We start from the raw sequence: 57,546 nt of genomic DNA on the forward strand, positions 1-57,546 counted from the left end.
TGGCTTGGTGACCAAGCTCAACCAAGACCGCCAAGGAACCAAACACAGTCTGCTCAAGGTTAAAGTTTGGAATGATGGGCATATCACCTATAGTGGAAGTATTGATGCCAAGGACAATGAACCAGTAATTGTGGTTGGTTTTGAAAACAACAAAGATGGCTATAGTAACATTAAAAAGCAAGCCAAACTATTTAATCAAGCCTTCGAAGCCCTTCAAGAAAAATATAATTTTAATAATTTTAAGGGCTTGGGTCATTCCAACGGTGGCTTGATTTATACAGCCTTTATTGAAAATTATCTAGGGGATTATGATGTGGATCTCAAGACCCTTATGACCATCGGAACTCCCTACAATTTCACGGAGACCAATATCAAAAATAAATCTGAGATGTTGGCCGATTTTATCAAGGCCAGAAAAGCTATCCCCACAACCCTTCATATGTATTCAGTAGCAGGGACTATTACCTATGATTCAGATGAGTTGGTTCCGGACGCCAGTGTTTCCGCTGGGAAATATATCTACCAAAACCAGGCAGCTAGCTATACGGAGATTACGGTGACGGGGGAAGATGCCCAGCACTCGGACCTTCCAACCAATGATGAGGTGGTTGCCTTGGTGAAAGAGCATATTGAAAGTAAAACGGATCGTCGAACCAAACCGAATAAAGTAAACTAAGTGTGAAGAAGGGATTCCTTCCTCACCTTTATTTTAGTATAATAAAGATCAGTATGAAAACACGGGAGACTAAAGGAGATCAGATGAAAAGAAAACAATGGATGCAATTGGGCTTAGTGGCTTCGAGTATGGTCCTGTTAACAGGATGTTACCAGAGATACCAGCGCCAGTCCAGTCCTAAAAAAGAGGCTACAACGAGCCAGACTTCAGCAAAAAAACAAGCGAAAAAAGCAGATAACAAACAATTATACCAGTCTGTTTTTTCAGACTATCAAAAGATTTTTGCCACTTCAAAAGATTTAGATGCCATTTCCAAATTGAATAATGCATTAGCCAAGGAAGATCGGATGATCAATAGCTGGGTGATCGAGACCGTGATCAATCAGCCAGATGCCGTTCGCTATGCCTTTAAGGACTTAAATAACGATGGGGTAGATGAGATGATCATCGCCAATCAGCAGACCGATGGAAGCTACTTTGTGACAGGAGTTTATTACCTCAAGGACCAAAAACCGACTCTACTAGCTGAAGGTTTCGTCGCTGGACACGGTGGAGCGCGCAATGCGACGACCCTCTATCAGGGAGGAGAAGTCTTAGAAGTCAGCTGGATGTCTGGAACTGGCCATGGGGTAGCCGTGCTCTCACGGATAGAAAAGACGCCTCATGCTACGATCAAAGTCCAGGAAGAAGAAGTCCAAGTACCGGGGTCAGATCTGACTGCCCTCTTTGGAAAATCGGATGAGGAAAAATGGGATCTCAAGAGGTTTGACTGGCAAACTTTTGACAGCACACCATCAGCGGGAAATAGCCAAAGCCAGGAAAAAACGCCTTGGAATGCAGAAAAATCAGCAAAATTAGCAGAATTTATGAAGACCTGGGGAGAAAAGATGGGACAACCCAACTACCAAAAAGGCATTGCTGGCGGTGATGTAGGACCAGACAACCTCTATACTCTAGGGGAAAATAGCAAGATGGATGCCATTTATACAGAAACTGGTCAGGGAAATGCAAAATACAGAATCGTGGAACGCTATAGCAATTGGGACAAGTATCCAGATGTGCATAGTTATTTCTTTGCCATTACAGATACAGGAGAAGCCATTGTCTTTCATTCTCCCACGACCAATGGTGGAAAGATGTATCTAAAACCAACGGACAACAAGGAACTTCAACAAGAGTTCAATCAATTACTTCATCAATGAAAAAAAGAAATACGGGCTTATTCAGTTCTTTCAATCATTCATCAAAGATTGGACGTTTTGTCTAATCTTTTATTTTATATGCGGAATGAATAAAAATTTATTTTCTGGTTTTTGTGAATAGGACGGAAAAATATGTTAAGAGTTAGTGATAAAAGTCGGTATAAAAAGGATTGAGTACATAAAATATTTGACAATAAAAAGATTTCATTTTAAAATATAATTAATCAATATCTATAGGAGAAAAAATTATGAAAAAACTTCTTACAGCGGGCGTGGCCCTCTTATCAGTTGCAACGTTAGCAGCATGTTCTGGTAAAACTGCTTCGGAATCATCTAGCAAAGATGCAAAGGCTTCTTCTAGTAAGGTAGAAAAATCATCTACTTCAGAAAGCAAATCAAGCAGTTCATCAAAATCATCTAAATCAGCAACTTCTTCAACAAATATCCCTGAAATTGTATTGTTGACAGATGAAGAAATCGACAGTGCAAAAACAATCGGAGATATGAAGAATCTTTATAGCAAATTAGTTGAAAACTATAAGAAATATGCACAAGATATTGGCCAACAAATTCCAGAGGCTCAGAGAGATGTGTATACTCAACAAGTGGATCCGGCTATTAAGGTCTTGGATGACTCAAAAACTCAATTTGATAAGATGCTTTCAAGCGTAGGTCCTGATAGTACGACTGTTCCTGAACAAGGACGTACGACTTTCTTACAACAAGTGAAAACATCTCGTGATACAATGAAACAAGCTCTTGAAAGTGCATATAAAATGGTTGCACCTTATACATCGGCTCAGTAATGAACGAATAAAAATAGGTTAGGACCTCAAGTCCTAGCCTATTTTTGCTTTCTTACAAAAATGTAAGAAATAAAGGGTAAAATGTAAGGTTATGTTATGGTGAAAGCGTTTCAGTTTTAGTACAATAGATTTGTAAAAAACGATTGAAGCTTTTTTCGAGCTAGAAAGGAACAGACCATGACCCTACTAGATGTTCAACATATCAAAAAGATCTATAAAACCCGCTTTCAAGGAACGCAGGTTGAAGCCTTAAAGGATATCCACTTCACAGTTGAAAAAGGCGAATACGTCGCCATCATGGGGGAATCAGGATCTGGGAAATCGACCCTCCTCAATATCCTAGCCATGCTGGATCAGCCGACGGAAGGACGAGTCTACCTCAATGGCACCGATACTTCAACCATCAAGAACAAAGACGCATCCAGCTTCCGTCGGGAAAAACTAGGCTTTGTCTTTCAAGACTTCAACCTGCTGGATACCTTGTCCGTCAAGGACAATATCCTCTTACCTTTGGTCCTTTCTCGCAGACCGGTCAAGGAAATGATGAGCAAGGTGGATAGCGTCAGTCGGGAGTTGGACATTCACCAACTGCTTGAAAAATATCCCTACGAAATCTCTGGTGGGCAAAAACAAAGGGTAGCCGTAGCACGGGCCATTATTACCTCACCAGAAATTCTCCTTGCGGATGAGCCAACAGGGGCGCTGGATTCCAAGTCTTCAGCTGCTTTGCTAGATGTCTTTGAAGATATCAATAGCATGGGGCAAACCATTCTCATGGTGACCCACTCAACCGCAGCAGCAGCGCGTGCCAAGCGCGTGCTCTTTATCAAGGATGGGATCCTTTACAACCAGATTTTCCGCGGGGAAAAGACAGAGCGTCAGATGTTCCAAGAAATCTCAGATACCCTGACGGTCATGGCGGGAAAGGAGGATCATGATGTTTAAATTAACAAGTAAATTAGCACTTTCCAACCTCAAACAAAATCGCAAGTTGTATTATCCTTTCGCTATAGCTGTCATTTTAACGACCATGATCCTCTATAGCTTTATCGCGCTGGCAACGACTCCTCATTTAGAGGATTCTTACGGAGGGGGATCGGCAAGAACTGTTCTTGGTTTTGGTAGTTTCGTCGTCCAGCTGGTCGTCATCATTTTGGTGGCTTATGCCAATGGCTATGTCATGAAAAATCGTTCCAAAGAACTGGGACTGTACAGTGTTTTGGGGATGGAGAAGAAGCACCTTCTCGTCATGACCTTATGGGAATTGCTCTTCTTCTATATCCTCACAGTTGGCGCGGGACTGGGTTTGGGACTCTTGTTTGATCGCTTGATTTTCGCCTTGCTTCTAAAATGTATGGGTCTACCAGTCGTCATTCAATCAACCTTCCAGATAGGGGCTGTTCTTAACACTTTACTTGGGTTAGCCTTAGCTTTTGGCCTCATTCTCTTGTTGAATTCTTTCCGCCTCTTGCGCTACAGTTCTCTCCACCTCATGCAACAGAAAAAGGCAGGAGAGAAGAAAGGACGCTTCTTGCTGGTCCAAACTCTTTTAGGACTTGGGCTCTTAGGAATTGCTTTTTATATAGCGCTAACAGCAGAGCGTCCAGTTGCAGCGGTTCAAGGATTCTTTATTGCCGTCATCTTGGTCATTCTAGCGACCTATCTCTTATTCAACGCAGGCTCCATTACCTTCTTAAAATTTCTCAAAGGTCGGAAATCCTACTATTACAAGCCAGAGAATTTTATATCCGTCTCTAATTTAGTAGCTCGGATGCGAAAAAATGCAGCTGGCCTTGCGACCATTAGTATTCTCTCCACCATGGTCTTGGTCACCTTAACCGGATCGCTCAATATCTTTATTGGAGGGCAGAACTATCTAGATACTGTTTTCCCTTCGGACTACAATATTAGTGTGGGGCATATGACTTCAGAAGCTGAAACAGAACCGGTTATTGAGGATGTTCAAGCTATTATTCAGAAAACAGCCGATGCGACACATCTGTCAGATTACCAAGTGGCACAGACAACATACTGGTCGGCTGAAATTCGAAAGATTGATGGAAAGGTCTTAGAGGTGAATGACCAGTCCACTCCATCAACTGATCAGGAGTTGAAGACAGAAGGAGTAGTCAACTTTTTTGATCAGGCGACTTATGAGCAACTGACGGGTCAAAAAGTTGAGCTTGGGGAAAATGAAATCTTAGCCTATGGGTATCAGTATCCTGGAAGATTAGACGCGCAATTAGAAATCAATGGGAAGACCTTCACGATTAAAGAAAAACTAAACTCCAATTTTATCCAAGGAAAACTCCCCCAAGGTGCCCTGTTTCAACACCAAATGGGTTTGTACCTGGTCCTCCCTGACTTGAACCAACTGGGACTAAAAATGGATAAAAATTTGGAATTCTCTATTACTGCCAAAGATAAAGAAAATAATGCTTTCCTTGCTGGCGTGATCAAAGAGCTTCATTCGACAGACAAAATGAGTCAATATGGTGCGACTTACTTCAGTGGATTTGATCGATACAGTATAGAGAAAGATTGGCGTGAAACAGCAGGGACTCTTCTATTTATCGGGATTTTTCTATCGGTGATCTTTCTATTAGCCACAGTTCTCGTCATTTACTACAAGCAGATTTCAGAGGGCTATGAGGACCGGGAAAATTTTGTGATCTTGCAACAAGTAGGATTGGACCAAAAACAAACGACCACCACCATTCGCAAACAGATTCTCACCGTCTTTTTCCTTCCTCTATTCTTCTCCTTCCTGTACTTAGGAGTGGCCTACAAGATGATTGTAAAGATCGTTGCCCTCCTAGGAGCGACCAATGCGGGCTTGGTTCTTCAAACAACTCTTTCTATCTGCGCTGTCTTTTTCATCTCTTATGTTCTCGTCTTTCTTCTGACTTCTAGAAGTTATCGGAAGATTGTCGTGAGATAGCGTTCGAGTCTATAAAAGATTAGAAATAAGATGAAACATACAACATTTTGTTAGCACAAAAAACACCGAGGATTTTATCCCCGGTGTTTTCTATCGCGATTATTTCACGTGTTTTGCAAGTTCTTCTTGCGCTTTTTTGTTTGATTCTTCTTTTTCTTTCAACCAATTCTTATAAGCTTTTTCGTAGTCAGCAGTTGTGACTGTCTTATCTTGAAGTTTTTGGTATTTGAAGAAGCTTGTTTCACCTTTAATACCAATTGCAGAATTTGCTGCTGAGAATGGTGTTACCTTCGTGATAGATGGAACTCCACCCTTAGAGTAGATTGGAAGAACAATTGCGTTTTCTGTCAACCAAGCTTGGGCATCAGCATATTTTTCATAACGCGCATTGGTATCCAATTTTTCAGCATTGGCAGCATCCAACAATGCTTTGTACTCGTTCAAACCAATTTTTTCGATGAGCGCTTGGTCTTTCTTAGGATCAAGTCCCATACCAGTCAAGGTTGAACCATCTGTTGGGTTTAAGATATCCAAGTAAGTAGATGGGTCTTGGAAGTCAGGTCCCCAACCAGTGATATCCATATCAAAGTCTTTTTGATCTGGTGATTGGGCGAAGTAAGTAGCGTTGTCTGCATCGTCTGTAGACAATTTTTGTACATCGATCACGACATTATCTTTACCAAGGGCCGCTTCGATTGAGCTCTTCATAGAGTCTGCTTGTTGGACAAGAGCATTAGAAGATTGGTCTACAACATAGTCGATATGGATTGGGAATTGAACACCTTGTGATTGCAATTCAGCTTTCGCTTTTGCAAGTTCCGCTTTGGCTTTATCCGTATTATGCAAGCTATCTTGAGCATCAGCAAAGCTTACACCTTTCCACTCATCTCCTGTTGCGGCAAGTTTTTCTTCAACGAGCGTACCGAAGTCTTTTCCGTTGGCTTGCACAAATGTAGGTGGAACTAGTAGGGTACGAAGAGTTTTTGATGCTCCATCTTTCCCGTTAACTTGAGCGCTGTAGGAAGTTCTGTCTAAAGCAAAGTTCAAAGCTTGACGGAAGTTCTTGTTTTGAAGAGCTGTCTTAGTACTGTTCTTTTGCTCATCAGACGTCTTCTTAGTATGGCCGTAGTTTTGACGGTTAACGTTGAAGTAAGCGTAGTAAACAGTAGAATCTTGAGGTGTATAAACGATGTTATCCTTGAATTTCTTCTGAATTGTGCTGTAAGTTGAGCTTGTTGGGAAGAGACGAGCAGTAGATAGGTTCCCATCTGAGAAGTTACGAGCAAGATAGTCTTGGTCAGATCCATCGAAGTAAGTCAATTTAACCGTATCAATGTGAACATTTTTCTTGTCGTAGTAATCAGGGTTTTTATCCAATTCGATTTGTGATTTTGAAGTGAAGGATTTCAAAATGTATGGACCATTGTAGAGGATACCATTTGGTTTCACGCTACCAAAGTCTTTCCCAGCTGATTCCAAGAATTTTTCATTAACTGGCATCATGGTAGCAGTCGTCAATTTAGAATTCCAGAAAGATTCTGGTTGGTTCAAAGTGTATTGAAGAGTGTGATCATCAACAGCTTTTACCCCAACAGTTGAGAAGTCTTTGGTTTTCCCGTTTACATAGTCATCCAAGCCTTTGACTGAGTTTTGAACCAAGTAAAGAGCATCCGATTTTTTATCTGCTACGTATTTTAGAGATGTCACGAAATCTTTTGCAGTGACGTCAGCATATTCATTTCCTTCTGAATCATACCACTTCGCATCTTTTCGAAGCTTGTAAGTATAAGTCAGACCGTCTTTTGAAACGGACCAGTCTTCAGCAAGAGCAGGCACTAGGTTACCGTATTGGTCGTTTTCAAACAAACCATCGACCAAGTTGGTAGTAATGTCGCTTGTAGTTGAACGGTTTGAAGTCAAATAGTTCAAGGTATCAGGGTCTGTACCGTACACGTAGTTGTAGGTTGTCCCTTTTGACGCATTAGAAGATGAGCCACATGCAGCAAGGAAAAGCGTTGAAGCCGCGGCGACACCTGCTAAAAGAGCAAGCTTCGATTTTTTCATATTCGTGTCTCCTTTTGAATAATTTTAATTATTATACTCCAATCAATCTACAAAATAAAGTGTTTTTTGAACTTTTTTTGTATATTTACACACGAGTATACAGAGAAACCTTGATTTTAAGGGATTTTTAAGGAATAAAAATTTTTTTGAAAAAAGTTACTATTATGCTTTACATACTAGCCGAGAAAGAGTATACTGATAGTGAAAATACTAGTATGTAAAACAAACTAGTGAAAAATGTGAAGAAAGAGGTGAGAAGGATGAAAGAGTCCCAATTACTAAAGGGAGTCTTGGAGGGCTGTGTGCTTGAGATTATTTCAAAAAAGGCCATCTATGGCTATGAATTGATCCAAAGTCTCAAAGAGATGGGATTTGATAAGATTGTCGCTGGGACCATTTATCCCCTGCTTCAAAAATTAGAAAAACAAGGGGTTATTCATGGGGAAATGAGGCCGTCTCCAGATGGTCCTGATCGCAAGTATTTTTCACTCAGTGATGCTGGAAGAGAGCGCTTAGAGGAATTTTGGGACCAGTGGCAGGAGCTGGTCACAAAAGTAGAACGTATCAAGAAGGAGGGGGAAGAATGGTAGAAAGTTATACAGAAAAAATGTCCGATGAATTGATTCATTTAAACAAAGAGGATCAAACCTATATGAAAAAAATGGTGGCCTATATTGGGGCCAAGTCCTATTTTTATGATGATGAAGCGCTCGGTGAACAACTCTACAATATGGTTTGCGACCTAAAAGTTGCTGAAAAAGAAGGCATTCGGGCAGTGGATTATTTTGGAAAGGATCCACGGGCGATGGTGGATCAAGTTCTTTCAGACTTGCCAAAACGTTCTTTAGGATCTTATGTGGGACTCGTCTTCCTACTTGGAGGGATCTTAGTTGGCATGCGTTATTTAATGGATTTTACCTGGATGACACCACTGAAAATCGAACCTTTGACCTATGTTGTTATTCTACTCAATTTCTTGGTGTTCAGCCAGTTTATCACGTGGCTTTGGTCCAAACAGAGCTATGGAGAAATGAAGTGGTCTTGGGCTATTTTTATCAGTGGGATCAGCCTGATGGTATTTCTGAACATCGTACGACAATTTTCGATCTATTTTGGCCATATTGGGAGTCTCTTCTTATCAGATGGTTGGGGGATTGCTCTTGCTGTCTTAGTCTTACTTGGGTTTGCAGTTATGGCTTATAGAAACAGGGAGCGTTTGATGTCGAGTCTACTAGTCATGGGCCTGACTTTCCTAGTTACTGGATGCTGGATGCGTCTTGTGAATCAGGAAACTGCTCATTTAATAGGCTGGCTCCTTCCTCTCATGGGACTAGTCCTGACCCTTATTGTATTTTGTCTCCAAAGAAAGAAGGAAGAAGCATGAAATCAGCAATGTATTTTGAAGAAACGCAGGCCTTGATGCAAACCTTTAGCCAGGAGGATCAAGTTTATTTCCAAGATCTCTGGGATTATTTCAATCTTGCAGGTTTTTTATATGAGGAGAAGGCCTTAAGAGAGCAGGTCTATAATTTGGCGCTAGATTTTTCGCAAGCAAGCGGAGATGGCCTCACGGCAAAGGATTATTTTGGTCTAGATCCAAAGGAAATGGCAGACCAAATTATCGAAAATATGCCCAAAGAATCGACGCGGTCTGTTCTAAAATATGGGGCTATCTTTTCAGGTATTGTGATTTTTTATCGCCTCTTAAGTGATTTTGCTTCTCAAGCGGTCCTTGTGCTCAAGCCTCTAGTCTATTTAACCGATATCATTTTGGGACTCCTAGCTGTTGGGATCATCTTCTATCTCCTTCGTCGTCTCATTTTTGCGGAAGAAAAAGCGAAAAAAGCAATTTATGTAGCTTTTGTTCTGGTATTAGGGATCTATTTTTTCAGTGAAATTGTGGGAGTCCGTTTCTTGCCAGCTCTTGCTTTGTTTGTAGTCCCTAGTCCTTGGGATGCCCTTCTCATGACAGGGGCTAGCGGAGGTCTCATTCTTTGGCAATGGAAAGAAGAGTTTGGACGAGCTTTCATCTTTCCTATCGTCGCCTTTTTAGTGGTTGGATTCTTACATCGCTGGACCTTGGCACAAGGAGTTCAGAATCTTGGTATGACGGTTCTTCTGCCCACAGTGATCATCGTCTTTGGGCTGGTTATTTATTATTGGTTTACGATTCGTGCTTTGAAAAAGAATAGGACGGAAAGTGATAAATAGAAAGAAAAGGGGGGCTGGGACAAAAGTCCTAGCCTCTCAATTGTTTTTGGATTGTCGAGCAAGACGCAGTGGTTGATTGGTATCTTTGTTCGCTTTTTAAGCTCCAAAGATGACCTACTCAACTGTGAGGAGGTGGGACGACGAAATCGAATTCTGACGAATTACCGATTTCTGTCCCACTCTCTTTCTTGTTCAAGTATGATAGAATAAACTCATTAGATGGGAGAATATGCATGAATCTATTTCGAAAAAAGGGACTTGGGCAAGTACACCCGGGTCTAAATCGCCATTTACGTTTGTGGGATTTGATTATTTTAGGAATCGGTGCCATGGTGGGAACAGGAATCTTCACAATTACGGGTACTGCAGCAGCGAATTTAGCTGGTCCAGCCTTGATTATTTCGATTGTGATTGCGGCTTTTTGCGTCGGCTTATCTGCCCTCTTCTTTGCAGAATTTGCATCTCGTATCCCTTCAACTGGTGGGGCCTATAGTTACCTCTATGCCATCTTTGGAGAGTTTCCTGCCTGGATTGCCGGTTGGTTGACTGTGATGGAATTTATGACAGCTGTATCAGGGGTGGCTTCAGGTTGGGCTGCTTATTTCAAGGGCTTGTTGGCCAATCTTGGCTGGAGCCTGCCGACGGCTTTAAACGGGACTTTTGATCCAGCTAAGGGAACTTATGTGGATCTCTTGCCTATTTTGGTCATGGTCCTCGTCACTGCCTTAGTTCTTATGAATGCAAAAGCGGTCTTACGCTTTAATTCCTTGCTGGTCTTACTCAAGTTCTCCGCTCTTGCCTTGTTTATCCTTGTCGGGATTTTTCACCTAAACCCTAGCAACTGGGCCAACTTTGCTCCGTATGGATTTGGCGAAATCTATGGTGGTCAGACAGGGATTATGACTGGCGCTTCGCTCATGTTCTTTGCCTTTCTTGGTTTTGAGTCCATTTCAATGGCGGTCGACGAAATCAAGGAACCACAAAAGAACGTCCCTCGCGGCATTGTCCTTAGTCTTTTAATCACAACTGTTCTTTATATTTTGGTTACCTTAGTTTTGACCGGTATGGTTCCTTTTAAGAACTTAAATGTAGAAGACGCGGTTGCCTTTGCCCTTCGTCAGGTCGGAGCCGGCTGGGCTGGAAATTATGTATCACTGGTAGCGATTTTGACCCTGATTACCGTCTGCATTTCCATGACCTTTGCCCTTTCACGGATGATTTACAGTTTGGCGCGGGATGGGCTTTTGCCAAAAGCTATGAAACAGCTCGATCCAAAAACTAGAATTCCAAAAAATGCAACACTAGTAGCTGGCTCGATGGCTGCCATTGCTGGTGGAGTCTTCCCGCTAGCCAGTATCGCTTCCTTCTTAAATATTTGTACCTTGGCTTACCTAGTTATGTTGGCCTTTGCCCTCTTGAAATTGCGCAAGGAACACGGGGCTCCTGGACCTGGTGAATTTAAAACCCCCTTGGTTCCGGTCTTGCCAATCCTATCGATTGTGGTCTGTCTGTCCTTTATGACCCAGTATTCCCTATCGACCTGGCTGGCCTTCGGAGTTGCTCTCCTGATCGGGGTCGGAATTTATTTCGGTTATGGCTATCGTCACTCAGAAGAAAATCAATAAAAGATGAAAGCTAGAGTAGAAGAACTCTGGCTTTTTACATAGAGAAAGCTCTTTTTTTGATATAATAAAGGGAGAAAGTTAACTAGATAACAAAGGAGAAAAACATGACATTTGAAGAGATTTTACCAGGCTTAAAGGCTAAGAAAAAATATGTGCGAACCGGTTGGGGTGGAGCAGAAAACTACGTCCAACTCTTTGATACCATTGAGCAAAATGGGGTGGCTCTGGAAGTGACCCCTTATTTCCTCATCAACGTCTCTGGTGAGGGTGAAGGTTTTTCCATGTGGAGTCCAACACCTTGTGATGTTTTAGCGACAGATTGGGTGGAAGTCCATGACTAAAAGGGTCTTGATTACAGGTGTGAGTTCCGGGATTGGTTTGGCTCAAGCTCGACTCTTTCTAGAAAAGGGCTACCAGGTCTATGGGGTGGATCAGGGAGCGGATCCTCAGTTAGCAGGTGATTTTCACTTCTTACAGAGGGACTTAACTCTTGATTTGACGCCGATTTTTGACTGGTGTCCTGAGGTAGAGGTCTTGTGCAATACGGCTGGGGTCTTGGATGATTACAAACCGCTTCTGGAGCAAAGCGCTCAGGAAATTCAGGAGATCTTTGAGATCAACTATGTGACCCCGGTGGAGCTGACACGGCATTATCTGACTCAAATGTTGGAGAAGAAGCAAGGGACCGTCATCAACATGTGCTCCATTGCTTCTAGCCTGGCAGGAGGAGGCGGTCACGCCTATACCTCGTCCAAACATGCCTTAGCTGGATTTACCAAGCAGTTGGCCCTGGATTATGCAGAAGCTGGGATTCAGGTCTTTGGCATCGCACCAGGTGCAGTTAAGACGGGTATGACCGCCTCAGACTTTGAACCAGGAGGATTGGCGGACTGGGTGGCAAGTGAAACCCCCATCAAACGATGGATTGAGCCAAGTGAAGTTGCTGAAGTTAGCCTCTTCTTAGCAAGTGGAAAAGCGAGTGCCATGCAGGGACAAATCCTGACTATTGATGGTGGTTGGTCTTTGAAGTAATATAGTTGATACTCAGTGGATATGTGGAGGTAAGCTATGAAAAGAGATGAGTTTGGATTTGTATTGCCCAATCTCTACTATCAGTTTTTATCAGAGTGGGAAGAGATTGATCCCTATGAAATTGGAGATACAGGTATCTGTTTGTATGCTAAGGAGGATCTCCAGGAGCGTAATGAGACTTATCAGATTGAGGAAGTAGAGCCAGATTACTTTATGATTGGACAGGAAGGAGATTTGGCTTACTTTATCAAGAAAAATTCTGATGATTGCATTTATGAAAATGACCTGGGTGCTTTAGGCTCCTTAGAGATGAAAATAGTTGCTGCAAATGTTTATGACTTTATTGAAAAGGAACTAAAAGAAGAATTGTAGAAAATTGAAGGGAGTAATCATGTTTAGGATGCTTGATGAAGATTCACCGATTTCAAAAGAAGACCTTTTACAATTTGAGGAGATTCTTGGAAAGAAATTGCCAGAAGTCATGAAAAATTTTTATCTCAAGAACAACGGTGGTCAGCCCCAAGTAAGTGGTGTCCACGATGAACATCACCTCTTTCCTTTTAATTCCTTTAATTCACTTGAGGAAATGAGCAAGTCTCTTACATGGTATGACGATGAGGCTGTGCCTGCAGGATTTAGGGCTACAGACCTTCTCCATTTCGCCTATGATCCTGGTTCTGGCAATTACGCTCTTTCCCTAAGGGAAGAAGATTATGGTATGGTTTGCTTCTATGTTCTAGAAGAAACAGCTGAGATCTACGGTCAATGGGCTTCTTTTGAGGACTTTTTAAACTCTTTTGTTGAAGAGTGAGACGAAAAAGGAGAAGGGATGCGTAAACACCAAGAACTTTTACTAGAGCAGATAATTGAGCAGGTGCGCGTGGACAAGTTGGCATCAGATGATTAAAAACACTTTAAATTTTTTAAAAAAGAATAGAAAGGATTTCAGATGAAGCTACCTGAAGTAGTTGAACAACTGGAAAAACATCCAGACCTACATCTTTATTTAGATAAAGTATTAAAAAAGAATAAGAAAACCCAAGCTACCTATCTCGAATCGCTAAATCATCTGGCCTATTTACTTTATCTGGATGGTCAAGAGAAAATAGCTAAGGAATTATTAGATAGTATCATACAAGTTCCATTTGAAGGGAATTATAACACTTGGACTTTTGTTGATAACTCTCTGGTTTTATTGGCCTATCTAGAAAGAGAGGTAGAAAATCAGGTATTCGTCTATAAAAAACTCCTTTTATCTCCATTAGAACAGGGGGAAGAATCAACTAAAAAAATAAGAAGGAGAGTTCATCAGAGATTTTTGAATGGTGATAGCTTGGATCAAAAGTTTGCAAAAATCGAGCACTCTTCAAGTCTTGAATCAGAAATGGAACGCCGTCTGCTATACTTGACAGATTTATTGAAAATTCACCTCTTTATCGCTGAGTCATCTTGTGAAGAGACAGATATCCAGGCAAAAATAGAAGAGAATATGGAGATACTGAAGAAGTATATCAAGGAGCATGGACTTTATAGCTTATTTCCTTTTAAGGGATGATGTGAACCATTTATCTTTGAGTTATAAAAGGAGCAGAAAATGAAAATCAAAAAACACTTTGGCGTCTACGGAGTCTGTCTTCAAGAGGGGAAACTGCTCTGCATTGAAAAAACAAGAGGCCCTTATCAACATCGTTTTGATCTACCGGGTGGTAGCCAGGAAGTAGGGGAAGGGCTGACTGAAACACTCAAGAGAGAAGTTCTGGAGGAGACAGGCTATACGCTTAGCAATTATTCAAATCCTAGGATGTATGACGTGCTGGTTCAAGAAGAAGGGCAAGACTTCGCAGTACATCATATCATGGCCTTTTATGATATCGTACTCGATTTAGAACGCTCTCAACAATCCCTTCCTCAGGAGGTTCTTGATGGAAGTAATGATTCAGCCAATGCCATTTGGTTGAATTGGGAAGAAATTACTGCAGACAATGCCTCACCCTTAGTATTAAAGGTGAAGGCAGAGTTACGAGGATTTCCAGAATTAGAACTGAAAAGCTATTGGAATTGGAAGGTAAAATAGAAGGATAATGGAACTATTTAAAACATGGAAGAAATATATGGTTCTCTATGGACTTAAATCTCAAATCGGTACTGTTTATCGAAACAGTGATAGGACAACGAGCTTTTATGATATTGGGAATTTTCTATACCTAGCAGGGGAGTTGGATTCCAGATTTTGGGAAGATTTTGTTAGGCAATATGGTTTAGATTATAAGATTATTATTTCAGAAGACACTAAGTGGCAAGATTTTCTGCATCAGCAAGGTGGGTTAATTTCTTTTACTCGCTATTCTTTTAAGTATAAGGCAAATTTTCAAGTTGAACTTCTAAATGATCTAGTTACTCATATAGAGGAAGGTTACAATATTGTGCCTATTTATAATCGTATTTATAACTGCCTTTCTGAGGAAGAATGGTCACAAGATTTACAGGGGGATTTTGAGTCCTACCAGGATTTTGCTTTAAAAGGTGGATTTGGCTTTGTTATTCTTAAAAATAATGAAGTGATTGCTGGGATTTCCTCAGGGTTAGTTTACCACGGAGCAGTTGAAGTGGAAGTTGCAACTAGACCAGACAAACAAGGAAATGGATTTGCTAAAAAACTTGGTGCTGCAATGATTCTAGAGAGTTTAAATAGAGATATGTTTCCACTTTGGGATGCTCATAACGAGGCTTCCAAAAAAGTAGCAGAATTTTTAGGATATGAGTTAGTTGAACCTTATGAAGCTTTTGAACTAGAGGAAAGTGTCATATAATGATATCTAATATTGTATCTTTTAAGACGAGGTGAATGGCTATGAAAAACCAGCTAGCTCTTAGTGGCGAAAGAATTGTTGAAAAAATTTACTCACAACTATTTCATCATGTTGGTATGATTCGTGGCGAATATTTGGTGAGGGAGATCAGTCAAAATATACTGCTAAAAAGTTGTCAGCAATTTGTAAAAGATTATCTAGACACTATTTGCCATTTGTACCCAGATGAAGAAGTCTGGTATCGCTTTTCAGAGTTAACAAATGCAGAAGCAAATTGTCTAGACGGGACTAAAGAGTATTTTGATGAACGCCACCCCTTATTTGGATATAGAGGGACTAGGCGTTTACTAGCGTGTTTGGATGAATTTCATGCTGAAGCAAATGTTGTTACAGAAGTTTTTCAAACGAATCCCAATCTGTCTGTTATTTTTCCTTTTGTCAATGATGCCGAACAATTAAAACAAGCTATTACAGTATTGCGTCAGTATGGTTTTACTGGAAAAGTTGGAACAATGATTGAATTACCGTCAGCGTATTTTGACTTAGACAGGATACTGGAAACGGGTATTTCAAAGATTGTAGTTGGAATGAATGATTTAACTTCTTTTATTTTTGCGACTGTGAGAAACAGTCAATGGCATGATATGGAAAGTCCAATTATGTTAGATATGTTGAGACAGATGCAGGATAAAGCAAGGAAGAACAAGATTGATTTTGCTGTAGCAGGCTATCTGAATACTTCTTTCATACAAAAAATGAATCAGATGGGTATCGAATGTATTCTCCATTACAGCTCTATTCCAGAGATTTTTAATTTAGAGATTGACCATACAGACCACCTCAAACGTGTAAAAGAAGAAAGTAAAAAATTACAAAGGAGAACCCATGACACCTCAAGAAATGTGGAATGCCTACAAGAAAATCAATCCCTCTATCGGAGATGAGATAGATGCCTGGGCTTTTGGAGTGGAACCAGACCTTTTAGCAGATTTGGTGCTTAAAGGCGAAAAAACAGCAACCGCCTCAGCCTACGACCTCTATGCAGTAGAGGACGAACCCCTTCCACAAGAAGGGACCTTTGATATCATTATAGACAGTCAAAATCAAGCTGTCTGCATTGTCGAAATTACAAAAGTTTCCGTTCAGCCCTTCCTTCAAGTGTCAGCCGACCATGCCTATAAGGAAGGTGAGGGGGACAAATCCTTAGCCTATTGGCGTCAGGTTCATGAAGACTTTTTCAAAGACTGTTTAGGAGAAGCGGGACTAACTTTTACACCTTATAGCAAGGTGGTTTTAGAAGAATTTCGCAAGGTTTATCCATTATAGAACGAGGCTGGGCAAAAACTGTCCAGCCTTCGATGTTTAATAGGAATGACTGTATGACGCAGTGGTTGATTGGCATCTTTGTTCGTTATTTAGCTCCAAAGATGACCTATGAAGACGGAAAACAATGTTTTCTTTATCTGCAACCTCCAACAGTCTCCCAGACTGTTGGAGCTGTGCGAGGGTGGGGAAATTGAAAAGGTTTGGGGAACCTTTTCAACTTTTGTTTAATTAGTCGAAGTTCTTTCCCACTCCCTTTGATTTAGGTCTTATTTTCCAAAAGGGGTGAAAAATGGTATAATAACTACGATATTGTAAAGAAAAGAGAATGTATATGCCAAATTATGCCATTATTTTAGCAGCGGGTAAGGGAACTCGCATGAAGTCAGATTTGCCTAAGGTTCTTCACAAGGTTGCTGGGATCTCTATGTTGGAACATGTTTTCCGTAGTGTTGGAGCCATCTCACCTGAAAAGACTGTAACGGTTGTGGGCCACAAGGCGGAATTGGTAGAGCAAGTCTTAGCGGGACAAACAGACTTTGTTAAACAAACCGAACAATTGGGAACTGGTCATGCGGTAATGATGGCAGAGCCAGTCTTGGAAGGTCTTGAAGGGCATACCCTCGTCATTGCAGGTGATACTCCTTTGATTACGGGTGAAAGCCTCAAACACTTGATCGACTTCCATATCAACCACAAAAATGTGGCAACGATTTTGACAGCCGAAGCAGCGAATCCATTTGGCTATGGTCGGATTGTCCGTAACGACAATGCGGAAGTGCTTCGAATCGTCGAGCAAAAAGATGCGACAGAATATGAACAACAAATCAAGGAAATCAATACAGGGACTTATGTCTTTGACAATGCGCGTCTCTTTGAAGCTTTAAAGAATATCAATACAAACAATGCCCAAGGCGAATACTATATCACGGATGTCATCGGAATTTTCCGTGAGGCAGGGGAGAAAGTTGGAGCCTATACTCTGAAAGATTTTGATGAAAGTCTTGGAGTTAACGACCGCGTAGCCCTTGCAACAGCAGAAGGCGTCATGCGTCGTCGCATTAACCAAGCCCACATGGTTAATGGAGTGAGCTTTGTTAACCCTGATGCGACTTATATCGATGTCGATGTTGAGATCGCACCAGAAGTGCAAATCGAAGCCAATGTTACCCTAAAAGGGCACACAAAAGTTGGGGCTGAGACAGTTTTAACCAATGGAACCTATATCGTGGATAGTGAAATTGGTGCAGGTGCCGTTATTACTAACTCTATGATTGAAGAAAGCACCGTAGCCGATGGCGTGACAGTAGGACCATATGCTCATATTCGTCCAGGATCTAGCCTCGCCAAAGATGTCCATATTGGAAACTTTGTCGAAGTCAAAGGTTCGTCTATCGGCGAAAATACCAAAGCTGGTCATTTGACTTACATTGGCAACTGCCAAGTTGGCAGCAACGTCAATTTTGGTGCAGGAACCATCACAGTGAATTATGATGGCCAACACAAGTTTAAAACGACGATTGGAAACAATGTTTTTGTCGGATCCAATTCGACGATTATTGCGCCAGTTGAATTAGGGGACAATTCCTTAGTCGGTGCTGGATCAACTATTACCAAGGATGTACCAGCTGATGCGATTGCGATTGGTCGTGGCCGTCAAGTGAATAAAGAAGGGTATGCCCTTCGCTTGCCACACCATCCTAAAAATAAATAGGAGATTCTCATGCAATTTGAAGAAAAAACCATTGAGCGCAAGGAGATTTATCAGGGACCGATTTTCCAAGTGGTCACTGATCAAGTAGAACTACCTGCTGGAAAAGGCCAAGCGCAGCGTGATTTAATCTTCCATAATGGAGCAGTAGCGGTTTTGCCGATCACAGAAGATGGGAAGACGATCTTGGTGAAACAGTACCGCAAGGCGATTGAAAGGACCTCGGTGGAGATTCCAGCAGGGAAGTTAGAAAAGGGAGAAAATGCAGACCCTAAAGCGGCTGCTCTGCGTGAGTTGGAAGAAGAAATTGGCTACACAGCGGATCTAGAATTGTTGTATGATTTTTATTCAGCCATTGGATTTTGTAATGAGCGGATCAAACTTTATGGTGCGACCAACTTGAAAAAGGTGGAAAATCCACGTCCACAAGATGCGGATGAGACCTTGGAGTTATTAGAAGTGACCTTGAAGGAAGCGAAAGATTTGATCCTTTCAGGTGAAATCTGTGATGCCAAGACCATCATGGCTATCCAATATTGGGACTTAATCAATAAATAGAGGAGGATCCGATGGGAAAACCTTTATTAACCGATGAAATGATTGAACGAGCAAGGCGAGGAGAGGACATCACTGGTCCTAAAATGATCGATGCTGAAGAGACGAAAATTATTCGGACAGACCACAGAGGATTTGGCTATGAACGTCCTATGAGAGAAAGCCGTATGGAACGTCCGCAAGAGCGTTATTCTCAGGATACGGTGCAGATCCAAGTGGAGCCCACAGTGACCAAGAGTCGTCGCATTGAAGAGCGCAAACAAAGTGTGGTCCAATCCAAACTCAATAAGATTTTGTTCTGGATCATTGTGCTCCTCATTGTCTTGATCATTGCTATTTGGCGTCTATAAGGTCGTCACAAGGAGAGAAATGACATGAAAATTGGAATTATTGCAGCCATGCCCCAGGAGTTGAAGATCTTGGTTGAAGCCCTTGAAAATGGGGAAAAGCATCTGCGTCTTGGAAAAGTCTACTATACAGGATCAATTGGACGCCATGAGGTCGTTTTGGTTGAAAGTGGTATCGGAAAAGTCATGTCTGCTATGAGTGTAGCAGTCTTGGCCAATGATTTTAAGGTGGAAGCCATTATCAATACGGGTTCTGCAGGTGCCGTTGCCCCAGGGATGGCTGTTGGAGATATCGTTCTTGCGGACAAATTGGCTTATCATGATGTGGATGTAACAGCCTTTGGCTACAAGTATGGTCAAATGGCAGGCCAACCGCTTTACTTTGAATCCAGTCGCTATTTCGTATCAGAAATGAAAAAAGTTCTGGAAGAAGAAGCTGCAACCACACATGTAGGCTTGATCACAACAGGAGATAGCTTTATCGCGAGTGAAGAAAAAGTCGCAGCGATTCGGGAGCATTTCCCAGAAGTCTTGGCAGTTGAGATGGAAGGGGCAGCCGTTGCCCAAGCCGCTCACGCAGCTGGACGTCCCTTTATGGTTATTCGAGCTATGAGTGATACGGCAGATCACGCAGCCAATATCTCTTTTGATGAATTTATCGTAGAGGCTGGCGAGCGCTCTGCTCAAACCTTAATTACTTTCTTGAAGAGATTGGTGTAAAACAAACAATAGAGCCTAGGAATATCTAATGGTAGAAGTGGGACGAGGAATGAAGTATGATTCAATTTCATTTCTCGTTCCACTTCTTTTTTTCTGAAGCCGAATCTTTCAGAAATAGGGAGCTTTCATGCTATAATAAAGACTAGTAATGTAAAGGAGAGAATATGGTTTTATCAAAGAAACGGGCACGTCATGTGATTGAAGAAATTATCGCCCTCTTTCCAGATGCCAAGCCAAGTCTGGATTTTCGTAATCATTTTGAATTACTAGTAGCAGTCATGCTCTCGGCTCAGACGACAGATGCAGCTGTTAACAAAGCGACACCAGGTTTGTTTGCGGCTTTTCCAACCCCACAAGCCATGGCAGCAGCCAGTGAAGCCGATATCGCCAAGCATATTTCTAAATTAGGCCTTTATCGAAATAAGGCTAAATTTCTCAAAAAATGTGCCCAACAATTGCTAGACAACTTTGATGGAAAAGTCCCTCAGACTCGCGAAGAGTTAGAAAGCCTTGCAGGAGTTGGTCGGAAAACAGCTAATGTGGTTATGAGTGTAGGATTTGGAATTCCAGCCTTTGCCGTCGATACCCATGTAGAGCGAATCTGTAAGCACCATGATATTGTCAAGAAATCAGCGACGCCATTGGAAGTTGAAAAGCGGGTCATGGATGTTCTACCAAAGAGCGAATGGCTAGCTGCCCATCAAGCCATGATTTATTTTGGGCGGGCTATCTGCCACCCCAAAAATCCTGAATGTGACCAGTACCCACAACTCTATCATTTTGATTAGGAATCAGTTCCTCTGCTCGAAAGAGCAGAGGTTCTTTTTTCGCTGAAACGTATATTTATTAAAAGGATTGAAAGATGAGGTTTTACAAGTCTGTAATGGTATGTGATAAGACTTGCCTATCCAGCATCTTTGAGATCAATTTCAAAATGCTTTTCTTGACATCTTATTATATTCATTCAGAAATAACGAACTTTTTTAAAATAAATTTGGTTTTTTTTAAGAAATAGTGTATAATGGTAGAAAATCTAACATAAGGAGATAGTGATGAAAGCAAAAAAACTGTTAGCTCTTGCAGGAGTTTCTGTTGCAGGTGCCTTCCTCTTAGCAGCGTGTGGCGGTGGTAGTAGCAATCAAGCAACCTACTCATTCGTCTATTCAGCGGATCCAAATACCTTGGATTACATCGCTGCAACTCGTACAACGACTTCAGATATCACAAGTAACCTTGTAGATGGTCTTCTTGAAAACGACCGATACGGAAATTTTGTGCCAAGTCTAGCAGAAGATTGGACTGTCTCTGAAGATGGATTAACCTATACTTACAAACTTCGTAAGGATGCCAAATGGTATACAAGTGAGGGTGAAGAGTATGGTGCTGTAACAGCTCAAGACTTTGTTACAGGGATCAAACACGCGGTTGAGTCAAAATCAGAAGGTCTCTTCTTGATTCAAAATTCGATCAAAGGTTTGGATGCCTATGTAAAAGGAGAAACGAAGGACTTTAAAACAGTTGGAGTCAAAGCTTTAGACGACCACACCATCCAATATACCTTGGTCCGTCCAGAAAGTTTCTGGAACTCCAAAACAACTTCAGGTGTTCTTTTCCCAGTCAATGCAGATTTCTTGAAATCTCAAGGAAAAGATTTTGGTTCGTTGAAACCTAGTAGCATCTTATACAATGGTCCATATTACTTGAAATCATTGACTTCAAAATCTGAGATTCAATTGGTCAAAAACAAAGACTATTACGATGCAAAAAATGTTCATATCGATCATGTCAAATTGACCTTTAACGATGGATCAAACCCAGATTCTATCATTAAGAACTTTGAAAAAGGTCAATATTCCTTTGCCTCTGTTATGCCAAACAGTTCGACGTATAAGAGTGTCAAGAAAAACTTTGGTGACAACATTGTCTACGGTTTGCAATTGGGAACATCTTACTACCTTGGATTCAACTTGGACCGTCAAAAGTATGATCACACAGCCAAAACAACGGATGAACAAAAAGCTTCTACTAAGAAAGCAATCTTGAATAAGGATTTCCGTCAAGCGGTAAACTTTGGCTTTGACCGCAAATCATATGCGGCACAAGTATCTGGATCTGATGCGGCTGAAAATACCCTTCGTAGCACCTTGGTACCACCAAATTATGTCCAAGTCAATGGAGAAGATTTTGGTAAAGTCGTTGAAAAACAATTGGTTACCTATGGTGATCAATGGAAGGGTGTGAATCTGGACGATGGTCAAACAAGCCTGTATAGCCCAGAAAAAGCCAAGTCTTCATTTGCGAAAGCCAAAGCTGAATTGCAAAAACAAGGAGTTCAATTCCCAATTCATTTGGACTACATTGTCAGCCAAGTGGACAACAGCATGGTCCAACAAGCGAGCTCCTTCAAACAATCTGTAGAGTCAGCGCTTGGTGCAGACAATGTTGTGGTGGATCTTCAAAAGGTATCGGATGATGATTTCCAAAATATCACTTACTTCAGCGATACAGCTGCTGCAAGAGACTACGATATCTCAGGCGGTGGATGGCAACCTGACTACCAAGATCCTTCGACTTATCTAGAAAGTATCAGTCCAGTAAATGGTTCTGTCTTCTACTATCTTGGTATTGATGCAGGTTCAAACAACCCAGCCATTGCAACAGTTGGGTTGGATCAATACGCTAACATGTTGAAAGACGCCGATGCTGAATTGTTGGATCAAGCAAAACGCTATGAAAAATATGCAGCAGCGCAAGCTTGGTTGACAGATAGCTCGATTACGCTTCCAACTGTCTCAAATGGTGGTTCTCCAATGCTTCAACGGACCGTACCATACAGCCGTGCGGCTTCATGGGTTGGTACAAAAGGAACAGGAACATTCTACAAATACCTTGAAATGTCTAAAGATGTTGTCACCACAAAAGACTTTAACAAGGCCAAAGAAGAATGGTTGAAGAAAAAAGCCGAATCCAATAAAAAAGCTCAAGAAGATCTCAAAGATCACATTGAGAAGAAAAAATAAAAAAATCAATCATTGGTCTATCAATGAAGATAAAAAAGTCGGAGCCGTCATGTGAAGGCTCCGTTTTTTTTTAATGTCTCGAAAGTCAGTCTGTCTCATTTTTTAAGATGAAAGATAAATAAATCACCCGCTATTGAACTGTACTCCAAATAATAGATTTTTGGGTATAGCTCATAGACGGGTGATGATCATTCTATTCACTAAATCTTAAAAAATAGCCATCTGGATCTAAAACTGAAAATTCATGAGGATAGATATACTGTTCACCAACACGAAATTCTCTTTTGGTCAATGGACGATGAATAGGATAGTTAGATTCTAGCAATTTTTGATAGAGTCTAGGGACATCTTTTATGCCAAAGGAGATATTGACTCCACGACCAAATGGATAGGTCAGTTCAGCTAGCTCCTCCTTTGTCCCCTCCTCTATCATTAGCTGGCAATCTTCGAGAGAAAGGAAAAGGAAGTTCTCTTCTGGTCGCCCGTATTCGATGGTAAAACCCAGTAAATCACAGTAGAAGGAACGGGACTGCTCTAAATTCGATACAATAAACTCAGGAATCACTGCATTGAAATTCATAAAGAACATCCTTACAAATCAATTTCTAATACAATTGGTGTATGGTCTTGACGAGCGCCTGAGTCAATCATATCTGACTTGGTAACTTTGTCTGCCACACGGTTACTTGTGAGCCAGTAGTCGATTCTCCAGCCTGTGTTGTTGATTTTTGATGTCTTGCTACGTTGTGCCCACCAAGTGTAGCGTTCTGGGACATCACCATGGACATGGCGGAAGGTATCTGTAAATCCTTTAGCCAAAAGATTTGTAAATCCTTCGCGTTCTTCGTCTGTGAATCCTGGTGAACGGCGGTTGCTGGCTGGGTTGGCGAGGTCGATTTCCTTGTGAGCAACGTTGTAGTCACCGGTTGCAAGGACAGGTTTTTCTTTGTCTAATTCAGCCAAATATTCAGCATATTTGACATCCCAAACTTGACGTTCTTCCAAACGTTTGAGTCCGTCACCAGCGTTTGGTGTGTAAACCTGAGTAACGAAAAATTTATCAAATTCTAGGGTAATGATCCGACCTTCCAAGTCCATGGTCGAAGGGGCTCCGATCTCTGGGAAAGTCACAACGGGTGTGAGCTCTTTTTTATAGAGGAACATGGTTCCAGCGTAGCCTTTACGAGCCGGTTCTTGAGAAGAGCGCCAGGTGTTTTCGTAGCCAGGGAAGAGCTCCTCAAGGATTTCGAGGTGTTTTTTAGTAGGACCTTTGGCGGATAACTTGGTTTCTTGAATGGCAATGATATCCGCATCCTCAGCAACCAAGGTTTGGAGGACTTCTTGAGAGAGTTTGGCGCGTGCTGAATCACTAGTTAATGCAGCATTAAGCGAGTCGATATTCCATGAAATGAGTTTCATTGTATTTCCTTTTCTTGACATGATAGATTACTTTATTATAACAAAAAATATATTTTTTTCTGATTAGAATGCCTTGAATTCTCTTCTGAAATACATTATAATAGCTTGAATTCATTTGGAGAAAGGGAGTTCATTATGAAATTTTACTCTTATGATTATGTATTGAGTCAGATCAGTCAGCAAAATTGGGTGACCATTGGGATCTCTGGTTTGCTCATTCTACTGACTGGTTTTTTTGCGGTGAAAGCTTATCGGGATAAGCACGATAGCAAATTCCGTGAATTATCCATTATCTCGATTTTGACTCTGGTTGCAGTGGTCTTGATCGGCATCAGCAGTTTCCAAAATAGCCAAAGTAATAATGACCAATTTCAACGGTCTCTGCATTTTATTGAGGTCATCTCAAAGGAGTTGGATGTCAAAAAAGAAGACGTCTATGTCAATACTTCAGCAGCCACAGATGGGGCGATCCTGAAAGTTGGAGAGGTTTATTACCGGGCTATCGCAGGCTCTGACCCAGATAGCTACCTATTAGAAAAGATGGATCTGTATAAAACAGACGTGGAACTTGTGGAGGTGAACAAATGATAGTAAATTTTTTAAACATCTTGATTAAATTAGCTTTGGGCTTGATTTCCTTGGTATTTGTCATCAATGTGACCGGGAAAGGAAACTTAGCACCAAATTCTGCAGTAGACCAGATACAGAACTTTGTTCTTGGGGGCATTATTGGTGGGGTCATCTACAATAGCTCCATTACCATTCTTCAATACATTGTGATTCTCTTAATGTGGACTATTTTGATCTTGCTCTTAAAATGGCTCAATACCAATGTTCGTTTTATGAAGCACTTGATTGATGGAAAACCAACTGTCATCATTAAAAATGGGAAACTGGATCCGGAAGCGTGTCGTTCCAAAGGACTTTCTGCTTCAGATGTTGCTTTGAAACTACGTGGACAAGGGATTTTTCAATTAAAAGATGTGAAGCGCGCTGTTATTGAACAAAATGGTCAATTGATCGTTGTCCGTGCGGGGGATGAGAATCCTAAATACCCGATTATTACGGATGGAGTGGTTCAGCTTGAAATTTTGGAAACAATTGGGAAAAGTGAAGAGTGGTTGTTGGCTGAATTGGAAAAAGAAGGCTATGACAACGTTTTGGACATTTTCATTGCCGAGTATGACAAAGGCAAGATCAATGTTGTGACCTATTAGAAAAAGAGATTGGGCGAGCCTGTCCAATCTTTTTTCTTTATAAAATTCCAGGAAAGGGCTCTTCCTTTTCTTGAGATACTCTGGGAAAAATAGTAAAATGGAAGGTAAGTGTTCATTAGAAAAGAAGGATAGAAAATTTCATGAAGAAGAAAATACGGAAGTTTGAGAATCATTCGATTACACGCAGACTCTACCTGCTGTTTAGTTTGATTTGCCTTCTTTTTTTGGTGCTGATTGCCCGACTTGGCTATATGCAGATCACTCACCAAGCCTACTATACGGATAAATTGGCAAAAGCTACGAAAAAGACGGTCAAACAAGGGAGTGTGCGAGGGCAAATCTATGATGCTTCTGGTAAGCCCTTGGTGGAAAATGTGGGCAAACAGGTCCTGACTTTTACGCGCGATCGCAAAATGACGGCCCAAGAAATGCGAGAGACAGCTGGGAAACTCTTACAGTATGTCGACGTAGAAAATCCTCAGGTAACCGAACGGCAAGAAGTGGATTACTATCTAGCCAATACCAAGGTCTACCAAGAGGTCGTGGAACACCTGCCTGAGAAAAAGAAATTTGATACCGATGGCAACCGCCTGCCGGAAGCCAAGATTTATCAAGCGGCAGTGGATAGTATCGACCCTTCAAAACTCGGCTATACAGATGATGAGAAAAAGATTATTTATCTCTATAGCCAGATGAATGCGGTAGAGAATTTTGCGACGGGGATTATTTCGACACAAGCACTAGGAGCTGAACAGATTGCGACCATCGCTGCGGACAGTCAGGACCTTCCGGGAATTGCCATCACGACTAGCTGGGACCGCAAGGTTTTGGACACTCCTTTAGCTTCTATTATTGGAAACGTATCGACCGAGCAGGCGGGGCTTCCAGCAGAAGAGGTTGAGGATTATGTCAAAAAAGGCTATGCTCTCAATGACCGGGTTGGTACCTCTTATTTGGAGAAAGAATACGAAAATGTCCTTCAAGGAAAACGCAGTGAAAAAGAAATTCTCCTAGATAAAAATGGCAACATGGAGAAAGTGGTCGATGTTTCAAAAGGGGCCAAAGGAGAAAACCTCAAGCTCTCGATTGATTTGGATTTCCAAAAAGGAGTGGAAGATATCCTTCGCTCCGCCTTTAGCGCAGAGTTGCAAGCTGGAAATGCGACCTACTCCGAAGGTGTCTATGCTGTAGCTCTGGAGCCCGATACAGGGAAGGTCCTTGCCATGGCAGGGATTAAACACCAGGCTGGTAGTCAAGATCTATCAGCAGATGCGTTGGGAACAGTCACCAACGTCTTCGTTCCAGGATCCGTGGTCAAAGGAGCAACCTTGACTTCTGGATGGGAAAATGGAGCCATTTCTGGGAATCAGGTGCTGACCGATCAGCCGATTGTTTTTGCAGGATCAGCTCCTATCAATTCTTGGTTTACCCAATACGGTAGTCGTTCCATCAATGCGGTAGAAGCATTGGAATACTCTTCTAATACCTATATGGTCCAAATTGCCCTTAAGATGATGGGGCAACCTTACACTCCCAATATGACCTTACAAGTGGATCAAGTAGACCCTGCTATGAAAAAACTCCGTTCTACTTTTGCAGAGTATGGTCTTGGAACGACAACGGGGATTGACCTTCCCAATGAATCGACCGGTTTTGTTCCAAAAGACTACACAGTCGGCAATTATTTGACAAATGCCTTTGGTCAGTTTGACAACTATACGACGATGCAATTGGCCCAGTATGCGGCAACAGTAGCGAATGATGGGAAGCGGGTGAGTCCTCATGTTGTCGAAGGCATCTATGACAATAATGATCAAGGGGGCCTTGGTCAGTTGAAAAAAGCGATCGAAACCAAGGAGCTCAATCAGGTACATATCTCAGCAGAGGACATGGCCTTGATTAAGCAAGGATTCTACCAAGTTGCCAATGGTACGAGTGGGTTGACGACAGGGAAAACCGTCGGTCAAGGTGCTAGTGTCTCTATTAGTGCCAAGACCGGTACGGCCGAAACCACAGTCGATGGAGGCAAACAAGCCATTAATACCAATGTGGTGGCTTATGCACCATCAAACAATCCAAAGATTGCGGTAGCGGTGGTTTTTCCACATAATACCAATCTACAAGCGACGGTCAGTCATTCCATTACGCGTGACATTATTAATTTATACAATCAGAAACACCCCATGAATTAGAAAGGAAACTATGCTTTATCCAGCACCTATTGCAAAATTAATTGACAGCTATTCGAAGTTGCCAGGAATTGGGATCAAAACAGCGACTCGTCTGGCTTTTTACACCATTGGTATGTCAGATGATGATGTCAATGAATTTGCCAAGAATTTACTGAATGCCAAGCGCGAGCTGGGGTATTGCAGTATTTGTGGCAATTTAACCGATGAAGAAACCTGCGAGATTTGTCGAGATGAAACGCGGGATCCATCCCTCATTCTTGTTGTAGAAGATAGCAGGGATGTATCTGCTATGGAAAATATCCAGGAATACCACGGTCGCTATCATGTCTTGCATGGCTTGATCTCGCCCATGAATGGCGTGGGACCCGATGACATCAATCTCAAGAGTTTGATCAGTCGCTTGATGGATGGAACAGTCACTGAGGTCATTGTTGCGACCAATGCGACGGCAGACGGGGAAGCGACATCTATGTATATCTCGCGTGTGCTCAAGCCAGCAGGGATCAAAGTGACCCGTTTGGCACGGGGACTGGCAGTTGGAGCCGATATCGAGTATGCGGACGAAGTGACCTTGCTTCGCGCGATTGAAAATCGGACAGAATTATAAGAGAAGTTCTTTCGAAAGGGCTATCATTGTGGTATACTATCAAGTAAGAAATCAAGGGAACAATTAGGGAGCAACTATGAGTAAACAAGACTTAATCCTGTTGTATGGTGGACGTAGTGCAGAACGTGAAGTATCTGTTCTTTCAGCAGAAAGCGTGATGCGTGCGATTGATTACCAAGCATTTTCGGTTCAAACCTACTTTATTACGCAGTCAGGAGATTTCATCCAGACGCAAGCGTTTGAAGAGAAACCAGCGGATGATGAGAAATTGATGACCAATGATACAGTGGACTGGTCTAAAAAAGTGGCACCATCTGCGATTTACAAGGAAGGAGCAGTAGTCTTTCCAGTTCTTCATGGACCAATGGGAGAAGATGGCTCTATTCAAGGATTCTTAGAAGTCTTGAAGATGCCTTATGTTGGCTGTGGCATCCTAGCTTCCAGTGTTGCGATGGACAAGATCACGACCAAACGGGTCTTGGAGTCCGCAGGGATTCCACAAGTTCCTTATGTAGCTGTAGTGGAAGGCGATGACGTGGAAGAGAAAATTGCTGCAATTGAAGCGACTCTCTCTTATCCTGTCTTCACCAAACCATCCAATATGGGTTCAAGTGTGGGGATTTCAAAATCTGAAAACCAAACAGAGCTTCGGACTGCTCTCGAGTTAGCCTTTAAATACGATAGCCGTGTCATAGTAGAGCAAGGAGTCAATGCGCGTGAGATAGAAGTTGGACTGCTTGGAAACTATGATGCGAAGAGTACCTTGCCAGGTGAAGTTGTGAAAGATGTGGCCTTCTATGATTATGAAGCCAAATACATCGACAACAAAATTACCATGGCGATTCCAGCTCAATTGGATTCTGAGGTTGTGAAAACCATGCGGACCAACGCAGAAAAAGCCTTTCGTGCGATCGGTGGTCTAGGTTTAGCGCGTTGTGATTTCTTCTATACCGATAAAGGAGAGATCTTCTTAAACGAGCTCAATACCATGCCAGGATTTACCCAATGGTCTATGTATCCTCTACTTTGGGACAATATGGGACTCAACTATACAGATTTGATCACCAAGTTAGTAGAGCTTGGAAAAGAAGTCTTCCAAAAACACGAGGCGCATTTGTTGTAAGAAAAGAGAGAGTGGGACAGAAATCGGTAATTCGTTAGAATTCGATTTCGTCGTCCCACCTCCGCACAGTTGAGTAGGGCTGTAAAAGCTGATGAAATCAGCTTAGTAGAGCCCACTCAACCACTGCGTCTTGCTCGACAATCCAAAAACAATCAAGAGGCTAGGACTTCTGTCCCAGCCACTTTTTTTGTGGTCTAGAATATGGTATAATGAGAAGAATTTGATAGGAGCGTCCAAATCTTTGAGAACGTTACGGAGAACTGAGGAGTCGGATATGAATCTCACATTACATGAAGTTGCTCATCTAGTACATGCAAAAAATGATATCAGCCAATTTGAAGATGTGGCTCTCGTCAAGCCGGAATTTGACAGCCGTTTGATTGGGCCTGGAGACCTGTTTGTTCCCTTAAAGGGAGCGCGTGATGGTCATGACTTTATTGAGACTGCTTTTGAAAACGGAGCCGTAGCCACTTTTTCAGAGAAAGTGGTCGAAGGGCACCCTTATATTTTGGTGGAAGATGTGCTGAGCGCTTTTCAAACACTAGCTGCAGCCTATCTTCAAAAGACAAAAGTAGATGTTTTTGCAGTGACGGGGTCAAATGGTAAAACCACCACAAAAGATATGTTGGCACAGCTTTTGTCCACCACCTACCTGACCTATAAAACACAAGGAAACTATAATAACGAAATTGGTCTTCCTTATACGGTTTTGCATATGCCAGAAGGGACGGACAAACTCGTCCTTGAAATGGGGCAAGACCATCTAGGAGATATCCATCTCTTGTCAGAACTGGCGCATCCAAAAGCTGCTATTGTCACCTTGATTGGGGAAGCCCATTTGGAATTCTTCAAAGATCGAAGTGAGATCGCAAAAGGAAAACTCCAGATTGCGGACGGGATGCCAGAAGGTGGCCTTCTGGTAGTTCCAGCTGATCCGATCGTCGATGCCTACCTTCCTGAAAATCAAACAGTCGTTCGCTTTGGTCCAGACGAGGAGATTTTTATTACCGAGTTAATCGAGCGAAAGGATAGCTTAACTTTCCGAGCGAATTTCTTAGAAGAAGCGATCGATCTTCCAGTAACAGGAAAATACAATGCGACCAATGCCATGATTGCAGCTTATGTTGCCCTGCAAGAAGGAGTGAGCGAAGCTGCGATTCGTGATAGTTTTGAAACCTTGCAATTAACGCGCAACCGGACAGAATGGAAGAAGGCCAGCAACGGAGCGGATATCCTATCCGATGTCTACAATGCCAATCCAACGGCCATGCGCCTAATTTTAGAAACCTTCTCAACTATTCCTGCCAATCCAAAAGGTCGAAAATTAGCCGTCCTGGCGGATATGAAAGAACTAGGGGAGCAATCTGTAGATCTGCACAACCAAATGATTCTCAACCTCTCGCCAGATGTCTTGGATACGGTTATTTTCTACGGCCAAGACATTGCAGGATTGGCTCAGTTAGCGAGTCAGATGTTCCCACTCGGACATGTCTATTATTTCAAGAAGACAGCTGAGGAAGATCAGTTTGAGGACATGGTCAAACAAGTCAAGGAGAGCTTAAAAGAGCAGGACCAAATCCTCATCAAGGGAAGCAATTCTATGAATCTAGCCAAATTGGTAGAGAAGATAGAGAATGGCGAGTAGTAATGTACTAAAGAACATTCAGCGCTTGATTTCAATCACCAATACAGGCTTAGCGTTCTCAAAAGATCCATTTGATCAAGAGCGCTACCAGGATATTCGTGCTATTTTACAGGATCTTGTCAGAGAAGCGACTGATCTGAATCCACAAGAATTATCGGATTTGTTTCGTCCGACAGACCATTACGACACTCCCTTGATTGATGTAAGGGCCTGGATTGTCAAAGATGACAAACTTTGTTTAGTGAAAGGTCAGGGAGAAGAGACCTGGGCTTTGCCGGGTGGTTTTGGTGAGGTTGGCTATTCTCCTAAAGAAAATATTTTAAAGGAAATCCAAGAAGAAACGGGCTATGTAGCACGTGTCAATCGCTTGTTGGCAGTATTTGATACCAATCGCTACCAATTGCAAAGCCGCCAATATGTGAAATTGGTATTTGAATGTGAATTGCTGGATGGAAGTTTTCAACAGAATCAGGAAATTTCCGACCTTGCATTTTTTGAGAGAGAGAAAATGCCTGCTCTTTCTACCAAGCGCAATACAGAAGAACAATTGAACTTCCTTTGGGAGGTTTATGATGGGAAACGAGATTTGTATTGTGATTAAAAACGATCTATAAATTAAAGGGATATAAAATGACACTTTGGGATTTATTGTTTACGAACCAAAAATCAGCCCCGCCTGAGTTTGGTCTCTGGTATTTCATTCTGCCAGCATCTTTGTTGGTGGTTGGTTACTTTTCCATCAGATATGCGCAGTCTAAAAGCTACCAACGCTTTTGGTATTGGGCACAGTTGATCCAAGTCTTGACCATCAATGCTTGGTATATTCTTGCCCACATGCCTTTGACGGATAATTTGCCTTTTTATCATTGCCGCTTGGCCATGTTGGTGATTCTCTTTGCCCCTAAAGGGACCTATATCAAGCAATATTTTGCTCTCTTGGGAGTTTTGGGATCGATTGCGGCCCTGGTTTATCCAGCCTTTGATCCCTTCCCATTCCCTCATATCACTGTGCTCAATCTAATTTTTAGCCACTGGGCCTTGTTTGCTAATAGTTTGATTTACCTGCAAGATTTTTATCAGTCGGAAAAGCAAGACAGCCTACGAATTGTTAAGATCACCTTTGGCATGAATGCCTTGATTTTCTTGGTCAACCTTTTGACGAAAGGAGATTACGGCTTCTTAAAGCGTCCACCAATCATTGGAGACCACGGTGCTCTCTTGAACTACCTCTTGGTCAGCATCGTGATGGTAGCTGGTATTTGCTTGGTCAATCAACGCTATAAATACAAATACAAGATGGTCGAAGAGAGTATAGTTTCGCGTTCAGAATAAAAAGAGCAGAAAAGGGAAAGAAATCATGACACTTTGGGACTTATTTTTCACCAGTCAACCAACGGCCCCTCCTCAATTGGGGGTCTGGTATTTCTTATTGCCGACTTCATTAGTGGTAGTGGGAGTTCTGTCCATTCGATTTGCTCACTCTAAAGGCTACCAAAACTTTTGGTATTGGGGGCAATTGATTCAGTTGCTCATTATCAATGTTTGGTATCTAGCTGCTCGCTTGCCTTTTTCAGAGAGTCTTCCCTTCTATCATAGCCGGATGGCCATGTGGATCATTCTTTTGGCGCCCAAGGGCAGCTTCAAACAATATTTTGCTCTCTTGGGAGTCTTTGGCTCCATTATGGCCTTGGTTCATCCTGTTTTTTATCCCTACCCTTTTCCTCACGTTTCCTCGATCAACAATGTCTTTGGTCACTGGGCTCTCCTGGCCAACTGTTTGATCTATCTGGTTCAATCCTACCAGGTGGAAGAAGGGTCTGTTTGGAAAATCTGTCAGATGACTGTTGGGGTCAATGCCATTATTCAGCTTGCCAATCTCGCAACAGGTGGAAACTACGGCTTTATGCGTCGCCCTCCTGTGATCGGTGACCATGGTCTTGTGTTCAACTATTTAATCGTGACGGTACTCATGACGGGGACACTGATTTTCATCAATACGATCGTTCAGTACAGTAAGAAAAGAAGAATACCTAAATCTGTTTAAATAAGGAGATTTTATGCATCATTTTTTCACTACAGAATCAACAGCACCACCAGCAATCTCAGCACTTTGGTATAGTGTGATGGTCTTGTTAATTGTGACAGCGATTATGATGTCACTTCGATATTATCAGAATGAGCAATTTCGCAAATGCTTTCAATATTTACAAGGCTTCCAGTTAATTTGCTTGTATCTTTGGTATTTTGCCTACCACATTCCTTGGTCCAATAGCTTACCATTTTATCATTGCCGCTTGGCCATGTTTGCGGTCTTGTTTTTACCAGACCGCTGGAAAAGCAAACAGTTCTTTGCCTTGATGGGAGTGAGTGGAGCCATCTTTGCTTTAGGCTATCCAGTCTTTGATCCCTATACTTTCCCTCATATTACGAGCTTTTCTTTCCTCCTCGGACATTACTGTCTCCTCATCAATTCCTTGATTTATCTCTTGAGATGGTATGATCGAAATCTCTTAAAAAATAGTCAGATTGTTCTCTATACCTTTGCCTTAGATTTATTCCTGGTTGGAGTCAATCAATTGACAGGAGGAAATTATGGCTTGATGGCCCGACCTCCGATTATGAGAGGGGATAAGGTGTGGCTTAATTATCTGGTTGTATCCAGTATTTTAGCCCTTGCTTTATTACTCTTTAATCAGTTCTTCAGTCGCAGAAGTGAGCGGGTTAAAGTGAGAAAATAACCATGATTGAAGAGGACTAGGATCGACGGATTTTGGTCTTTCTTTTTGCTCTCAAGGAAGAATCATCGTTGAAAAAAGTGCCTATTTTCGCTATAATAGGACAGATAGAGAAATTGAGGAGAAATCCGATGTAGAGATGAATTTGTAAATTTATCAAAAAATAAGAAGAGAAAGAATTAGGAACATGAACGTACAAGAAGAAATTAAAAAACGCCGTACCTTTGCCATCATCTCCCACCCGGATGCTGGTAAAACGACGATTACAGAGCAGTTGCTCTACTTTGGGGGTGAGATTCGGGAAGCCGGTACGGTAAAAGGAAAGAAAACAGGAAACTTTGCTAAATCTGACTGGATGGATATCGAGAAACAACGTGGGATTTCGGTAACTTCATCTGTCATGCAGTTTGACTACGATGGAAAACGGGTCAATATCCTAGATACCCCAGGGCACGAGGACTTCTCAGAAGATACTTACCGGACCTTGATGGCGGTGGATGCGGCGGTTATGGTTGTAGACTCTGCTAAAGGGATCGAGGCTCAAACCAAGAAACTGTTTGAGGTTGTCAAACACCGTGCCATTCCAGTCTTTACCTTTATGAACAAGCTGGACCGTGATGGACGTGAGCCATTGGACCTCTTGCAAGAATTGGAAGAAGTCTTGGGCATCGCAAGTTATCCAATGAACTGGCCGATCGGGATGGGGAAAGCCTTTGAGGGGCTTTACGACCTTTATAACCAACGCTTGGAACTCTACAAAGGAGACGAGCGCTTTGCAAGTCTAGAAGATGGAGACAAGCTCTTTGCCAACAATCCTTTCTACGAACAAGTGAAAGACGATATCGAACTTTTGCAAGAAGCTGGAAATGAATTCTCAGAAGAAGCCATCCTTGCGGGTGAATTAACACCAGTCTTCTTCGGATCCGCTTTGACGAACTTTGGGGTACAGACTTTCTTGGAGACTTTCCTCAAGTTTGCTCCAGAACCACACGGCCACAAGAAGACCGATGGAGAAATGGTCGATCCTTATGACAAGGATTTCTCAGGATTTGTCTTTAAAATCCAAGCCAACATGGACCCTCGTCACCGTGACCGGATTGCCTTTGTGCGGATCGTATCGGGTGAATTTGAGCGTGGGATGAGTGTCAACCTGCCTCGTACTGGTAAGGGCGCTAAGCTATCAAATGTCACCCAGTTTATGGCCGAAAGCCGTGAGAATGTCAGCAATGCCGTGGCAGGAGATATCATCGGGGTCTATGATACTGGTACTTATCAGGTTGGAGATACGCTGACAGTTGGTAAAAACAAGTTTGAATTTGAACCACTGCCAACCTTCACCCCTGAAATCTTCATGAAGGTGTCTGCCAAGAACGTTATGAAGCAAAAATCCTTCCACAAGGGGATTGAGCAATTGGTGCAAGAAGGAGCTATTCAGCTCTATACCAACTACCAAACAGGTGAATACATGTTGGGTGCTGTCGGGCAACTTCAGTTTGAAGTCTTTAAGCACCGGATGGAAAATGAATACAATGCCGAAGTGGTCATGAGCCCAATGGGTAAAAAGACCGTTCGCTGGATCAAACCAGAAGACCTAGATGAGCGCATGTCTTCAAGCCGGAACATCTTGGCCAAGGACCGCTTTGACCAGCCAGTCTTCCTCTTTGAAAATGATTTTGCCCTCCGCTGGTTTGCGGACAAGTATCCAGACGTTGAGTTGGAAGAAAAGATGGGATAAGGAACGTTTTCAAAACCGATCCACAACAAGAGAAATAAGAAAACGGAAATTTATCTGTTTTCGCTTTTAAAGGAGAAATGATGGGATTATTAAGTGGTTTGATGGGCAATGCCTCTCAAAAAAATGTTGACAAAGTAGAAAGAGATCTAGAAGATATCTTGGTGCCTGGCGAGCAAGTCACTCTCGCTTTTAGCCTGATTCGTGATTTGATCGTCTTTACCGAATTTCGTTTGATCTTGGTGGATAAGCAAGGGATGACAGGAAAGAAAACATCCTACAAATCCCTTCCTTATCGCTCCATCTCTCGTTTTTCAGTGGAAACTTCCGGTCATTTCGCTTTGTCTGCTGAATTAAAAATCTGGGTTTCTTCTGCAGTGGAGCCTTCAGAAGTTTTACAATTCAAGAGTGACAACAGTGTCATTGAAATCCAGCAAGCATTAGCTAGTGCGGTCTTTAAATAAAAGAAATCGATTTGATAGAGAACAGTTGAGAAAGGAGACGGAATGTTTATCGATAAACAATTGGGCCATGATCGCAAATGGATCAATATTGACTCGGATATGATTACTGAGAATTCATATCTTTATAAAAAATACGAGATTGATAAAGAAACCATTGAGTACGCGATGGATAAGAACGAACGTGCCCATATGGATTACAATCGAGAAAACGGTACGATCACCTTTATCTACAATGTATTGGATTTAGAAAAGGACAAGGAATACTACGAAACTATTCCTATGACCTTTATCGTTCAAGATACGCGACTCGTGACCATCAGTAACCAAGACAATGCCTATATCATTGAACAAATGGTTCGCTATTTGGAAATTCATGAGGAACTGTCGATCTATAAGTTGCTTTTTGCAGGTCTTGAAATGATCAGTAATGCTTATTATCCGATTATTGATCGCTTAGATAAGCACAAGGATGAACTCAATCGCTTGCTTCGAAAGACTACAACAACCAAGAATCTCTATGCCCTGTCTGACCTTGAGACCGGTATGGTTTATCTGGTCGCAGCAGCCAAGCAAAATCGGATGTTGCTAGAGCATATCAAAGCGCACGCCATCTATCGCAGGCTGGATGATGTTGAAAAAGAGCAGTTTGATGATGCCATGATCGAAGCGCGTCAGTTGGTTTCAATGACGGAGTTGATTTCCAACGTCTTGCAACAGTTGTCAGGATCCTACAACAATATCCTAAACAACAACCTGAATGACAACTTGACAACCCTGACCATCTTTGAAGCCTTGTTGGCGGTCTTAGCCGTTATCACCGGTTTCTTCGGAATGAATATCCCTCTTCCTATGACAGAGGATCCCAATGCCTGGATCTATGTATCCGTATGTAGCTTTATTTTATGGCTCATTTTGGCAAAGGTCATGCGTTGGATTGTGAAAAAAAGATAAAAAAAGAGGCTTGGAGAAATCCGAGCCTCTTCGTATCTAGAAACATCTGAGAAATAGGAACCATCTAGACACCTGCCCTCCTCTCCAAAGAAGGGGCAGTGTGAATAGTTCATCGACTGTACAAATCTTCTTGGAAATAGTAGGAGTAGATTTAATAGTACTGAGTGGTTTCTAAATAAATTAGAACGTAGAATAAATCGTTGAATCAGATAAAATGATCCTATTTCTTTATACAGAAATATTTTAGATACTAACTGTATTATACATATTTATTTGTAAAAACGCAAGATAAGAGCTACCAAAAAATAAAAGTTTTTCCTGTTTTTTATACTCATATGATGAAGTATATGAAATGGTCGCAAGAAGAAAAGCAGTCCTGGCTTGGCTTTGCGTCACTTTTATGATTTCAAGCGATCCAGGATTTTTTTCCTAAAAAATAAAATTAGTCTCCTTTGACTATCATTTGCCTCTTCATTGTGTTATACTAGATAAGTTGCAAACTTGTATGAGAGAAATGGTGGGGAGGCGGAGCAGATGGAAGGATTCTGTTCGAAAGAAGACTCCCGCAAGAAGGATCTTGTTGCCTGTTTGTTTGAAAAACAATTCCAGTCAGCAACATCCGTTAGGACGCAAAACATTTTTCTCTAAAGAAAATGTAGTCCATAACAGACGGACTGAGTTTTTCTTTAGATGAGTCTTGCGACAGGTAACCAGGAAGGTGACTTCCTATGCAATCAGTGCGTTTTCGCATTGAAAGAAGTTTGATAAAGTGGCTTCGCACCACTTTTTAGAAAGAAGAAAGAATTGAAATTTAACGAATTTAACTTGTCTGTTGCACTATTAGCAGAAATTGAAAAAGCTGGCTTTGTAGAAGCAAGCCCGATCCAAGAACAAACTATTCCTTTGGCACTTGAAGGAAAAGATGTCATCGGTCAAGCGCAAACAGGGACTGGTAAAACAGCTGCTTTCGGTCTTCCAACGTTGGAGAAGATTGATGTCGATAACACAGTGATCCAAGCCCTTGTCATTGCCCCAACGCGTGAGTTGGCGGTTCAAAGTCAGGAAGAATTGTTCCGCTTTGGACGCAGTAAGGGTGTTAAAGTTCGCTCTGTCTACGGTGGATCAAGCATTGAAAAGCAAATTAAAGCTTTGAAGTCAGGCGCTCACATCGTTGTGGGAACACCTGGACGTTTGCTAGATTTGATCAAGCGCAAGGCCTTGAAACTCGATCATATTGAAACCTTGATCCTGGATGAAGCAGATGAAATGCTCAATATGGGCTTCTTGGAAGATATCGAAGCCATCATTAGCCGTGTTCCAGAAACACGCCAAACCTTGCTCTTTTCAGCAACGATGCCAGAAGCTATCAAACGCATCGGTGTTCAGTTTATGAAAGAGCCAGAACACGTTAAGATTGCGGCCAAAGAATTGACAACCGACTTGGTCGATCAATACTATATTCGTGTCAAAGAAGGCGAAAAATTTGATACTATGACACGATTGATGGATGTCGAGCAGCCTGAACTTGCCATTGTCTTTGGTCGAACCAAACGCCGGGTTGATGAATTGACTCGTGGCCTCAAGATTCGTGGTTTCCGAGCAGAAGGGATTCACGGTGATTTGGATCAAAACAAACGTCTTCGTGTCCTCCGTGATTTTAAAAATGGGAACTTGGACGTCTTGGTAGCAACAGACGTTGCGGCACGTGGCTTGGATATTTCAGGTGTTACCCATGTCTACAACTACGATATTCCACAAGATCCAGAAAGCTATGTTCACCGGATCGGACGGACAGGTCGTGCTGGGAAAACAGGGCAATCCATTACCTTTGTTTCGCCAAATGAAATGGGCTATTTGCAAATCATTGAGAACTTGACCAAAAAGCGGATGAAGGGAATGAAACCTGCAACAGCAGAAGAAGCCTTCCAAGCGAAAAAACAAGTAGCACTGAAGAAAATTGAGCGAGACTTTGAAGATGAAAAAATCCGGACCAACTTTGAGAAGTTTGGCAAGGATGCTCGCAAATTGGTTGCAGCATTCACTCCTGAAGAATTGGCTATGTATATTTTGAGCTTGACCGTTCAAGATCCAGACAGCCTTCCAGAAGTTGAAATTGCACGTGAAAAACCATTACCATTTAAACCATCCGGTGGTGGCTTTGGTGGGAAAGGCAAAGGCGGCCGTGGGAATGGCCGTCGTGGAGACCAACGCCGTGACCGAAATCGCAGAGATGACCGTGAAGGTGGACGCCGTGATTTCAAACGCAAGTCCAAAAAAAATAGCCGAGACTTTGAAGGCAAAGGCAACAAACGTCCTCATCGTACTTCCAATGAAAAGAAAAATGGATTTGTCATCCGCAACAAAGGGGATAAATAAGTCCGAAGGACGGTCTAGCAATAGGCCGTTTTTTATATGAAAATCAAAAATACAAGGGTTAACTAGCTGTTAACCCTTGTATATTTATAAGGAGACCTAAATGATAACTGACTCTTTTAGAAAAATGTATCATGATAAGGAGCATCCAAAAAAGTCAGACAACAGAAAGAATGAATTCCTAAAACGGAATATTTCTGTTAACATATTAAGTCTACAATTATTTCTAAGCCTTGTCAAGAATTTTTTCTTATTTTTTTAAAATTTTTGACTAGAAAGATAAAAATTGACAATCTCTTCTAAAAGGTTATAATGAATATAATAACCATACTAATTATAAAGAGGTGTCGTCCATGGTGATTGCATTAAAAAATGATGATCTAGAACTACAATTTAAGACATTTGGAGGGGAATTGAGCTCTATTCGAAGTAAAGAAGGCATAGAATATCTCTGGCAAGGGGATCCAGAGTATTGGTCAGGACAAGCGCCGGTTCTGTTTCCAATTTGTGGGAGCGTTCGTAATGGCCAAGTGCAGTATCATCTAAAAGATGGAGTGAAGACAGGCCAGCTTCCAAGACACGGTCTTATTCGCAAGAGAGAGTTTGAACTCAAAGAACAAACAGACCATCGTCTTGTCTTTGAAATTACTTCTAACGAAGAGAGCTTTCAAAATTATCCCTACCATTTTCGAGTGGAAATCGCTTATGAATTGAAAGGGAAAGAAATCACCATCACCTATCGCGTGCAAAATCTAGAGTCAGATCAAGTCATGCCTTATTTTATTGGAGGGCATCCAGCCTTTCGTTGTCCCCTTTTAGCAGATGAAGACTATGAAGACTATGAGTTGATTTTTGAAAAAGAAGAAAGCTGTAGCGTCCCTCTCTTGTTCACAGAAACCGGTTTGGTCGATCGCCTGCAACGGACGCCATTTTTAGACCATAGTCGTAGCCTACCTTTGCGCCATGAACTGTTTGAAAAAGACGCCATTATTTTAGATCAGTTAGCGTCCAAATCTGTGAAGCTTATCTCGAAAAAATCTGGTAAAGGTTTGGAATTTGCCTTTGCAGATTTTGAGAATCTCGTCCTTTGGTCTACCAATAACAAGGGTCCTTTCATTGCCTTGGAGCCTTGGACGGGTATTTCCACATCTGCAGAAGAGGGCGATTTCTTCGAAGATAAAAAAGGTGTGATCCAGTTGGCTCCTCAAGAGACACGGAGTCACCAGTATCGTATCACCATTTTGTAAATGAAAAACCGTTGGACTATGGAGTCCGACGGTTCTTTTTGATATAGTTTAGCTTTGCTTGGCGGGATTTCTTTTTAAAGAGAGCCTCGGCAGACATAGCAGAGGGCTTATCTGGATAGGATTCTTGGTAAAGAAGTTTAACGGGGAGGCGAGCCCGTGTGTATTTGGCGCCTTTTCCAGCATTGTGAGTCTTTAGGCGTTTTTCGACATCCGTGGTGTAGCCAGTGTAGAGGGAGCCATCCGCACACTCTAGGACATACATGTAAGCCTTAGTTTCCATAGTAGATCTCATGAATCTCGTCTGTATAGCTGCCGTCTTCATTGTGAATAAAGAGGGGAGGCAGAATTTTTAAACCATCCAGTGAGCCATCCTTGATTGCCTCAATCAACAACATATTCGCCTCTTTGGTCATTTTGGGATAGACAAACTGGATCCGCTTAGGTGCAAGATTGTAACGCCTCATGGTTTCGATGATATCTAAAAAGCGATCTGGACGATGGACCATCGCTAAGCGACCATTTGATTTGAGAACCCGCTGGGCCACATGGCAAATCTCATCTAAGTTGGTCGTAATTTCATGTCGAGCTAAGAGGTAGTGTTCACTCTCATTGAGATTGGAATGCTCATCTACCTTGAAATAAGGAGGATTGCAGAGGATAATATCCACCTTACTCCCCCCGATATGTTGAGGCAAATGCTTGAGGTCATCGGTGATCATGGACATTTGCTGGTTCAAGTCATTGAGGGCAATGGAGCGGGTAGCCATATCCGCTAGACGTTCCTGAATTTCGACACCAATGATCTGGGCCTCTGTCCGAGTGCTTGCAAAGAGTCCCACGGCCCCATTTCCAGCACAGAGATCTACGATCAAGCCTCGCTTGGGCAATTTTGGAAAGCGCGAGAGGAGGACACTATCCACGGAGTAACTAAAGACTTCCCGATTTTGTATAATTTTCACATCACTTGAAAAGAGTTGATTGACGCGCTCGCCGTCTTTTAATTCGATATCTGTCATAGCTCTATTATAGCATGAAAAGATGCTTGGGGAAAGATCGATAAAACATAAAAAGAGGCTGGGACAAAAGTCCTAGCCTCTCAATTATTTTTGGATTGTCGAGCAAGACGCAGTGGTTGAGTGGGCTCTACTACGCTGACTTCATCAGCTTTTACAGCCCTACTCAACTGTGCGGAGGTGGGACGACGAAATCGAATTCTAACGAATTACTGATTTCTGTCCCACTCTCTTTTTTAATCAAATTCATATTTTTGGAGAATCGTAGTGAGGATAAAGACTCCTGTAAAGATAGCCATCAATGCCAGATAAACTGGGAAAGTAGTGGCTGTAAGGAGGGAAATCTCGATCAAGTTTTTTAGCACGACCGCAGATGCGTAGAATCCTACTACAGAGAAGACGATGAGGAGGGCCCGCCAGATATTTAGTGGCAGGCAAGCACGGATAACGGATAGGAAACCGATGGATCCAAGTAAGTAGTAGGATACAGTAGACATATCGGCTGCAGACCAACCATGGCTTGCTCCCCAAAGGCGAATAAACAAGACACTAAAGACGACCATCAAGGCGCTTGGTAAGGCTAACAGAAGGGAACGTCTCAAGAAGTGTTTTTCAACCGGTTTGATATTGCGTTCAAAGGTCAACACAAATGGTGGGAATCCTTCGACGAATTGGTCGATCAGGGTGATTTGAATAGGAATGAAAGGGAAAATCAGCAAATAGTTGACGTTAAAGAAGAGAGCACTGGCGATACAGATGATAGCCAAGAGGAAGGAATAGATCGTTTTGATAAAGAAGATTGGAGCGATTCGTCCAATGTTATTCACCACACGACGGCCTTCAAAAAGAATTTCTGGAACGTCATTAAAGTCAGAGTTCAAAAGAACAATATTGGCAATTTGACGGGTTGCGGGATCTCCTTCAGCCATCACGATGGAGCAGTCTGCTTCGCGAAGAGCAAGAATATCATTGACCCCATCTCCTGTCATAGCAGTCGTCCGACCAGCTGCTTTCAAGGTTTGGATAAGCAGTTTTTTCTGGTGAGGAGACACGCGCCCAAAGATAGCTGTTTCTTCTGCTTGATCCACTAATTGATCATCAGAAATTTTTGAACAATCAATGTAGTCCTCAAAATTTTTGAAGCCAGCTTGTTGAGCGATATAAGAGACCGTCACAGGGTTGTCACCGGAGATGATTTTGAGATCCACTCCTTGAGAGCGCAAATACTCAAGAGTATCTGAAGCCCCTTCACGAATGGGGTCTGTAATCTCAATAACCGCAATCCCTTCAAGATTTTCAGGCAGATTCAATTCCTGCATGCTGATCAGTTCTGAACTATGAGCCAAGACGAGCACGCGTGATCCACGAGCTTGTGCTTCGACGACAGCAGCGGGATTTTCTTGAAGGAGCATTTCAGGAGCACCGAGAAAGACGGTTCCAAGGTTGGATAGGTGCATGGCTCCCCATTTCCGATCACTTGAGAAAGGAATAATGTTTTCCGCAGTATAAGCATGCTCCAACTCTCCATAAGCCTTTCGAATAGCTTGAGCAGTAGGATTGGTGTCCTCGCTATATTGCATGTAAGCAGAGAGGATGACCTGGATCGTCTGTTCAGAAAAATGATCAGATAAGCTATGGAGAGATTCAACTGTCATCTTCCCTTGAGTGATGGTACCTGTCTTATCAAGACACAAGGTATCCACACGCGCCAGGGTTTCTACTGAGTACATTTCTTGGACAAGAACCTTGCGCATACCGAGCTTAATCACCGCTGTCAAAAGAGATGTAACTGTCAGTAAAGCGATTCCCTTTGGCAACATTCCCAAGAGAGCTGTTGAAGAATTCACTACAGAATCCTTGATCGGTAGCATCTTGATCAACAGTGCTTCAAAGAAGAGGGCAAGGCCAAATGGGATGATAATTTTACCAGTGAAGCTAGAAATTTTCGCTAAGTTATAAAGAATACGCGAATTGATAGGCTTCAAGGTCTTGGCTTCAATCATCAGTTTGTTGGCATAGTTGTTTGCTCCAACTCGCTTGACACGGGCATAGACTTGGCCACTGGCAATATAACTACCAGAAAGCAGTTCATCGCCAACTTCTTTTAAGACCAGATCACTCTCACCAGTCAGCATAGCCTCATTGGCTTCTGCAATACCGGACATGACTTCGGCATCACTAGGGATCTGCTCACCCGAAGATAAGAGCATTAAATCACCTAGAACAAGCTTTTCTGGTGGAATCGCATCTTTTTCCCCGTCACGAATGACAGTCACTAGCTCTCGACTCATGAGGTTGAGCTTATCAATCATCCGCTTGGCGCGCATCTCGGTCATGATCCCTGTAATGGCATTGAAGCAAATGACTGCGAAAAAGATCATATTGCTCCAGGCCTGTACAGCAGCCAAGGCCACAGCAATCACAAAGTTTAAGGTATTAAACAAGGTGAAGACGTTGCGCTTGATAATTTGCCAGGTGCTGGTACTTGTATTCGTTGTAAAATCATTGGTTTGTCCGCGATCCATTTTCTTGCGGACTTCACTGAGGGACAAGCCCTTTAAATCAATAGTTTCCATAGACAATATGATATCATTTTTTTGAGAAAAAGACTATCTAGAATCGGTCCGCTGAGACAATTTTTATCTAAAAAAGGTTTGCGGTCAAAATCAGGATACGGTATAATAAGAAAGAACCTTTTACAGGATGAAATATCTTGTAGAGAGACGAATGAAATGGATTTGAGGAACAACTATGTTTTATACCTATTTACGTGGCCTTGTTGCCTTTATTCTGTGGGTTTTAAATGGGAATGCCCATTACCATCATAAGGACAATATTCCAGATCGAGAAGAGAACTACATCTTGGTATCCCCTCACCGAACTTGGTGGGATCCAGTCTATATGGCCTTTGCGACCAAGCCAAAGCAATTTATCTTTATGGCGAAAAAAGAGCTCTTCACCAATCGTATTTTTGGCTGGTGGATTCGCATGTGTGGGGCTTTTCCGATCGACCGTGAAAATCCAGGAGCAGAAGCCATTAAGTATCCTGTCAATATGTTGAAAAAGAGCAACCGTTCCTTGATTATGTTCCCAAGTGGAAGCCGTCATTCTCAAGACGTCAAAGGCGGTGTTGCCATCATTGCCAAAATGGCAAAGGTCCGTATCATGCCAGTGACTTATACTGGTCCAAGAGACTTGAAAGGGTTGGCAACGGGTGAACGCATTGATATGAACTTTGGACATCCCATTGATATTTCGGATATTAAAAAGATGAATGACGAAGGAGTGGCAGAAGTTGCCCGCCGTATCCAAGAGGAGTTTGATCGCTTGGATGCGGAAGCACAAGCGATCAACACCCCAACAAAACCTTCTATCTTGATTCGTTTGTTAAAAATCCTTTTGATTCCCCTTGTCTTAGTCGTTGGCATCTTGACCTTGATCTTTAGTTACCTAGCAAGCTTTGTATGGAATCCAGACAAACATCGGAAAAACAAGTAAAAAAACTGAGAGTTTTGCTCAGTTTTTTTTATTTTTACGAATAATAAAAGTGAGAGGAGGTTTCTTATGGAGGATATCATCGAAAAAATCAAAGAATATAAGCTCTTTTTAGCTCTTACTGCTATCGGACTCTTACTTGGAGGGTATTTTCTTTTTCATCGACCTCAGTCAAGTGCATCCACCATACCGGATTTTTATCAGTCTTCTAGTTCAACTTCGAGCAAAGAAAAGGTGCAGACCGCTAGTTCCAAAGAAGAAAAGACGGCGACTTCTGTGTCTGATGCACCCGAGATCATTACGGTCGATGTCAAAGGAGCCGTCAAACAACCAGGTGTCTATGAGTTGCGCTCAGATAGCAGAGTCCACGATGCTATTCATAAGGCGGGTGGGATGACAGCAGATGCCAATAGCCAATCGGTCAACTTGGCGCAAAAACTCTCCGATGAAGCAGTGATCTATGTTGCTAAAGAAGGAGAGGATGTTCCAGCACTTGGAAGTTCAGAAAGTCCTGAAACTTCGTCAGCGCCAGCAGAAAAAACAGGCAAGGTCCATTTAAATCGAGCGACCGAATCAGAGCTCCAGACAGTATCAGGCATTGGCCAGAAACGTGCCCAGGACATTATCGCCTATCGCGAGGCAAATGGTCCTTTTCGATCAGTGAATGATCTGAAGAATGTTTCAGGAATCGGAGAGAAAACACTGGAGAAACTAAGAGATGCTTTCACGGTGGATTAAAAACCTTCCTTTTTCGCTTATCCATCTCGCCTTTGTACTCCTATGGTTGTATTTTAGTGTTTATCAACCATCTTGGCTTTCGATCAGCGGTCTAGTAGTAGTGGGAATTTTAGCGGTTCATCACTATAAAGGGGAGCGCTCAAGTTTGCTAGGGCTTGCTTTAGCAACCCTTTGTTTTGCGGCCTTCTTTGTCTTTCAGCGACTACAGGATCATCCAGTACAAGCAGAAAGTCAGCCCCCATCCCACTTACGCCTGATTCCAGATACCATCAAGATCAATGGGGATGCCCTGTCTTTTCGTGCTAGAAATCAGGGAAGGACCTACCAAGTCTTCTACACTTTAAAATCAGAAAAAGAAAAACAGCATTGGCAAAGTCAAACCCACTTGCTGGAGTTGACATATAAAGGTGTTATAGAGGAACCAGAAGGGCAGCGAAATTTTAGAGGATTTGACTATCGGTCTTATTTGGAAACACAGGGGATTCACTATCAAATAAAAATTGAAGCGATCCAATCCGCGCTTCCTATACAGACTTGGAATGTTTTTGACTGGCTATCTCGATGGAGACGCCAAGCCATTGTTTGGAGCAAAGAGCACTTTCCGCAGCCGATGAACCAGTATATGACCGGCCTTCTTTTTGGCTATTTAGATACGGATTTTGAAGAGATGGACCAGCTTTACACGAGTTTAGGCATCATCCATTTATTCGCCTTATCTGGGATGCAGGTTGGCTTTTTCATCAATGGGATCCGGAAAGCTCTCTTACGTCTAGGAATCTTGCAAGAAACAGTTGATATCTGGATGGTTCCAATTTCTTTGGTCTATGCTGGCTTGACAGGTTTTTCAGTTTCAGTGGTTCGTAGTCTCTTGCAAAAGATCCTCTCTCAAAAGGGGATCCGAGGGATGGAGAATATGGCGATGACCTTGCTGCTTTTAATGTTTCTCATGCCCAAGTTTCTCCTGACAGCTGGAGGGGTCTTGAGTTGTGCCTATGCCTTTATTTTGACCTTGGTAGATACCAGTTCTTATTCAGGACTTAAAAAGATACTAGTGGAAAGTTTCTGGATTAGCCTGGGGATTTTGCCTCTTTTGACCTATTACTTTAGTGTCTTTCAACCCTGGTCACTCCCTTTAACCTTCCTCTTTTCTTTCTTATTTGACCTTGTCCTTCTTCCGGGTTTAACGGTGCTATTTATCTTATCGATTCTAAAGCCCCTTACCATTTTTAACAGTTTCTTTCTTCTTATAGAGGAGTGTATTCGTTGGATTTCAAAGCTCACGTCGCTACCTTTGGTATTCGGTCAGCCGACGGGACCAGCTCTGATCGCTCTCTTCCTTCTTTTAGGGATCTTGTATGATCTTCGAAAGAAAAAGAACTTTCGTTTTCTGGTAATAGGCATGATTCTACTCATCTTTTGTTGGACCAAACATCCTTTAGAAAATGAGATCACCATGGTGGATATCGGTCAAGGAGACAGTATCTTTTTACGCGATTGGAAAGGAAGAACCATATTAATTGATGTCGGAGGACGCGTCACTTTTAAAAGTGGAGACAAGTGGCAAGAGCGCAGTCAATCTGCTAATGCGGATCAAACCTTGATTCCATATCTCAAGAGTCGAGGTGTTGGAAAAATCGATGCGCTGGTCTTGACTCATACAGACCAGGACCATATGGGTGATATGGTGGAGGTCGCCAAACAAATCCCAGTTAAAAAAGTGTATGTCAGTCCAGGCAGTCTAACCAATTCTCAATTTCGAGAGAAATTGAAACAGCTTCATAGTCCGATTAAAGTAGTCCAGAGAGGGGATCGACTTCCTATTTTTGATCATCATCTAGAAGTCTTATCCCCTGATGAAGTGGGGGATGGTAAAAATGATGATTCGATTGTCCTCTATGGGCAGTTCTATCAGAAACGATTTTTGTTCACGGGTGATCTAGAAGAAGCTGGAGAGAAAAAACTATTGGAAAACGATCCACAATTACAAGTAGATGTCTTGAAAGTAGGCCACCACGGATCTAAAGGTTCCTCTAGTGATGTGTTTTTAGACCAGTTACATCCTCAGTTGGCCTTGATCTCTGTTGGAAAGAAAAATCGCTACCAGCATCCCCATAAAGAATTGCTCGATCGTCTAGAGGAACGCTCTATTTCTTATCTTCGTACCGATGAAAGAGGAGCAATTCGCTTGATTGGATGGGACCATTGGAGGGTAGAAACGGTCCGCTAGAGATGAGGAGAGGTTTGCTTTCTATGCTGAAAATTGCTATTATAGAAAGTGAAATCAATGTAAAGGTAGAATCGTATGAACGCATTTAAGCAATTTTGGATACAGTATGCAGATTTTTCAAGTAAGACCAGTCGGGCCCATTTTTGGCTAGCTTTTTTCTGGAATTCCCTGATTTCGTTGCCTCTTTGGGTCTTTTACATCGTGGCCTCATTATCTCATCAAAATGCTCAAGAAACGCTCAATTTTTCAACTGTTCATTCTAAGACAGGTTTATGGGCGCTCGCTTTCTTAGCATTCTTTTACTTCCTCATTTTAGTACCCAGTCAAGCCATTTGTGTACGTCGCTTGCGGGATGCTGGGATCCATTGGTCTTGGATCTTTTTGAACCTTGGTCCGGTTCTGCTCTATTTGTTGACGGGCCTAGATATTTTCCTATTTCTTTGGGTGATTACAGTTATTTCTCTATTGATTCTCATGATGCTTCCAGGGAAAAACACCTTCCCGCAACCAGTAGAAACTCCTATGGGAGTGGCTTCTGAACCACAAGTCACAACGACAGGGGGGAGCTTTGGAGGCAACTCGTTTGAGCAAATCCCTAATTTTGTAGCAGCACCTGATTTGTCTGATGAAAAACCACCATTGGAACAAAGAATGGCTGCTGAACACGAAATCCACTAAACTGATAAAGATAAGAGAGTTTCATGCAAGCAATTACCGACACTAAACATCTGACGGTTCAAACCCTGCCTCCTATTCTTGTCTTGACGGGCGAGGATGTAGGTCAATTTGAATGGTTAAAAAAAGAAATTTTAAAAAAAATAGGCTATGATCCCTCGGATTTGAATTATTCTTATTTTGATATGAAGGAAGCCTCCTATGCTGAAGTCGAGCTAGATTTGGTCAGTCTTCCCTTTTTTGCAGATGAAAAAATCGTGATTTTGGATCACTTATTGGATTTGACCACTGCCAAAAAACGCAATTTAACCGATGAAGATCTGAAGCAATTTGAAAACTACCTGGAAAATCCTTCTGAATCGACCCATTTGCTGATATTTGCAGAAGGGAAATTAGATAGTAAGCGTCGCTTGGTCAAACTCCTAAAACGGGATGCCCAAATCATTGAAGCGGCGACTCCTAAAGAGCAAGAGGTAAAGCGCTATTTTGCAAGCCAAGCCCAAGAATTGGGCCTGCAGTTTGTGGGCGATTCCTTGGACCAACTACTCTTAAAATCTGGCTATGATTTTGGAGAGTTACAGAAGAATCTCGCTCTTTTGCAGGCTTATAAAGAGGATGGTCAGATTACCCTCGAAGATATTGAGGAGGTTGTTCCCAAAACCTTGCAAGATAATATTTTTGATCTGACCCAAATGATTCTCAAACGCCAAATCGATCAAGCTCGGAATTTGGTGAAAGATCTCCGCTTACAAGGAGAAGATGAAATAAAATTGATTGCTATTCTGTTGAGTCAATTCCGAATGTTTTCTCAAGTAAAAATATTTTCAGAAGAAGGTCAATCCGAAAACCAAATCGTAGCGAGCTTGTCGGAGTTGTCAGGACGCAAGGTCAATCCATATCAGGTGAAGTTTGCCTTACGGGATAGCCGCAAACTTTCCCTGTCCTTTTTGAAGCAGGCCATGATGACCTTCATCGAGACGGATTATGCAATTAAAAGTGGAACGTATGATAAAGACTACTTATTTGATTTGGCACTTTTAAAAGTGGCAAATAGCGTCTAACGATGAATGAAATCGCAGGCAGATTAGTTGAATAATTTAGCTGTTTGTGTTATCATCAAGTCAGTAATAAAGAAAAGAGGACCATAAAATGGCTATCATTTTACCAGAATTACCATATGCTTATGATGCATTGGAACCTTATATCGATGAAGAAACCATGCATTTGCACCATGATAAACACCATCAAACATATGTAAACAATGTGAATGCAGCTCTTGAAAAACATCCTGAAATTGGAGAAGACCTTGAAAGCTTGTTAGCTGATGTTGAATCCATTCCAGCTGACATTCGCCAAGCTGTGATCAACAATGGTGGTGGTCATTTGAACCACGCTCTTTTCTGGGAATTGATGACTCCAGAACAAACAGCTCCTTCAGCAGAACTTGCTGCAGCGATTGATGCCACATTTGGTTCATTTGAAGACTTCAAAGCAGCCTTTACAGCAGCAGCAACGACACGTTTTGGTTCTGGCTGGGCATGGTTGGTTGTCAACAAAGAAGGTAAACTTGAAGTCACTTCAACAGCAAACCAAGATACACCAATCTCTGAAGGAAAAACACCAATCCTTGGTTTGGATGTTTGGGAACATGCCTACTACGTAAAATACCGTAACGTACGTCCTGACTACATCAAAGCTTTCTTCTCAGTGATCAACTGGAATAAAGTTAATGACTTGTTTGCAGCAGCAAAATAATAAAATGAAGGAATCTATTAGAGCGAGTATTGGCTCTTATAGATTTTTTTGTTTACATCCGAAAAATCGGAGTATAATTTCTTGCGTTTGGACAGGAAAATGATACACTAGTAGGAGTGTGTCTTACTTGTTAGAAGCCTGGTTTGAAGGGCCTAGGCAAGGAAAAGATAAACCTTAAAATGAAAACTGAAACATTCAGGGAGAAATGAAATGACTAGTATTACCATTACCAAAGGAACAGTTGAGACGCCTATCTATTTGCGGATGTTGAATCGTCATGGCTTAATTGCAGGAGCTACTGGGACAGGAAAAACGGTTACTCTCAAGGTTCTAACAGAAAAATTAAGCAAAGAAGGCATTCCGGTCTTTCTAGCTGATATCAAGGGAGATTTATCTGGCTTAGCCAAAGCCGGGCAATGGACACCAAAACTGGAAGAACGCTACAAGCTGCTTGGTATCACAGAGCCGTTTGAGCCACAAGCCTTCCCAGTTCGATTGTGGGATGTCTTTGGCCAAGCTGGTCATCCTGTTCGGGCGACTGTCGAAGGGATGGGCTCATTGCTTCTTTCTCGTTTGCTTGATTTGAATGAAACCCAATCAGGAATTCTTGCAATTGTCTTTAAAGTGGCCCAAGAGAAAGACTGGCCCTTGATTGATTTGAAGGACCTGCAAAGCCTTTTAAGGGAAGTTTATGAACACAGCTCAGACTATTCGGCCCAATATGGCAATATCACCAAACAATCTGTTGGAGCGATCCAAAGAAGTCTCTTGGTTCTTGAAGAAGAAGGAGCAGACCAGTTTTTCGGAGAGCCAGCACTTGATTTAAATGACTTCATGCAACTCGATGCATCTGGTCGTGGTTATATCAATATTCTTTCGGCTACAAAGCTTTTTCATTCACCAAAATTGTACTCAACCTTTTTGATTTGGATGCTGTCTCGTCTCTTTGAAACACTTCCAGAGGTTGGGGATCCTGAAAAGCCAAAACTGGTCTTCTTCTTTGATGAAGCTCATCTCCTATTTAAGGATGCAAGCAAGCTCTTTCTTGAGAAGGTCGAGCAAGTGGTACGACTGATTCGTTCTAAGGGTGTAGGGATTTACTTTATTACCCAAAATCCTCAAGATCTCCCAGAATCTGTTTTGGCACAGCTTGGAAATCGTGTTCAGCATGCACTTCGAGCTTATACACCAAAAGAAATGAAGGCGATTAAGGTTGCTGCCCAAAGTTTTCGTCCGAATCCAGACTTTGATACAGAAACAGTAATCACAGAATTAGGGACAGGGGAAGCCTTGGTTTCTTTCCTGAATGAAAAGGGACAGCCTAGTGTGGTTGAGCGTGCTTATATTCTCTCTCCTCAATCGAGTTTTGACCTCTTAAATGAGAGTGAACAATTGGCCTTGATCACAACATCGCCTTTCCATCAAAAGTATGCGACGACGATTGATCGGGAATCTGCCTATGAAAAATTAGCAGCTAAAGCAAGCAAGGAAGTACAAGAAAAAGAGCAAAAAGAAGCAGAAAAGGAAGAGGCTGCAGCAGATAAGGCGGCTCAAAAACGTAGTCCAGGTCGTCCAAGAAAATCTAGTCTTGAAAAGGCAAAAGATTCCTTCTTGAGTTCCTTATTCCGAACGATTGCGCGTGAGATCGCTAAGCTGATTATGGGCTCCTTTAAACGGAAATGACAGTCTAGAGGTAGCGTAAAAAGGTATTTAAGGAGAAATCGTTTTCCTCACCTGATATGCCTTGTTATTTTTTGTAGAATCTTTTATAATAAAACTTATATGAAAAACTATTTGAAGCTACGCTCGATCATGATTGCGATCAGTATTATATTGTGCATAGCGGGAACGGGTACACTGGGCTACTTGCATGTTACGCAACCAACAGCATCAGCAATCGACAAAAAAGCAAAGAAAACAAAAGAAGCAAAAGAACAAGATATCGAAAAGTCTACCCCTGAGACAAAAAAGCCACGTATCAAATCTCCTGAAGCCAAGCAAGCGGTGCTAGATGCTGACAGGGAGACAATGAATGAGTATGGCTTAGTCTATGATTATGCTAATAAAGGTTTGGTAGAGGTTGTTCAGGATTTCCTAGCAGAAAGTGAAATTGATCCATCACAAGTTGCCTTCACTTATCGCAATGCCATTACAGGAGAGCAATTTGCCATGAATGATCTCCAACCAATGACTGGAGGAAGCACCTATAAGCTACCATTAAACATGTTGGTGGTGGATGAGGTCGCAAAAGGCAAACTCAATTTAACAGACCGGTTTGACATTACCAATACTTACTATGAATATGTAGGGGAGCATGACAATTACGTTGCTGCCTTCGATGGTGCCATGTCTATTCCTGATATGCAACGCTATTCATTGGTTTACTCTGAAAATACCCCTGCCTATGCCTTAGCAGATCGTTTAGGGGGAATGGAGCAAGCGCGTAAGTTATTCAGTCGCTATGGTCAATCCCGTTCACCAGAGGTTAAAACCTTTAGCGAAGATAATAAAACGACAACGGATTATTACATCCATGTCTTGGAATATCTTTGGAATCATCAAGAAAAATATGCAGATTTGCTGGAATTGATTGGGGAATCTTTCCCAGGCGAGTACTATAAGAAATTCTTGCCAGACTTGGTGATCCAACAAAAACCAGGCTATGTGGCTGAAGCGCTCAATGTGGATGCCATTGTCCATGAATCGACTCCTTATTTAGTTGCCATCTATACTGCAGGCCTTGGAGGGACGACTCCAGAAAGTTCTGAAATCAGTGGTGTTGGTCTTTATCAATTGGGTCAATTGGCTTATGTTATTAATGAATGGCATCGCGTCAATATGAATGAATAATCGACAGAAGGTCTGAGTTATACTCAGGCCTTTTTTTCTAACAAAGTGTCATGACAATTACTTGGTGTTTCGAATTACTTTTCTGTTCGATAGAGACTTCTTTCCCTTTTCTATAAAAAGTATGTTATACTAATAATAGTAATAAGAGGAAGTATAGACATGATTACAAAGGAAGATTACCAGTTGCTTCGCTCGCATCCAGCCTTTTCTGCGCTACCAGTGGAGCTATTTGATAAATTAGCTGTTGAAATTCATGCCAGGGATATCCCTAAGGGACAAATTTTATTTTATGCAGGAGATAAGCGGGAGCGCATTTTTCTTCTGGCAAAAGGCTTTGCTCGTATTGAGCAATTTGATTCGTCTGACCAATTCTCCTATATGGATTATATAAAGAGGGGGGCTTTGTTCCCTTATGGTGGGATGTTCCAGGATGAGCGTTACCACTATACTGCTAGTGCGGTGACGGATTTGCGTTGTTTCGTGATCCCCGTTAATCTCTATGAATTATATGCCCAAGAGAGTAAGGAGCAGTTGCTCTTTATTATGAGAAAGCTCTCTTCCATCCTAGAATTTCAAGAGTTGCGCTTGCGCAATGTCGTGACAGCTAGTGCTAGTGAGCGCGTGATTCAATCCTTAGCCATTCTGTGCAAGGACTATGAAAGTCTAGGAAATCAACTTCCATTTCCAATTAGTATGAAGGAAATGGCTAAACTAGCAGCCACAACTCGAGAAACCGTCAATCAAGTTTTAAAGAAACTCATCGATTCTCATAAGGTCCAGTATGAGAGAAAACAACTAACTTTTCTAGATACAGCCTACTTTTTAAAGAGTTTTGAAGAGATCAACTAATTTGTTGATCTTTTTTATTTTTTTACAAAAAAATATATATTCATAAAAATAATATAAAAGGCAAAATATGCAAAGAAAACGCTTCATATTAACTAAAAAATAGGAAAGATTCAAAAAAATGCCAAATTCTTTGCGTTCAAAAAGCAGAATCCTTTGTGAAAGCGGTATCAATAAAGACTATAATAACAATTGTAATAAGCTTGTGAACAAGCTCAAAGAAAAAAGGAGGATGACAGATGTCAACTAAACCAATTCATGTTTTCTCAGAAATTGGAAAACTGAAAAAAGTAATGTTGCACCGTCCAGGTAAAGAGTTGGAAAACTTGATGCCTGACTATCTAGAGCGTCTTCTTTTTGATGATATTCCATTCTTGGAAGATGCACAAAAAGAACACGACAATTTTGCTCAAGCGCTTCGTAACGAAGGAATCGAAGTACTTTATCTTGAAAAATTGGCAGCTGAGTCATTGACTACTCCAGAAATTCGCGAACAATTCATCGAAGAATATCTTGATGAAGCAAACATTCGTGGTCGCCAAACTAAAAACGCTATTCGCGAAATCCTTCGTGGTATTGAAGACAACCAAGAATTGGTTGAAAAAACAATGGCTGGTTTCCAAAAAGCTGAGCTTCCAGAAATTCCAGAAGCTGACAAAGGCTTGACAGACCTTGTTGAATCTGACTACCCATTTGCGATTGATCCAATGCCAAACTTGTACTTCACACGTGACCCATTTGCTACAATTGGGAATGCAGTATCATTGAACCACATGTATGCTGATACACGTAACCGTGAAACTTTGTATGGTAAATACATCTTCAAATATCACCCAGTATATGGTGGTAATGTAGAATTGGTATACAACCGTGAAGAAGACACTCGTATCGAAGGTGGGGACGAATTGGTCCTTTCTAAAGATGTTTTGGCAGTTGGTATCTCACAACGTACAGATGCTGCATCAATTGAAAAATTGTTGGTAAACATCTTCAAGAAGAACGTTGGCTTCAAGAAAGTATTGGCTTTCGAATTTGCGAACAACCGTAAATTCATGCACTTGGATACAGTATTCACAATGGTGGACTACGATAAATTCACAATCCACCCAGAAATCCAAGGCAACCTTCGCGTCTTCTCTGTAACATATGAAAATGAAGCATTGAAGATTGTTGAAGAAAAAGGTGATTTGGCTGAATTGCTTGCTGAAAACCTTGGTGTTGAAAAAGTTACATTGATCCCTTGTGGTGATGGCAATGTGGTTGCAGCTGCTCGTGAACAATGGAACGACGGTTCTAATACTCTTACAATCGCACCTGGTGTGGTAGTTGTATACGATCGTAACACAGTTACAAACAAGAAATTAGAAGAATACGGACTTCGTTTGATTAAGATCCGCGGAAGTGAATTGGTTCGCGGTCGTGGTGGACCTCGTTGTATGTCAATGCCATTTGAACGTGAAGAAATCTAATAGAGAAGACCGGGAGCTGGTCTATAGAGATCAGCTCTTCCTTCTGACTGATCAATACTAGAAAGAAAATAGGAGACGAATAGAATGACAAATTCAGTGTTCCAAGGACGTAGCTTCTTGGCAGAAAAAGACTTTACACGCGCAGAGTTAGAATACCTCATCGGACTTTCAGCTCACTTGAAAGACCTTAAAAAACGCAACATTGAACACCACTATCTTGCTGGTAAAAACATTGCGCTTTTGTTTGAAAAAACTTCAACTCGTACTCGTGCTGCCTTCACAACAGCAGCTATCGACCTTGGTGCTCACCCAGAATACCTAGGTGCAAACGACATCCAACTTGGTAAAAAAGAATCTACAGAAGATACTGCTAAAGTTCTTGGACGTATGTTTGACGGTATTGAATTCCGTGGTTTCAGCCAACGTATGGTTGAAGAATTGGCTGAATTCTCAGGTGTTCCAGTATGGAATGGTTTGACTGACGAATGGCACCCAACTCAAATGCTTGCAGACTACTTGACAGTTCAAGAAAACTTTGGACGTTTGGAGGGTTTGACACTTGTATACTGTGGTGATGGACGTAACAACGTTGCGAACAGCCTTCTTGTAACAGGTGCTATCCTTGGAGTGAACGTACACATCTTCTCACCAAAAGAACTCTTCCCAGAAAAAGAAATCGTTGAATTGGCAGAAGGATTTGCAAAAGAAAGTGGCGCTCATATCTTAATCACTGAAGATGCTGACGAAGCTGTGAAAGGTGCAGATGTACTTTACACTGACGTTTGGGTATCAATGGGTGAAGAAGACAAATTTGCAGAACGTGTTGCCCTTTTGAAACCTTACCAAGTAAATATGGATTTGATTAAGAAAGCTGATAATGAAGACTTGATCTTCTTGCACTGCTTGCCAGCCTTCCACGATACAAATACTGTTTACGGTAAAGATGTAGCTGAAAAATTCGGCGTAGAAGAAATGGAAGTTACTGACGAAGTGTTCCGTAGCAAATATGCTCGTCACTTTGACCAAGCTGAAAACCGTATGCACACCATCAAAGCGGTTATGGCAGCGACTCTTGGTAACTTGTACATTCCAAAAGTTTAAGACTTTATAACCGTATACCAACAGCTATAGGGGCTGGACTGCTAGCTTTAGTCCTGCCCCTATTTTTTATAGAAAGGGAAAACTTATGTCAAGAAAAATCGTCGTTGCTTTGGGAGGAAATGCTATTCTATCATCTGATCCTTCTGCTCAAGCTCAACAAGAAGCGCTTGTAGAAACAGCAAAACACTTAGTCAAATTAATTAAAAATGGGGATGACTTGATCATCACTCACGGAAATGGTCCTCAAGTAGGGAACCTCTTGCTCCAACACTTGGCAGCAAACTCTGAAAAGAACCCTGCTTTCCCACTTGATTCATTAGTTGCTATGACTGAAGGAAGCATTGGCTACTGGCTTCAAAATGCTCTTCAAAATGCTCTTCTTGAAGAAGGAATCGAAAAAGACGTGGCTTCTGTTGTGACACAAGTCGTTGTTGATAAGAACGACCCAGCTTTTGTCAACCTCAGCAAACCAATTGGTCCATTCTACTCAGAAGAAGAAGCAAAAGCAGAAGCTGAAAAATCAGGAGCAACTTTCAAAGAAGATGCTGGTCGTGGCTGGCGTAAAGTTGTGGCTTCACCAAAACCAGTGGATATCAAAGAAATCAATACCATTCGCACTTTGTTGAACG

57 protein-coding genes and 2 pseudogenes (2 of these 59 cut by a window edge) are annotated in these 57,546 nt (G+C 41.9%); 53 read left to right on the top strand and 6 right to left on the bottom strand.

Annotation, left to right across the window (positions count from 1 at the left end; all coding sequences use genetic code 11):
* From O3602_RS03320 to O3602_RS03340, 5 genes are all read left to right on the top strand, one after another.
* On the top strand, positions 1-676 hold the 3' portion of the coding sequence (locus O3602_RS03320; RefSeq protein ID WP_371611142.1) for an alpha/beta hydrolase. Its footprint begins 182 nt before the window's first position; only the last 676 of its 858 coding nucleotides appear in the window; its start codon lies off the left edge, out of view; its stop codon occupies positions 674-676.
* 83 nt (positions 677-759) lie between these two features.
* Positions 760-1,878: a DUF4767 domain-containing protein gene (locus O3602_RS03325; RefSeq protein WP_371611143.1), complete on the top strand. Its 1,119-nt coding sequence runs from the start codon at positions 760-762 to the stop codon at positions 1,876-1,878.
* Between the two features lie 248 nt (positions 1,879-2,126).
* Positions 2,127-2,684: a hypothetical protein gene (locus tag O3602_RS03330; protein WP_003012225.1), complete on the top strand. Its 558-nt coding sequence runs from the start codon at positions 2,127-2,129 to the stop codon at positions 2,682-2,684.
* 177 nt (positions 2,685-2,861) lie between these two features.
* The gene (locus tag O3602_RS03335; protein ID WP_270298807.1) at positions 2,862-3,629 is read left to right on the top strand and encodes an ABC transporter ATP-binding protein; all 768 of its coding nucleotides are present in this window, start codon (positions 2,862-2,864) and stop codon (positions 3,627-3,629) included.
* Positions 3,622-5,625, top strand: coding sequence for an FtsX-like permease family protein (locus O3602_RS03340; protein ID WP_371611210.1), 2,004 nt, complete (start codon positions 3,622-3,624; stop codon positions 5,623-5,625). Before O3602_RS03335 ends, O3602_RS03340 begins: the two co-directional genes overlap by 8 nt.
* Before the next feature lie 99 nt (positions 5,626-5,724).
* Here O3602_RS03340 and O3602_RS03345 read toward each other — a convergent pair whose 3' ends face one another.
* Positions 5,725-7,689, bottom strand: coding sequence for a peptide ABC transporter substrate-binding protein (locus tag O3602_RS03345; RefSeq protein WP_371611144.1), 1,965 nt, complete (start codon positions 7,687-7,689; stop codon positions 5,725-5,727).
* Positions 7,690-7,949: 260 nt separating this feature from the next.
* On the opposite strand from O3602_RS03345, the gene O3602_RS03350 reads away from it, so the two are divergent.
* From O3602_RS03350 to O3602_RS03450, 21 genes and pseudogenes are all read left to right on the top strand, one after another.
* Positions 7,950-8,279 (top strand): PadR family transcriptional regulator, encoded by a 330-nt coding sequence (locus O3602_RS03350; protein ID WP_003012258.1) that lies wholly within the window; start codon positions 7,950-7,952, stop codon positions 8,277-8,279.
* A complete protein-coding gene (locus O3602_RS03355; RefSeq protein WP_371611145.1) occupies positions 8,273-9,073 on the top strand; it encodes a hypothetical protein in 801 nt (266 codons plus the stop codon). The genes O3602_RS03350 and O3602_RS03355 overlap by 7 nt, the downstream gene beginning before the upstream one ends.
* A complete protein-coding gene (locus O3602_RS03360; RefSeq protein ID WP_371611146.1) occupies positions 9,070-9,900 on the top strand; it encodes a hypothetical protein in 831 nt (276 codons plus the stop codon). The genes O3602_RS03355 and O3602_RS03360 overlap by 4 nt, the downstream gene beginning before the upstream one ends.
* 233 nt (positions 9,901-10,133) lie before the next feature.
* Positions 10,134-11,498: pseudogene (locus O3602_RS03365) on the top strand (APC family permease); the annotation flags it as partial.
* Positions 11,477-11,539, top strand: a pseudogene (locus O3602_RS03370) (hypothetical protein); the annotation flags it as partial. The pseudogenes O3602_RS03365 and O3602_RS03370, both read left to right, overlap by 22 nt.
* Before the next feature lie 90 nt (positions 11,540-11,629).
* The gene (locus tag O3602_RS03375) at positions 11,630-11,866 is read left to right on the top strand and encodes a DUF2829 domain-containing protein (RefSeq protein WP_000141913.1); all 237 of its coding nucleotides are present in this window, start codon (positions 11,630-11,632) and stop codon (positions 11,864-11,866) included.
* Positions 11,859-12,557 carry a 3-oxoacyl-ACP reductase gene (locus O3602_RS03380; RefSeq protein ID WP_371611147.1) on the top strand — a complete coding sequence of 233 codons (699 nt, stop codon included), beginning with the start codon at positions 11,859-11,861 and terminating at the stop codon, positions 12,555-12,557. Before O3602_RS03375 ends, O3602_RS03380 begins: the two co-directional genes overlap by 8 nt.
* Before the next feature lie 36 nt (positions 12,558-12,593).
* On the top strand, positions 12,594-12,929 hold the full coding sequence (locus tag O3602_RS03385) for a hypothetical protein (RefSeq protein ID WP_155125570.1): 336 nt from the start codon (positions 12,594-12,596) through the stop codon (positions 12,927-12,929).
* 19 nt (positions 12,930-12,948) lie between these two features.
* A complete protein-coding gene (locus O3602_RS03390) occupies positions 12,949-13,368 on the top strand; it encodes an SMI1/KNR4 family protein (protein ID WP_155125572.1) in 420 nt (139 codons plus the stop codon).
* Between the two features lie 138 nt (positions 13,369-13,506).
* The gene (locus tag O3602_RS03395) at positions 13,507-14,112 is read left to right on the top strand and encodes a DUF6707 family protein (protein ID WP_371611148.1); all 606 of its coding nucleotides are present in this window, start codon (positions 13,507-13,509) and stop codon (positions 14,110-14,112) included.
* Positions 14,113-14,151: 39 nt separating this feature from the next.
* On the top strand, positions 14,152-14,631 hold the full coding sequence (locus O3602_RS03400) for an NUDIX hydrolase (RefSeq protein WP_371611149.1): 480 nt from the start codon (positions 14,152-14,154) through the stop codon (positions 14,629-14,631).
* A 7-nt stretch (positions 14,632-14,638) separates the two neighbouring features.
* Entirely contained in the window at positions 14,639-15,367 is a 729-nt protein-coding gene (locus O3602_RS03405) for a GNAT family N-acetyltransferase (RefSeq protein WP_371611150.1), read from the top strand.
* A gap of 41 nt (positions 15,368-15,408) precedes the next feature.
* Positions 15,409-16,311 carry a putative PEP-binding protein gene (locus O3602_RS03410; protein WP_371611151.1) on the top strand — a complete coding sequence of 301 codons (903 nt, stop codon included), beginning with the start codon at positions 15,409-15,411 and terminating at the stop codon, positions 16,309-16,311.
* A complete protein-coding gene (locus tag O3602_RS03415; protein WP_371611152.1) occupies positions 16,253-16,693 on the top strand; it encodes an ASCH domain-containing protein in 441 nt (146 codons plus the stop codon). The genes O3602_RS03410 and O3602_RS03415 overlap by 59 nt, the downstream gene beginning before the upstream one ends.
* A gap of 53 nt (positions 16,694-16,746) precedes the next feature.
* A complete protein-coding gene (locus tag O3602_RS03420; protein ID WP_371611153.1) occupies positions 16,747-16,887 on the top strand; it encodes a hypothetical protein in 141 nt (46 codons plus the stop codon).
* Between the two features lie 137 nt (positions 16,888-17,024).
* Positions 17,025-18,404, top strand: coding sequence for a bifunctional UDP-N-acetylglucosamine diphosphorylase/glucosamine-1-phosphate N-acetyltransferase GlmU (glmU, locus tag O3602_RS03425; RefSeq protein ID WP_003012063.1), 1,380 nt, complete (start codon positions 17,025-17,027; stop codon positions 18,402-18,404).
* 9 nt (positions 18,405-18,413) lie between these two features.
* Positions 18,414-18,959, top strand: coding sequence for an NUDIX hydrolase (locus O3602_RS03430; protein WP_003002456.1), 546 nt, complete (start codon positions 18,414-18,416; stop codon positions 18,957-18,959).
* A gap of 11 nt (positions 18,960-18,970) precedes the next feature.
* Complete coding sequence (macP, locus tag O3602_RS03435; protein ID WP_004219826.1) at positions 18,971-19,306, top strand: cell wall synthase accessory phosphoprotein MacP; 336 nt, start codon at positions 18,971-18,973, stop codon at positions 19,304-19,306.
* A gap of 24 nt (positions 19,307-19,330) precedes the next feature.
* Positions 19,331-20,023 (top strand): 5'-methylthioadenosine/adenosylhomocysteine nucleosidase, encoded by a 693-nt coding sequence (locus O3602_RS03440; RefSeq protein WP_024055895.1) that lies wholly within the window; start codon positions 19,331-19,333, stop codon positions 20,021-20,023.
* A gap of 164 nt (positions 20,024-20,187) precedes the next feature.
* Entirely contained in the window at positions 20,188-20,811 is a 624-nt protein-coding gene (gene nth, locus O3602_RS03445; RefSeq protein WP_004219781.1) for an endonuclease III, read from the top strand.
* 264 nt (positions 20,812-21,075) lie between these two features.
* Entirely contained in the window at positions 21,076-23,043 is a 1,968-nt protein-coding gene (locus O3602_RS03450) for a peptide ABC transporter substrate-binding protein (RefSeq protein WP_371611154.1), read from the top strand.
* Between the two features lie 193 nt (positions 23,044-23,236).
* On the opposite strand, the gene O3602_RS03455 is transcribed toward O3602_RS03450, so the two are convergent.
* Together O3602_RS03455 and O3602_RS03460 are read right to left on the bottom strand one after the other, a co-directional pair.
* Complete coding sequence (locus O3602_RS03455) at positions 23,237-23,623, bottom strand: VOC family protein (RefSeq protein WP_003011764.1); 387 nt, start codon at positions 23,621-23,623, stop codon at positions 23,237-23,239.
* Positions 23,624-23,634: 11 nt separating this feature from the next.
* Complete coding sequence (locus O3602_RS03460) at positions 23,635-24,462, bottom strand: exodeoxyribonuclease III (RefSeq protein ID WP_049497221.1); 828 nt, start codon at positions 24,460-24,462, stop codon at positions 23,635-23,637.
* 135 nt (positions 24,463-24,597) lie between these two features.
* Between O3602_RS03460 and O3602_RS03465 the strand changes: the two genes are divergently transcribed.
* The 15 genes from O3602_RS03465 to O3602_RS03535 all read left to right on the top strand — a co-directional run bounded on the left by O3602_RS03465 (position 24,598) and on the right by O3602_RS03535 (position 40,748).
* Positions 24,598-25,050 carry a DUF3290 family protein gene (locus O3602_RS03465; protein ID WP_003011710.1) on the top strand — a complete coding sequence of 151 codons (453 nt, stop codon included), beginning with the start codon at positions 24,598-24,600 and terminating at the stop codon, positions 25,048-25,050.
* Complete coding sequence (locus O3602_RS03470) at positions 25,047-25,679, top strand: DUF421 domain-containing protein (protein ID WP_004219793.1); 633 nt, start codon at positions 25,047-25,049, stop codon at positions 25,677-25,679. Before O3602_RS03465 ends, O3602_RS03470 begins: the two co-directional genes overlap by 4 nt.
* Before the next feature lie 140 nt (positions 25,680-25,819).
* Positions 25,820-27,871, top strand: a complete 2,052-nt coding sequence (gene pbp2b, locus O3602_RS03475; RefSeq protein ID WP_371611155.1) for a penicillin-binding protein PBP2B — start codon at positions 25,820-25,822, stop codon at positions 27,869-27,871.
* A gap of 10 nt (positions 27,872-27,881) precedes the next feature.
* Positions 27,882-28,478, top strand: a complete 597-nt coding sequence (recR, locus tag O3602_RS03480; protein WP_003002450.1) for a recombination mediator RecR — start codon at positions 27,882-27,884, stop codon at positions 28,476-28,478.
* A 76-nt stretch (positions 28,479-28,554) separates the two neighbouring features.
* Positions 28,555-29,601 (top strand): D-alanine--D-alanine ligase, encoded by a 1,047-nt coding sequence (locus tag O3602_RS03485; RefSeq protein WP_151378901.1) that lies wholly within the window; start codon positions 28,555-28,557, stop codon positions 29,599-29,601.
* Positions 29,602-29,875: 274 nt separating this feature from the next.
* Positions 29,876-31,246, top strand: coding sequence for a UDP-N-acetylmuramoyl-tripeptide--D-alanyl-D-alanine ligase (murF, locus tag O3602_RS03490; protein WP_371611156.1), 1,371 nt, complete (start codon positions 29,876-29,878; stop codon positions 31,244-31,246).
* Complete coding sequence (locus tag O3602_RS03495) at positions 31,236-31,847, top strand: NUDIX hydrolase N-terminal domain-containing protein (RefSeq protein WP_003012322.1); 612 nt, start codon at positions 31,236-31,238, stop codon at positions 31,845-31,847. The genes murF and O3602_RS03495 overlap by 11 nt, the downstream gene beginning before the upstream one ends.
* Positions 31,848-31,876: 29 nt before the next feature.
* The gene (locus tag O3602_RS03500; protein WP_003011768.1) at positions 31,877-32,578 is read left to right on the top strand and encodes a TIGR02206 family membrane protein; all 702 of its coding nucleotides are present in this window, start codon (positions 31,877-31,879) and stop codon (positions 32,576-32,578) included.
* A gap of 25 nt (positions 32,579-32,603) precedes the next feature.
* Positions 32,604-33,290, top strand: a complete 687-nt coding sequence (locus O3602_RS03505; RefSeq protein WP_151378899.1) for a YwaF family protein — start codon at positions 32,604-32,606, stop codon at positions 33,288-33,290.
* A gap of 13 nt (positions 33,291-33,303) precedes the next feature.
* Positions 33,304-33,984 carry a TIGR02206 family membrane protein gene (locus O3602_RS03510; RefSeq protein ID WP_003011786.1) on the top strand — a complete coding sequence of 227 codons (681 nt, stop codon included), beginning with the start codon at positions 33,304-33,306 and terminating at the stop codon, positions 33,982-33,984.
* 184 nt (positions 33,985-34,168) lie between these two features.
* Positions 34,169-35,716: a peptide chain release factor 3 gene (locus O3602_RS03515; protein WP_371611157.1), complete on the top strand. Its 1,548-nt coding sequence runs from the start codon at positions 34,169-34,171 to the stop codon at positions 35,714-35,716.
* Between the two features lie 80 nt (positions 35,717-35,796).
* Complete coding sequence (locus O3602_RS03520; protein WP_371611211.1) at positions 35,797-36,177, top strand: PH domain-containing protein; 381 nt, start codon at positions 35,797-35,799, stop codon at positions 36,175-36,177.
* Between the two features lie 42 nt (positions 36,178-36,219).
* On the top strand, positions 36,220-37,128 hold the full coding sequence (locus O3602_RS03525) for a magnesium transporter CorA family protein (protein WP_371611158.1): 909 nt from the start codon (positions 36,220-36,222) through the stop codon (positions 37,126-37,128).
* Between the two features lie 804 nt (positions 37,129-37,932).
* Positions 37,933-39,504 (top strand): DEAD/DEAH box helicase, encoded by a 1,572-nt coding sequence (locus O3602_RS03530; RefSeq protein WP_371611159.1) that lies wholly within the window; start codon positions 37,933-37,935, stop codon positions 39,502-39,504.
* Positions 39,505-39,854: 350 nt separating this feature from the next.
* A complete protein-coding gene (locus tag O3602_RS03535; protein ID WP_003011814.1) occupies positions 39,855-40,748 on the top strand; it encodes an aldose 1-epimerase family protein in 894 nt (297 codons plus the stop codon).
* A 16-nt stretch (positions 40,749-40,764) separates the two neighbouring features.
* On the opposite strand, the gene O3602_RS03540 is transcribed toward O3602_RS03535, so the two are convergent.
* The 3 genes from O3602_RS03540 to O3602_RS03550 all read right to left on the bottom strand — a co-directional run bounded on the left by O3602_RS03540 (position 40,765) and on the right by O3602_RS03550 (position 44,337).
* The gene (locus O3602_RS03540; RefSeq protein WP_004219743.1) at positions 40,765-41,028 is read right to left on the bottom strand and encodes a GIY-YIG nuclease family protein; all 264 of its coding nucleotides are present in this window, start codon (positions 41,026-41,028) and stop codon (positions 40,765-40,767) included.
* Positions 41,018-41,764, bottom strand: a complete 747-nt coding sequence (locus O3602_RS03545) for a tRNA1(Val) (adenine(37)-N6)-methyltransferase (protein ID WP_003011907.1) — start codon at positions 41,762-41,764, stop codon at positions 41,018-41,020. The genes O3602_RS03540 and O3602_RS03545 overlap by 11 nt, the downstream gene beginning before the upstream one ends.
* Positions 41,765-41,997: 233 nt before the next feature.
* Positions 41,998-44,337, bottom strand: a complete 2,340-nt coding sequence (locus O3602_RS03550; RefSeq protein ID WP_371611160.1) for a cation-translocating P-type ATPase — start codon at positions 44,335-44,337, stop codon at positions 41,998-42,000.
* 175 nt (positions 44,338-44,512) lie between these two features.
* Here O3602_RS03550 and O3602_RS03555 point away from each other — a divergent pair, with 175 nt between their 5' ends.
* The 12 genes from O3602_RS03555 to arcC all read left to right on the top strand — a co-directional run.
* Positions 44,513-45,259: a 1-acyl-sn-glycerol-3-phosphate acyltransferase gene (locus tag O3602_RS03555; protein WP_270298746.1), complete on the top strand. Its 747-nt coding sequence runs from the start codon at positions 44,513-44,515 to the stop codon at positions 45,257-45,259.
* Positions 45,260-45,325: 66 nt separating this feature from the next.
* Positions 45,326-45,994, top strand: coding sequence for a helix-hairpin-helix domain-containing protein (locus O3602_RS03560; protein WP_270298744.1), 669 nt, complete (start codon positions 45,326-45,328; stop codon positions 45,992-45,994).
* On the top strand, positions 45,975-48,221 hold the full coding sequence (locus tag O3602_RS03565) for a DNA internalization-related competence protein ComEC/Rec2 (RefSeq protein WP_270298742.1): 2,247 nt from the start codon (positions 45,975-45,977) through the stop codon (positions 48,219-48,221). Before O3602_RS03560 ends, O3602_RS03565 begins: the two co-directional genes overlap by 20 nt.
* Positions 48,222-48,296: 75 nt before the next feature.
* Complete coding sequence (locus tag O3602_RS03570; protein WP_371611161.1) at positions 48,297-48,899, top strand: DUF805 domain-containing protein; 603 nt, start codon at positions 48,297-48,299, stop codon at positions 48,897-48,899.
* A 23-nt stretch (positions 48,900-48,922) separates the two neighbouring features.
* Positions 48,923-49,957: a DNA polymerase III subunit delta gene (gene holA, locus O3602_RS03575; protein ID WP_371611162.1), complete on the top strand. Its 1,035-nt coding sequence runs from the start codon at positions 48,923-48,925 to the stop codon at positions 49,955-49,957.
* An 88-nt stretch (positions 49,958-50,045) separates the two neighbouring features.
* Positions 50,046-50,651, top strand: coding sequence for a superoxide dismutase SodA (gene sodA, locus O3602_RS03580; RefSeq protein WP_195529528.1), 606 nt, complete (start codon positions 50,046-50,048; stop codon positions 50,649-50,651).
* A 210-nt stretch (positions 50,652-50,861) separates the two neighbouring features.
* The gene (locus O3602_RS03585) at positions 50,862-52,334 is read left to right on the top strand and encodes a helicase HerA-like domain-containing protein (protein WP_003011545.1); all 1,473 of its coding nucleotides are present in this window, start codon (positions 50,862-50,864) and stop codon (positions 52,332-52,334) included.
* A gap of 99 nt (positions 52,335-52,433) precedes the next feature.
* Positions 52,434-53,501: a serine hydrolase gene (locus O3602_RS03590; RefSeq protein WP_151378889.1), complete on the top strand. Its 1,068-nt coding sequence runs from the start codon at positions 52,434-52,436 to the stop codon at positions 53,499-53,501.
* Between the two features lie 159 nt (positions 53,502-53,660).
* Positions 53,661-54,350: a Crp/Fnr family transcriptional regulator gene (locus O3602_RS03595; RefSeq protein WP_270298734.1), complete on the top strand. Its 690-nt coding sequence runs from the start codon at positions 53,661-53,663 to the stop codon at positions 54,348-54,350.
* Between the two features lie 236 nt (positions 54,351-54,586).
* Complete coding sequence (gene arcA, locus O3602_RS03600) at positions 54,587-55,816, top strand: arginine deiminase (RefSeq protein ID WP_003002445.1); 1,230 nt, start codon at positions 54,587-54,589, stop codon at positions 55,814-55,816.
* An 84-nt stretch (positions 55,817-55,900) separates the two neighbouring features.
* The gene (gene argF / locus O3602_RS03605) at positions 55,901-56,917 is read left to right on the top strand and encodes an ornithine carbamoyltransferase (RefSeq protein ID WP_003006350.1); all 1,017 of its coding nucleotides are present in this window, start codon (positions 55,901-55,903) and stop codon (positions 56,915-56,917) included.
* An 85-nt stretch (positions 56,918-57,002) separates the two neighbouring features.
* On the top strand, positions 57,003-57,546 hold the 5' portion of the coding sequence (arcC, locus tag O3602_RS03610; RefSeq protein WP_003011576.1) for a carbamate kinase. 401 nt of this gene lie beyond the right edge of the window; the window shows 544 of its 945 coding nt (coding positions 1-544); it begins with the start codon at positions 57,003-57,005; its stop codon lies off the right edge, out of view.

It is taken from the genome of Streptococcus sp. 27098_8_186, from assembly GCF_041432055.1.
Lineage (GTDB): Bacteria > Bacillota > Bacilli > Lactobacillales > Streptococcaceae > Streptococcus > Streptococcus dentalis.

Bases quoted from the DNA above. Each gene is read 5' to 3' on its own strand.
- O3602_RS03560 (WP_270298744.1), top strand. From the start codon at position 45,326: ATGGAGGATATCATCGAAAAAATCAAAGAATATAAGCTCTTTTTAGCT.
- nth (WP_004219781.1), top strand. From the start codon at position 20,188: ATGGTTTTATCAAAGAAACGGGCACGTCATGTGATTGAAGAAATTATC.
- argF (WP_003006350.1), top strand. From the start codon at position 55,901: ATGACAAATTCAGTGTTCCAAGGACGTAGCTTCTTGGCAGAAAAAGAC.
- O3602_RS03385 (WP_155125570.1), top strand. From the start codon at position 12,594: ATGAAAAGAGATGAGTTTGGATTTGTATTGCCCAATCTCTACTATCAG.
- murF (WP_371611156.1), top strand. From the start codon at position 29,876: ATGAATCTCACATTACATGAAGTTGCTCATCTAGTACATGCAAAAAAT.
- O3602_RS03570 (WP_371611161.1), top strand. From the start codon at position 48,297: ATGAACGCATTTAAGCAATTTTGGATACAGTATGCAGATTTTTCAAGT.
- O3602_RS03455 (WP_003011764.1), bottom strand. From the start codon at position 23,623: ATGAATTTCAATGCAGTGATTCCTGAGTTTATTGTATCGAATTTAGAG.
- O3602_RS03585 (WP_003011545.1), top strand. From the start codon at position 50,862: ATGACTAGTATTACCATTACCAAAGGAACAGTTGAGACGCCTATCTAT.
- O3602_RS03525 (WP_371611158.1), top strand. From the start codon at position 36,220: ATGTTTATCGATAAACAATTGGGCCATGATCGCAAATGGATCAATATT.
- O3602_RS03555 (WP_270298746.1), top strand. From the start codon at position 44,513: ATGTTTTATACCTATTTACGTGGCCTTGTTGCCTTTATTCTGTGGGTT.
- O3602_RS03375 (WP_000141913.1), top strand. From the start codon at position 11,630: ATGACATTTGAAGAGATTTTACCAGGCTTAAAGGCTAAGAAAAAATAT.
- O3602_RS03345 (WP_371611144.1), bottom strand. From the start codon at position 7,689: ATGAAAAAATCGAAGCTTGCTCTTTTAGCAGGTGTCGCCGCGGCTTCA.
- O3602_RS03395 (WP_371611148.1), top strand. From the start codon at position 13,507: ATGAAGCTACCTGAAGTAGTTGAACAACTGGAAAAACATCCAGACCTA.
- O3602_RS03400 (WP_371611149.1), top strand. From the start codon at position 14,152: ATGAAAATCAAAAAACACTTTGGCGTCTACGGAGTCTGTCTTCAAGAG.
- O3602_RS03430 (WP_003002456.1), top strand. From the start codon at position 18,414: ATGCAATTTGAAGAAAAAACCATTGAGCGCAAGGAGATTTATCAGGGA.
- O3602_RS03470 (WP_004219793.1), top strand. From the start codon at position 25,047: ATGATAGTAAATTTTTTAAACATCTTGATTAAATTAGCTTTGGGCTTG.
- O3602_RS03325 (WP_371611143.1), top strand. From the start codon at position 760: ATGAAAAGAAAACAATGGATGCAATTGGGCTTAGTGGCTTCGAGTATG.
- O3602_RS03420 (WP_371611153.1), top strand. From the start codon at position 16,747: ATGACGCAGTGGTTGATTGGCATCTTTGTTCGTTATTTAGCTCCAAAG.
- arcA (WP_003002445.1), top strand. From the start codon at position 54,587: ATGTCAACTAAACCAATTCATGTTTTCTCAGAAATTGGAAAACTGAAA.
- O3602_RS03505 (WP_151378899.1), top strand. From the start codon at position 32,604: ATGACACTTTGGGACTTATTTTTCACCAGTCAACCAACGGCCCCTCCT.
- holA (WP_371611162.1), top strand. From the start codon at position 48,923: ATGCAAGCAATTACCGACACTAAACATCTGACGGTTCAAACCCTGCCT.
- O3602_RS03515 (WP_371611157.1), top strand. From the start codon at position 34,169: ATGAACGTACAAGAAGAAATTAAAAAACGCCGTACCTTTGCCATCATC.
- O3602_RS03510 (WP_003011786.1), top strand. From the start codon at position 33,304: ATGCATCATTTTTTCACTACAGAATCAACAGCACCACCAGCAATCTCA.
- O3602_RS03545 (WP_003011907.1), bottom strand. From the start codon at position 41,764: ATGACAGATATCGAATTAAAAGACGGCGAGCGCGTCAATCAACTCTTT.
- O3602_RS03500 (WP_003011768.1), top strand. From the start codon at position 31,877: ATGACACTTTGGGATTTATTGTTTACGAACCAAAAATCAGCCCCGCCT.
- O3602_RS03350 (WP_003012258.1), top strand. From the start codon at position 7,950: ATGAAAGAGTCCCAATTACTAAAGGGAGTCTTGGAGGGCTGTGTGCTT.
- O3602_RS03535 (WP_003011814.1), top strand. From the start codon at position 39,855: ATGGTGATTGCATTAAAAAATGATGATCTAGAACTACAATTTAAGACA.
- O3602_RS03405 (WP_371611150.1), top strand. From the start codon at position 14,639: ATGGAACTATTTAAAACATGGAAGAAATATATGGTTCTCTATGGACTT.
- sodA (WP_195529528.1), top strand. From the start codon at position 50,046: ATGGCTATCATTTTACCAGAATTACCATATGCTTATGATGCATTGGAA.
- O3602_RS03590 (WP_151378889.1), top strand. From the start codon at position 52,434: ATGAAAAACTATTTGAAGCTACGCTCGATCATGATTGCGATCAGTATT.
- O3602_RS03390 (WP_155125572.1), top strand. From the start codon at position 12,949: ATGTTTAGGATGCTTGATGAAGATTCACCGATTTCAAAAGAAGACCTT.
- O3602_RS03335 (WP_270298807.1), top strand. From the start codon at position 2,862: ATGACCCTACTAGATGTTCAACATATCAAAAAGATCTATAAAACCCGC.
- O3602_RS03440 (WP_024055895.1), top strand. From the start codon at position 19,331: ATGAAAATTGGAATTATTGCAGCCATGCCCCAGGAGTTGAAGATCTTG.
- glmU (WP_003012063.1), top strand. From the start codon at position 17,025: ATGCCAAATTATGCCATTATTTTAGCAGCGGGTAAGGGAACTCGCATG.
- O3602_RS03380 (WP_371611147.1), top strand. From the start codon at position 11,859: ATGACTAAAAGGGTCTTGATTACAGGTGTGAGTTCCGGGATTGGTTTG.
- O3602_RS03595 (WP_270298734.1), top strand. From the start codon at position 53,661: ATGATTACAAAGGAAGATTACCAGTTGCTTCGCTCGCATCCAGCCTTT.
- O3602_RS03460 (WP_049497221.1), bottom strand. From the start codon at position 24,462: ATGAAACTCATTTCATGGAATATCGACTCGCTTAATGCTGCATTAACT.
- pbp2b (WP_371611155.1), top strand. From the start codon at position 25,820: ATGAAGAAGAAAATACGGAAGTTTGAGAATCATTCGATTACACGCAGA.
- O3602_RS03415 (WP_371611152.1), top strand. From the start codon at position 16,253: ATGACACCTCAAGAAATGTGGAATGCCTACAAGAAAATCAATCCCTCT.
- O3602_RS03495 (WP_003012322.1), top strand. From the start codon at position 31,236: ATGGCGAGTAGTAATGTACTAAAGAACATTCAGCGCTTGATTTCAATC.
- O3602_RS03465 (WP_003011710.1), top strand. From the start codon at position 24,598: ATGAAATTTTACTCTTATGATTATGTATTGAGTCAGATCAGTCAGCAA.
- O3602_RS03340 (WP_371611210.1), top strand. From the start codon at position 3,622: ATGTTTAAATTAACAAGTAAATTAGCACTTTCCAACCTCAAACAAAAT.
- O3602_RS03550 (WP_371611160.1), bottom strand. From the start codon at position 44,337: ATGGAAACTATTGATTTAAAGGGCTTGTCCCTCAGTGAAGTCCGCAAG.
- O3602_RS03360 (WP_371611146.1), top strand. From the start codon at position 9,070: ATGAAATCAGCAATGTATTTTGAAGAAACGCAGGCCTTGATGCAAACC.
- O3602_RS03520 (WP_371611211.1), top strand. From the start codon at position 35,797: ATGGGATTATTAAGTGGTTTGATGGGCAATGCCTCTCAAAAAAATGTT.
- macP (WP_004219826.1), top strand. From the start codon at position 18,971: ATGGGAAAACCTTTATTAACCGATGAAATGATTGAACGAGCAAGGCGA.
- recR (WP_003002450.1), top strand. From the start codon at position 27,882: ATGCTTTATCCAGCACCTATTGCAAAATTAATTGACAGCTATTCGAAG.
- O3602_RS03540 (WP_004219743.1), bottom strand. From the start codon at position 41,028: ATGGAAACTAAGGCTTACATGTATGTCCTAGAGTGTGCGGATGGCTCC.
- O3602_RS03485 (WP_151378901.1), top strand. From the start codon at position 28,555: ATGAGTAAACAAGACTTAATCCTGTTGTATGGTGGACGTAGTGCAGAA.
- O3602_RS03450 (WP_371611154.1), top strand. From the start codon at position 21,076: ATGAAAGCAAAAAAACTGTTAGCTCTTGCAGGAGTTTCTGTTGCAGGT.
- O3602_RS03355 (WP_371611145.1), top strand. From the start codon at position 8,273: ATGGTAGAAAGTTATACAGAAAAAATGTCCGATGAATTGATTCATTTA.
- O3602_RS03410 (WP_371611151.1), top strand. From the start codon at position 15,409: ATGAAAAACCAGCTAGCTCTTAGTGGCGAAAGAATTGTTGAAAAAATT.
- O3602_RS03565 (WP_270298742.1), top strand. From the start codon at position 45,975: ATGCTTTCACGGTGGATTAAAAACCTTCCTTTTTCGCTTATCCATCTC.
- O3602_RS03330 (WP_003012225.1), top strand. From the start codon at position 2,127: ATGAAAAAACTTCTTACAGCGGGCGTGGCCCTCTTATCAGTTGCAACG.